46 protein-coding genes and 2 tRNA genes (2 of these 48 running past the window's edge) are annotated in these 57671 nt (G+C 65.9%); 24 read left to right on the forward strand and 24 right to left on the reverse strand.

The features are described 5' to 3' along the window. Together C996_RS0109205 and C996_RS0109210 are read left to right on the forward strand one after the other, a co-directional pair. Positions 1-244, forward strand: partial view of a S41 family peptidase gene (locus tag C996_RS0109205; RefSeq protein ID WP_018867159.1) — the final stretch only. The gene continues 1034 nt to the left of window position 1, outside the view; 244 of the gene's 1278 nt are visible here — the last part of the coding sequence; its start codon lies off the left edge, out of view; the stop codon is at positions 242-244. Positions 245-275: 31 nt separating this feature from the next. Then, positions 276-818, forward strand: a complete 543-nt coding sequence (locus C996_RS0109210) for a DJ-1 family glyoxalase III (protein ID WP_018867160.1) — start codon at positions 276-278, stop codon at positions 816-818. A gap of 189 nt (positions 819-1007) precedes the next feature. Here the strand turns inward: C996_RS0109210 and recG are convergent, their stop codons facing one another. Continuing rightward, positions 1008-3122, reverse strand: coding sequence for an ATP-dependent DNA helicase RecG (gene recG / locus C996_RS0109215; protein WP_255349360.1), 2115 nt, complete (start codon positions 3120-3122; stop codon positions 1008-1010). Beyond that, on the reverse strand, positions 3094-3483 hold the full coding sequence (locus C996_RS0109220; protein WP_018867162.1) for a RidA family protein: 390 nt from the start codon (positions 3481-3483) through the stop codon (positions 3094-3096). Before C996_RS0109220 ends, recG begins: the two co-directional genes overlap by 29 nt. A gap of 150 nt (positions 3484-3633) precedes the next feature. Between C996_RS0109220 and C996_RS0109225 the strand changes: the two genes are divergently transcribed. Beyond that, complete coding sequence (locus C996_RS0109225) at positions 3634-4101, forward strand: CopD family protein (protein ID WP_018867163.1); 468 nt, start codon at positions 3634-3636, stop codon at positions 4099-4101. Here C996_RS0109225 and C996_RS13810 read toward each other — a convergent pair. Beyond that, positions 4098-4625, reverse strand: coding sequence for a DUF3293 domain-containing protein (locus tag C996_RS13810; protein WP_038032887.1), 528 nt, complete (start codon positions 4623-4625; stop codon positions 4098-4100). The genes C996_RS0109225 and C996_RS13810 overlap by 4 nt on opposite strands. Before the next feature lie 158 nt (positions 4626-4783). On the opposite strand from C996_RS13810, the gene C996_RS0109235 reads away from it, so the two are divergent. After that, positions 4784-6514 carry a diguanylate cyclase domain-containing protein gene (locus C996_RS0109235; RefSeq protein WP_018867165.1) on the forward strand — a complete coding sequence of 577 codons (1731 nt, stop codon included), beginning with the start codon at positions 4784-4786 and terminating at the stop codon, positions 6512-6514. A gap of 7 nt (positions 6515-6521) precedes the next feature. On the opposite strand, the gene C996_RS0109240 is transcribed toward C996_RS0109235, so the two are convergent. Both C996_RS0109240 and C996_RS0109245 read right to left on the reverse strand, forming a co-directional pair. Beyond that, positions 6522-9398 carry an EAL domain-containing protein gene (locus C996_RS0109240; RefSeq protein WP_018867166.1) on the reverse strand — a complete coding sequence of 959 codons (2877 nt, stop codon included), beginning with the start codon at positions 9396-9398 and terminating at the stop codon, positions 6522-6524. A gap of 196 nt (positions 9399-9594) precedes the next feature. After that, positions 9595-11016 carry a phospholipase D-like domain-containing protein gene (locus C996_RS0109245; RefSeq protein WP_018867167.1) on the reverse strand — a complete coding sequence of 474 codons (1422 nt, stop codon included), beginning with the start codon at positions 11014-11016 and terminating at the stop codon, positions 9595-9597. 143 nt (positions 11017-11159) lie between these two features. Here C996_RS0109245 and parC point away from each other — a divergent pair, with 143 nt between their 5' ends. Continuing rightward, positions 11160-13421, forward strand: a complete 2262-nt coding sequence (parC, locus tag C996_RS0109250) for a DNA topoisomerase IV subunit A (RefSeq protein WP_018867168.1) — start codon at positions 11160-11162, stop codon at positions 13419-13421. A 111-nt stretch (positions 13422-13532) separates the two neighbouring features. Beyond that, positions 13533-14420 (forward strand): protease HtpX, encoded by an 888-nt coding sequence (gene htpX, locus C996_RS0109255; protein ID WP_018867169.1) that lies wholly within the window; start codon positions 13533-13535, stop codon positions 14418-14420. 79 nt (positions 14421-14499) lie between these two features. Here htpX and C996_RS0109260 read toward each other — a convergent pair whose 3' ends face one another. Continuing rightward, the gene (locus tag C996_RS0109260; protein WP_018867170.1) at positions 14500-15180 is read right to left on the reverse strand and encodes an MBL fold metallo-hydrolase; all 681 of its coding nucleotides are present in this window, start codon (positions 15178-15180) and stop codon (positions 14500-14502) included. A 382-nt stretch (positions 15181-15562) separates the two neighbouring features. Between C996_RS0109260 and C996_RS0109265 the strand changes: the two genes are divergently transcribed. The 7 genes from C996_RS0109265 to C996_RS14800 all read left to right on the forward strand — a co-directional run bounded on the left by C996_RS0109265 (position 15563) and on the right by C996_RS14800 (position 21654). Next, positions 15563-17038, forward strand: a complete 1476-nt coding sequence (locus C996_RS0109265) for an ATP-binding protein (protein ID WP_018867171.1) — start codon at positions 15563-15565, stop codon at positions 17036-17038. After that, on the forward strand, positions 17035-18462 hold the full coding sequence (locus C996_RS0109270; RefSeq protein WP_026279272.1) for a sigma-54 dependent transcriptional regulator: 1428 nt from the start codon (positions 17035-17037) through the stop codon (positions 18460-18462). Before C996_RS0109265 ends, C996_RS0109270 begins: the two co-directional genes overlap by 4 nt. A 297-nt stretch (positions 18463-18759) precedes the next feature. After that, positions 18760-19281 carry a DUF4168 domain-containing protein gene (locus C996_RS0109275; RefSeq protein ID WP_018867173.1) on the forward strand — a complete coding sequence of 174 codons (522 nt, stop codon included), beginning with the start codon at positions 18760-18762 and terminating at the stop codon, positions 19279-19281. A gap of 238 nt (positions 19282-19519) precedes the next feature. Beyond that, positions 19520-19948: a 50S ribosomal protein L13 gene (rplM, locus tag C996_RS0109280; RefSeq protein ID WP_017940583.1), complete on the forward strand. Its 429-nt coding sequence runs from the start codon at positions 19520-19522 to the stop codon at positions 19946-19948. Between the two features lie 31 nt (positions 19949-19979). Beyond that, positions 19980-20372 (forward strand): 30S ribosomal protein S9, encoded by a 393-nt coding sequence (gene rpsI, locus C996_RS0109285; protein ID WP_018867174.1) that lies wholly within the window; start codon positions 19980-19982, stop codon positions 20370-20372. Positions 20373-20415: 43 nt separating this feature from the next. Further along, positions 20416-20489 (forward strand) — tRNA-Gln (locus C996_RS0109290). Between the two features lie 286 nt (positions 20490-20775). After that, entirely contained in the window at positions 20776-21654 is an 879-nt protein-coding gene (locus C996_RS14800) for a hypothetical protein (protein WP_231367145.1), read from the forward strand. Positions 21655-21879: 225 nt separating this feature from the next. Here the strand turns inward: C996_RS14800 and C996_RS0109300 are convergent, their stop codons facing one another. The 8 genes from C996_RS0109300 to C996_RS0109335 all read right to left on the reverse strand — a co-directional run bounded on the left by C996_RS0109300 (position 21880) and on the right by C996_RS0109335 (position 33214). Beyond that, entirely contained in the window at positions 21880-22281 is a 402-nt protein-coding gene (locus tag C996_RS0109300; protein WP_018867176.1) for a hypothetical protein, read from the reverse strand. A 413-nt stretch (positions 22282-22694) separates the two neighbouring features. Continuing rightward, positions 22695-25898 carry a type I restriction endonuclease subunit R gene (locus C996_RS0109305; protein WP_026279273.1) on the reverse strand — a complete coding sequence of 1068 codons (3204 nt, stop codon included), beginning with the start codon at positions 25896-25898 and terminating at the stop codon, positions 22695-22697. A gap of 174 nt (positions 25899-26072) precedes the next feature. Beyond that, positions 26073-26813, reverse strand: coding sequence for a DUF3800 domain-containing protein (locus tag C996_RS0109310; protein WP_018867178.1), 741 nt, complete (start codon positions 26811-26813; stop codon positions 26073-26075). 27 nt (positions 26814-26840) lie between these two features. Next, entirely contained in the window at positions 26841-28154 is a 1314-nt protein-coding gene (locus tag C996_RS0109315; RefSeq protein ID WP_081623694.1) for a restriction endonuclease subunit S, read from the reverse strand. A 104-nt stretch (positions 28155-28258) separates the two neighbouring features. Then, positions 28259-29257, reverse strand: coding sequence for an Abi family protein (locus C996_RS0109320; protein ID WP_018867180.1), 999 nt, complete (start codon positions 29255-29257; stop codon positions 28259-28261). Positions 29258-29487: 230 nt separating this feature from the next. Further along, positions 29488-31473: a class I SAM-dependent DNA methyltransferase gene (locus C996_RS0109325; RefSeq protein WP_026279274.1), complete on the reverse strand. Its 1986-nt coding sequence runs from the start codon at positions 31471-31473 to the stop codon at positions 29488-29490. 279 nt (positions 31474-31752) lie between these two features. Continuing rightward, entirely contained in the window at positions 31753-32028 is a 276-nt protein-coding gene (locus C996_RS0109330) for an AlpA family transcriptional regulator (RefSeq protein ID WP_018867182.1), read from the reverse strand. Then, positions 32015-33214, reverse strand: coding sequence for a tyrosine-type recombinase/integrase (locus C996_RS0109335; RefSeq protein WP_369772455.1), 1200 nt, complete (start codon positions 33212-33214; stop codon positions 32015-32017). Before C996_RS0109335 ends, C996_RS0109330 begins: the two co-directional genes overlap by 14 nt. Positions 33215-33284: 70 nt before the next feature. Between C996_RS0109335 and C996_RS14600 the strand changes: the two genes are divergently transcribed. The 5 genes from C996_RS14600 to C996_RS0109355 all read left to right on the forward strand — a co-directional run bounded on the left by C996_RS14600 (position 33285) and on the right by C996_RS0109355 (position 40442). Further along, positions 33285-33378, forward strand: a tRNA-Gln gene (locus C996_RS14600). Positions 33379-34345: 967 nt separating this feature from the next. Next, on the forward strand, positions 34346-35263 hold the full coding sequence (locus C996_RS0109340; RefSeq protein WP_018867184.1) for an MBL fold metallo-hydrolase: 918 nt from the start codon (positions 34346-34348) through the stop codon (positions 35261-35263). A 31-nt stretch (positions 35264-35294) separates the two neighbouring features. Continuing rightward, a complete protein-coding gene (locus C996_RS14320; RefSeq protein WP_018867185.1) occupies positions 35295-35444 on the forward strand; it encodes a DUF3096 domain-containing protein in 150 nt (49 codons plus the stop codon). Positions 35445-35596: 152 nt separating this feature from the next. Beyond that, positions 35597-39439 carry a DUF3683 domain-containing protein gene (locus C996_RS0109350; protein WP_018867186.1) on the forward strand — a complete coding sequence of 1281 codons (3843 nt, stop codon included), beginning with the start codon at positions 35597-35599 and terminating at the stop codon, positions 39437-39439. A gap of 169 nt (positions 39440-39608) precedes the next feature. Then, positions 39609-40442, forward strand: coding sequence for a rhodanese-like domain-containing protein (locus C996_RS0109355; protein ID WP_026279275.1), 834 nt, complete (start codon positions 39609-39611; stop codon positions 40440-40442). A 105-nt stretch (positions 40443-40547) separates the two neighbouring features. Here C996_RS0109355 and C996_RS0109360 read toward each other — a convergent pair whose 3' ends face one another. After that, entirely contained in the window at positions 40548-40757 is a 210-nt protein-coding gene (locus C996_RS0109360; protein WP_018867188.1) for a DUF2905 domain-containing protein, read from the reverse strand. Positions 40758-40775: 18 nt separating this feature from the next. After that, the gene (rpiA, locus tag C996_RS0109365; RefSeq protein WP_026279276.1) at positions 40776-41438 is read right to left on the reverse strand and encodes a ribose-5-phosphate isomerase RpiA; all 663 of its coding nucleotides are present in this window, start codon (positions 41436-41438) and stop codon (positions 40776-40778) included. A gap of 102 nt (positions 41439-41540) precedes the next feature. Here rpiA and ilvA point away from each other — a divergent pair, with 102 nt between their 5' ends. After that, positions 41541-43055, forward strand: a complete 1515-nt coding sequence (gene ilvA / locus C996_RS0109370) for a threonine ammonia-lyase, biosynthetic (RefSeq protein WP_018867190.1) — start codon at positions 41541-41543, stop codon at positions 43053-43055. Between the two features lie 917 nt (positions 43056-43972). Here ilvA and C996_RS0109375 read toward each other — a convergent pair. From C996_RS0109375 to C996_RS0109410, 8 genes are read right to left on the reverse strand one after another with little or no spacing between them, the layout of a single operon-like run. Beyond that, positions 43973-44806 (reverse strand): symmetrical bis(5'-nucleosyl)-tetraphosphatase, encoded by an 834-nt coding sequence (locus C996_RS0109375; RefSeq protein ID WP_018867191.1) that lies wholly within the window; start codon positions 44804-44806, stop codon positions 43973-43975. Between the two features lie 13 nt (positions 44807-44819). Further along, positions 44820-45218, reverse strand: a complete 399-nt coding sequence (gene apaG, locus C996_RS0109380; protein WP_018867192.1) for a Co2+/Mg2+ efflux protein ApaG — start codon at positions 45216-45218, stop codon at positions 44820-44822. Between the two features lie 37 nt (positions 45219-45255). Next, the gene (locus C996_RS0109385; RefSeq protein ID WP_018867193.1) at positions 45256-46233 is read right to left on the reverse strand and encodes an ROK family protein; all 978 of its coding nucleotides are present in this window, start codon (positions 46231-46233) and stop codon (positions 45256-45258) included. A gap of 34 nt (positions 46234-46267) precedes the next feature. Further along, entirely contained in the window at positions 46268-47071 is an 804-nt protein-coding gene (gene rsmA, locus C996_RS0109390; protein ID WP_018867194.1) for a 16S rRNA (adenine(1518)-N(6)/adenine(1519)-N(6))-dimethyltransferase RsmA, read from the reverse strand. After that, positions 47068-48138 carry a 4-hydroxythreonine-4-phosphate dehydrogenase PdxA gene (gene pdxA / locus C996_RS0109395; protein ID WP_018867195.1) on the reverse strand — a complete coding sequence of 357 codons (1071 nt, stop codon included), beginning with the start codon at positions 48136-48138 and terminating at the stop codon, positions 47068-47070. Before pdxA ends, rsmA begins: the two co-directional genes overlap by 4 nt. Then, positions 48104-49543 (reverse strand): peptidylprolyl isomerase, encoded by a 1440-nt coding sequence (locus tag C996_RS0109400; protein WP_018867196.1) that lies wholly within the window; start codon positions 49541-49543, stop codon positions 48104-48106. The genes pdxA and C996_RS0109400 overlap by 35 nt, the downstream gene beginning before the upstream one ends. Next, positions 49527-51782 carry an LPS-assembly protein LptD gene (locus tag C996_RS0109405; RefSeq protein ID WP_018867197.1) on the reverse strand — a complete coding sequence of 752 codons (2256 nt, stop codon included), beginning with the start codon at positions 51780-51782 and terminating at the stop codon, positions 49527-49529. The genes C996_RS0109400 and C996_RS0109405 overlap by 17 nt, the downstream gene beginning before the upstream one ends. A gap of 7 nt (positions 51783-51789) precedes the next feature. After that, positions 51790-52431, reverse strand: coding sequence for an adenylate kinase (locus C996_RS0109410; RefSeq protein ID WP_018867198.1), 642 nt, complete (start codon positions 52429-52431; stop codon positions 51790-51792). A gap of 271 nt (positions 52432-52702) precedes the next feature. Between C996_RS0109410 and ppa the strand changes: the two genes are divergently transcribed. The 5 genes from ppa to C996_RS0109435 form a co-directional block, all read left to right on the forward strand. Beyond that, positions 52703-53239: an inorganic diphosphatase gene (ppa, locus tag C996_RS0109415; RefSeq protein WP_018867199.1), complete on the forward strand. Its 537-nt coding sequence runs from the start codon at positions 52703-52705 to the stop codon at positions 53237-53239. Positions 53240-53352: 113 nt separating this feature from the next. Further along, complete coding sequence (mrdA, locus tag C996_RS0109420; protein WP_018867200.1) at positions 53353-55224, forward strand: penicillin-binding protein 2; 1872 nt, start codon at positions 53353-53355, stop codon at positions 55222-55224. Then, positions 55221-56339: a rod shape-determining protein RodA gene (gene rodA / locus C996_RS0109425; protein ID WP_018867201.1), complete on the forward strand. Its 1119-nt coding sequence runs from the start codon at positions 55221-55223 to the stop codon at positions 56337-56339. The genes mrdA and rodA overlap by 4 nt, the downstream gene beginning before the upstream one ends. Further along, a complete protein-coding gene (mltB, locus tag C996_RS0109430; RefSeq protein ID WP_018867202.1) occupies positions 56336-57367 on the forward strand; it encodes a lytic murein transglycosylase B in 1032 nt (343 codons plus the stop codon). The genes rodA and mltB overlap by 4 nt, the downstream gene beginning before the upstream one ends. After that, positions 57324-57671, forward strand: the start of a protein-coding gene (locus C996_RS0109435) for a septal ring lytic transglycosylase RlpA family protein (RefSeq protein WP_018867203.1). The gene runs 645 nt beyond the window's last position; 348 of the gene's 993 nt are visible here — the first part of the coding sequence; the start codon lies at positions 57324-57326; its stop codon lies off the right edge, out of view. Before mltB ends, C996_RS0109435 begins: the two co-directional genes overlap by 44 nt.

A 57671-nucleotide genomic window follows, 5' to 3' on the forward strand; every position in this document is an offset into this window, starting at 1 on the left:
CTACTTCACGCCCGAGGGTCGCGCGATCAACGAGGACGGGATCGAGCCGGACATCCGCCTGCAGCAACTGGTGGTGCAGCGTAGCGACAGCGAGAACGGCGGCGCCCGCATGGGCCGGGATGGTCTGCCGGAGTCGGTGGATGCGGATGACGAGGACAATGGCGAGGCCCTGGCCGAGCGCGACTACGGCCTGAGCGAGGCGCTGAACCTGCTGAAGGGCCTGAACTTCTACAACCGCCGCTGAACGCGGCGGGGTCGCGATCGACGGAGAACCGATGCCGAACGTACTGGTGCCCCTGGCTGCCGGGGCCGAGGAACTGGAGGCAGTCACTATCATCGACCTGCTGCGCCGCGCGCAATTCGAGGTCATCGTGGCCGGGCTGGAGCCCGGGCCGGTGACCTGCTCGCGCGGAACGGTCATCCAGCCGGATACCACCCTGGACCAGGTGCTGGATGCGGCCTTTGACCTGATCGTCCTGCCGGGTGGTCTGCCGGGGGCCAATCACCTTCGCGACGATGCCCGGGTGCAGGGACTCCTGCGGGCGCAGGCCGAGCGCGACGGCTACCTGGCGGCGGTTTGCGCCGGACCCAAGGCGCTGGCCGAGGCCGGCCTGCTGGAAGGCCGGCGCGTGACGGCCTTCACCGGCGCGCTGGACGACGTCGGAATCCCGTCCACCGGCGCCCCGGTGGAGGTGGACGGCCGCCTGATCACGGGCCGCGGCCCGGGCGCCGCGATGGACTTCGCCCTGACCCTGATCGAACAGCTCGCCGGCCGCGACGCCCGCGACGCCGTCGAAGGCCCGTTGCTGCGCCCCTGAATCCTCTACCCCGAAGCGCGCCAAGGCACAAGAAAGGTCAAGAGCAATTTACAGGAAGGTGGGAAGACAGGAAGAAATTCTTGTTGAATGATGCGGTGGTAATCGCAATGCCCTGAACCCCTTCAAACCTTCCCGTCTTCCTGTTGACGCTTTTTCCCTTGGTGCCTGCGTAGTGCGATCGCCTTTCGGTTACCCCACGGTGGCGTAGCGGGTGGCGCTGCCCAGCCAGCGTTCGATCAGGGCGCCGGCGCGGGCTGGGTCGTTCTCGATTCGTGCGGCCAGTGTGGTGGCCTCGTCCAGCAGGTCCTGGTCGCGACCCCAGTCGGCGACGCGGAAGCTGCGATCGCCGGTCTGGCGCGTGCCCAGCAGTTCTCCCGGCCCCCGCAGTTTCAGGTCCACCTCGGCGATCTCGAAGCCGTCGTCGGTGCGGCGCATCGCCTCCAGGCGCTCGCGCGCGGTCTCGCCCAGTGGCGGGCGGTAGAGCAGTACGCAGGCGGAGGCGGTATTGCCGCGCCCGACCCGGCCGCGCAGCTGGTGCAGCTGCGAGAGTCCCATGCGCTCGGCGTTCTCGATGATCATCAGGCTCGCGTTGGGTACGTCCACGCCGACCTCGATGACCGTGGTGGCGACCAGCAGGTCGATTGCCCCCGCGCGAAAGCGCTCCATCACCGCGTCGCGCTCGGGGCCCTTCATGCGTCCGTGGGCCAGGCCGATGGTCAGTTCCGGCAGCGCTTCGCGCAGGCGTTCGGCGGTGGCCTCCGCGGATTCCGCCTCCAGTTGTTCCGACTCCTCCACCAGCGGGCAGACCCAGTAGGCCTGGGTGCCGGAGCCGCAGGCGGCGCGGATGCGCTCGATGACCTCGTCGCGGCGCTCGTGGCTGATCAGCGCGGTGCGTACCGGCGTGCGCCCGGGCGGGCGCTCGTCGATCACCGAACTGGCGAGTTCCGCATACAGGGCCATGGCCAGGGTGCGCGGGATGGGCGTGGCGGTCATGATCAGCTGGTGCGGCATGTACCCGTTGCCCTTGTCGCGCAGGGCCATGCGCTGGTGCACGCCGAAGCGGTGCTGCTCGTCGATGATCGCAAGCCCCAAGTGGTGAAAGCGGACCTCCTCCTGGAACAGGGCGTGGGTCCCGATGGCGACCTGCCGCTGGCCCGCGGCCAGCTCGGCGAGCAGCTGGCCGCGTTCGCTCGCGGTCTGGCGTCCGCCCAGCCAGGCGATCGCAATCCCCAGCGGTTCCAGCCACTGGGCGAGGTTGCGCCCGTGCTGGCGCGCCAGCAGCTCCGTGGGGGCCATGAAGGCGACCTGGAAGCCGGCCTCCACCGCGGCCAGTGCGGCCGCGACTGCCACCAGGGTCTTGCCCGAGCCCACATCTCCCTGCACCAGCCGGTTCATCGGTTGCGGTCGCGCCAGGTCGGCGAAGATCTCGGCGGTCACGCGTTCCTGCGCGCCGGTCGGCGCGAACGGAAGCTGTTCGCGAAGTTGCTGCCACAGCGCCCCGGGCGGCTGGATGACCGGGGCGCCGCGCGCGTCCTGTGGTGTCCGGCTTTGCTGCATGCGTGCGAGCTGGTGGGCGCACAGCTCCTCCAGCGCCAGGCGGGTGCGCGCCGGGCTGCGGTTCTCCGCGGTATCCAGTTCGCCCAGGGCATCGGCCCGCGCCGGGGGATGGTGCAGCTGTTCCAGCGCGGCGTGCAGCCCGGGCAGGCCCTGGCGGGACAGCTCCGGCAGCAGATCGGGCAGGGCCTGCATGCCCGGCAGGGCGTGCGTCACCAGCTGGCGCAGCAGCTTCTGCGAGATGCCCTCGGTGGTCGGGTAGATCGGGGTCAGGTGCGATTCCAGCGCGGGCGGGGTATCCCCCACGGTCTGGAGCTCCGGGTGCACGCATTCCAGCGCCCCGGGCAGGCCGCGCGGCTCGCCGAAGGCGCGGATGCGCGTGCCGGGTCCCAGGCGCCGTTGCTGGTTGGCGCCGAAGTGGAAGAAGCGCAGCAGGATCTGTGCCTGGTCGTCGGCCAGGGTGACCACCAGCATGCGCCGGCGGCGGTGCACCACCTCGGCATGGGTGACGCGGCCCTCGAACAGCGCGGCCAGGCCCGGGCGCAGCGCGGCAATCGGGGTCAGCCGGGTGCGGTCCTCGAAGCGCAGGGGCAGGTGGAACAGCAGGTCCCCGGCCTGTGTCAGGCCCAGGCGTTCCAGGCGCTCGGCCACCGCCGGGCCGACACCCTTCAGGGTGGTCAGCGGGGCCTGCAGGTCCACCGCAGGGGCTCGCGTCGGGTGCTCAGCCGCGCGGGCACCAGGCGATGGCATCCATCTCCACCTGGGCGCCCTTGGGCAGGGCGGCCACGCCGATCGCGGCGCGTGCCGGGTAGGGCTCGCCGAAGACCTCGCCCATGATTTCGTTGACTAGCGGGAAGTGGGTCAGGTCGGTCAGGAAGATGTTCAGCTTGGCGATGTCCGCGGTGCTCGCGCCCGCGGCCTCCAGGACAGCCTGGAGATTGGCGAATACCTGGCGGATCTGGTCCTCGATGCCGCCGCCCACCAGTTCCATGGTGGCCGGATCCAGCGGGATCTGGCCCGACAGGTACAGGGTGTCGCCGGCGCGCACGGCCTGGGAATAGGGGCCAATGGCGGCCGGGGCGTTATCGGTCTGGATGATCTCGCGGGACATGCGGGCTCCTTGTTCGGCCGGATAGATTGTCGCGGATGGCGCCATTCTACTGATCCGGACGCCCGTGTGGGGTGTCCGCGGACTCGGCAGACCGGGGCGCGGACGGATACACTGCGCGGCACACGGACAACGACACAGAGGAAGCAGGCAATGACGGGATACGCACTGGCGAATGTGCTGCATGTACTGGCGGTGGTGATCTGGGTGGGCGGCATGTTCTTCGCCTACATGTTCCTGCGCCCGGTGGCGGGGCAGCAGCTCGAGGGCATGCCCCGGCTGAAGCTCTGGGAGGGCGTGTTCGCCCGTTTCTTCCCGTGGGTCTGGGCCTCGGTGCTGGTGATCCTGGCGACCGGCTTCTACATGATCTTCGGCGTGTTCGGCGGCATGGGCGACGTCCACCCCAGCGTGCATACCATGCTGCTGCTGGGTCTGATCATGATGGCGATCTTCGCCCATGTGTTCTTCGCGCCGTTTCGCCGCATGCGCCTGGCCATTGCCGCGGATGACGCCCAGGAAGGCCTGCGCCGGCTGGGGCAGATCCGCATCCTGGTCGGGATCAATACCCTGATCGGCCTGGCGACGATCGTGGTCGCCTCCGGCGGGCGCCTGCCGCTCTAATCTGCATCCCCTGGCGGGGGCACAGGACGGCCGGTCCGTCCGGCCCTCCAGACCAGTCGTGGCGGTTCGGGCGGCTCCAGCAGCACGGCGGCGTTCTGGCCGAATGTCTCCAGCCAGCGCGCGAGCAGGTGTTCGGGCAGGTCCGCGATCGCCAGGCCCGGCTCGTCCGGCCAGTGGCCCAGGGGATCGCGGTTGCAGGCCGGCCAGGCGCGCAGGCCCTGTTCCGTCACGGCTCGCTCCAACCGCTGCTGGCGTTGCTGGTTTTCTTCCTCGGTGAGCGGCTGGCTGCCCGGGTTGCAGGCGGTCAGCACGACGAGGCGGTGGGTGCCATGCCCCGCCATCCAGGCCGCCACCTCATCGGCCGCCCGGTCGATGCGCAGCACCCATGAACCGTCCGCGGTCTCCACGCAGTACCGCGCCTTGCGGTAGGCCTGTTCCAGTTCAGCCCGTCGCGATCTGGTTGGGGCGCATTCCGCGCGCCCCGGGGCGGGGTCGGCAGCGTCAGCGCTTGTATTGGTGGACATCTCGCGGCACCCTCGCGGCTGGATCGTGCAGATGCGATCGATCAAACAGGGGGAACGGGATGCGCGTCAAGGATGCGACAGCGGTTTGCGGGGTTTCGCCGGCAACCGGCCTGTGTGCGTATGGGGCGTGGCCCGTATCCTTGGTGGCTTGAGCAGCCATGCCCTCGCGTCCTGTCGTCCCCGGTCTGACCAGTGCCTTTGTCGTGGTGCTGTTGCTGGTCGCGGTAGTCGCCATGGCCAGCTGGCTGCGCGTGCAGCAACTGCAGTACGACGTCCAGGCCCTGACCGAGGAATACGTGCAGAAGGTGGATCGCGTGCACCGCATGCGCAGCCTGGTACGCGAGCGCATGCTGCGCGCCTCGCTGGTCATCAGCGCCGAGGATCCGGCCCTGCAGGACCGCTACCAGCGGGAGTTTCGCGAACTGGCCGAACGTTTTCTGGAGGCCCGAGCGGGCGCCGAGCTGCTGGCCCGGACCCCGCGCGATGCCGCGTTGCTGGCGGAGCTGCGCGAGCTGACCGCGACCGGGGCTCCGATCCTGTCCGAACTCGTGGACATCGCCCTCGCCGGTGGGCGCAACGAGGCGCTGGCCATCCTCTACGCGGATGCGATGCCGGTCCAGGAGGAAGTCCTGGAGCAGATGGAAGCCATCCTGCAGGCCTTCGAGCATGACAACGAGGAGGCGGTGGCCGCCATGGCCCGGCGTCACGAGCAGGCGCAGCAGATCACGCTGATCGCCACCGGCATCACGGTCCTGATCATGCTGCTGATGTGGGTGCGCGTGCGCCGGCGGATCTGGCGCGATCATGCCGCGTTGCGCCAGGAGCTGGAGAGCCGCCAGCAGGTCGAGGCCCGTCTGCGCGAGACGCAGGCCGGGCTGGAGGCCGCCGTGGCCCGGCGCACCGCGGCGTTGCAGGAGACCACCGAGCGCCTGGAAGAGGCGCAGCGGATCGCCGGGGCCGGCTACTGGGACTGGGATATCCGGGGTCAGCGCATGAACTGGTCGTCGCATGTCTTCGAACTGTTCGGTCTCGATCCGCGCACCGAGAGTGCGGGTTTCGAGGCGTACATGCGCGCCATCCACCCGGATGATCGCACCCGCGTGCGGCGCGCGACCAACGAGGCCCTGGACCGCGAGAATTTCTACCGGGTGGATCACCGGGTCGTGCGCCGGGACGGCGGGGTCCGCCATGTCCGGGTGGAGGGCGAGATCGACCGTGATGCCGAGGGGCGGGCCGTGCAGGTGCTGGGCATGGTGCGCGACATCACCCGCGACAAGGCCTCGGAGGAGCGCCTGTGGCATCAGGCCCACCACGACTCTCTGACCGGCCTGCCCAACCGCAGCCTGTTGCAGGAGCATCTGCAGCAGGCCCTGCGCCGGGCCCAGCGGACGGGCACCGGGCTGGCCCTGGTGGTCTGCGATCTCGACGGCTTCAAGCCGATCAATGACCGCCTGGGGCATGATGCCGGGGACGTGATGCTGGTGACCGTGGCGCGGCGCCTGCGCGAGGGGGTGCGGGAGAGCGATGTGGTCGCCCGCGTGGGTGGCGACGAGTTCGTGCTGCTGCTGGAGAATGTCCGTGATCCCGATGCCGTCACCGGTGTCGGCCTCAAGCTGATCGAGCGCTTCGAGGAACCGGTGGAGGTGAACCGCGAAGCGGTGTACGTGGGCCTCAGCATGGGGGCGGCGCTCTATCCCGGGGACGGCGACGACGCGGAGACCCTGCTGCAGCGTGCCGACCGCGCCATGTATCTGGCCAAGGAAGAGGGTGGCAGCCGTATCGTGCTGTACCACGAGTGTCCCGAGGCGGCGGTGCGCGCAACCGATCTGGCGCTGCGCCGGCGGGGCGCCCTGGGGTGCGGGCTGGAGGACCCGTCCGCTCGCGACTGAACCGGTGCTATTGCCGCAGCCGGGCGGCGAAGGCCTCCTCGGCGAGGGGCTCGCTGAACAGGAACCCCTGAAAGCGCGTGCAGCCCAGCGCCAGTAGCTGGTCCCGCTGCTCGGCGTGTTCCACGCCCTCGGCGATCACGTCCAGCTCCATGTTGCGGGCGATGTCCACGATGTTCTCGATCAGGGTCCGGTCGCCACCGGCCAGCAGCCCCTGCACGAAGGACTTGTCGATCTTCAGTTCGTCCACCGGCAGGTCGCGCAGATAGGCCAGCGACGAGTACCCGGTGCCGAAATCGTCCAGCGCGATGCGCACGCCGAGGGTCTGCAGCGCGCCCAGCTTGGCGATCGCATCCGGCAGGTCGCGCAGCAGTCCGGATTCCGTGACCTCCAGGGTCACGGCGCTGGCGTCGACCCCGTGGTGGCGCAGGCGGGCCTGGAACTGGTCGACGAAATCGGGGCGCGAGAGTTGCCAGGGCGACAGGTTCAGGGCCAGGCGCGGCGGGCGCAGCCCCGCCTGCTGCCACTGCGACAGGCGTTCCAGGGCATGGTCCAGGACCCAGTTGCCGATGCCATGGATCAGGCCGGTCTCCTCCGCAACCGGGATGAACAGGTCCGGCGCAACCGCGCCCAGCTCCGGGTGCCGCCAGCGCAGCAGGGCCTCGGCGCCGATCAGGCGTTCGGCGGCATCGAGCTGGGGCTGGTAGTGCAGGTCCAGCTGGCCGCGCGCCACTGCCTGGCGCAGGCCGTCCTCGACCTGCAGGCGGGTATGGGCCTCGTCCTGCAGGGCGTGGCGGTAGAACTGTACGCCGCCGCGTCCGGCGCGCTTGGCCTGGTACAGGGCGATATCGGCGTGGCGCAGGGCATCGGCCGAGCTCTCGCCGGCATCCGGGTAGCACACGCAGCCGAGGCTGGCCCCGACCCCGAAGGTGCGCTCGCCGATCACGATGGGTCGCTGCAGGGCCTCGAGGATGCGCTCGGCGATGGCGTGCAGGTCGGACTCGAGCGCCTCGCGGGCCCCTTCGCGGGGGGGCAGCACCACGGCGAACTCGTCGCCCCCCAGGCGGACGATCAGCGCATCCTCCGGGGCATGGCTGCGCAGTCGGTCGGCAACCGCCCCCAGTACGGTGTCGCCCACCGCGTGACCGAGGGCATCGTTGATGGTCTTGAAGTGATCCAGGTCGATCAGGATCAGCCCGCCGTGCAGGTCGCCGGCGACGGCCTCCTCGATATGCCGGGTCAGGTCGTCATGCAGGCGGGTCCGGTTGGCCAGCCCGGTCAGGGCGTCGTGGTAGGCCAGCGCGTGGATGTGCTCCTCGGTATGCAGGCGTTCCAGCTCGGCGCCCGCGCGGTCGGCCATGATCCCGAGGATCTCCATCGCCTTGTCGACATCCTCGACCGGATGGCGGTTAACCATCGCGATGTGCCCGAGCAGCGTCCCCTGGCTGTCCAGCAGCGGGGCGCCGAGGTAGCTCTCGGCATCCATCTCCACCAGCATCTCGTCGCGCGGGAAGCGTTGTTGAACATCGCAGGGATAGATACAGGTGCCGATCTCCAGCACGCGTTCGCAGGGGGTCTCGGCCAGGTCATAGCGAAAGTTCTCGACGATACGCCCGTGGGCGCACAGGGCGACGGTCTCGACCACACCGGACTGGTCCGGGGCTTCCGTGCCAATCAGGGCATAGTCGGCATCGAACAGGTTGCTCAGCTTGAGCACCAGCTGCTGGAAGAACTCCTCGCGCGAGCGTGCCTGCAGGCCCTCGGCGATCAGGCGCAGGGCATCCTCGCTGCGGTGCGCGGCGGTCACGTCCTCCTGCATCACGATGACGTCCTGTACCTCGCCCTGCGCATCCTGCAACGGGTAGATACAGCCCCGGAGCCAGCGTTCCCCGGGCGGGCCGGAAGGGCCTGCCTCGCTCCCGGTGTTGGCAGGCGTCGGCGGGGTGTAGGCCAGCGGGCCGATCTCGCGGTAGTGCCCGCGCACGGCATCCGCGAGCGGCTCCAGGAGCTTCTGGTCGATCGCATCCGGGCGCTCGAGGACGTTCCCGCCCGGGCGGGAGGCGTCACTGCCATGCATGCGTTCCCAGGCGGCATTGGTCTGGCGGATCTCGCCTTCCGGCGTGAGCACCTGGATGCCGATGGGGGACTGCTCGACCAGCGCGCGGAAGCGACTCTCGGAGTCGCGCAGGCGTTCGCCGGTCTCGCGGTTCAGTACCAGACTCATCATCACCACCATCACCACGTAGCCGAACGGTGCGAGCTGCGGCATCTCCAGCGCGCCGGCACGGGCGAGCACGCCCTGGATGGTGAACAGCACGAAGACCCCGATCCCGCCCAGCAGGAGCAGGGTGGTGGCCTGACGGTGGCGGCGGTAATGCCGGATCAACGTGACCAGCGCGAAGCCGAACACCAGAAAGACCGCGAGGACGCCGAAGCCGAACCAGGGACTGATCGTGCCCACGGCCAGGGCCACGTTCTCGCCCCAGGGCAGCTCGAGGATGCGCAGCTCCTCGATGTGGCGGTACTGCATGCTGTAGGGCTGCAGCGTGTTGACCACCCAGGTGATGCCCAGCAGTACCAGCAGTCCGGTCATCAGGCCGCGTGCGGGCGTCCGCGTATGGGCCGCGACGAAGGCGGCGAACAGGACGTAGAACGGGGCAAGCAGGTAGATGTTGAGGGTAAGGGCGCGGGTGTAGGCCGCGATGCTGTCGGCCTGGTAGGTCTGGGCCGAGCCGATGGCGACCACCACCATCAGGGCGCACATCGTGGCGAACAGGCGGTGCTCGGTGCGCCGCGCGCTCTGGCGGCTGTGCAGCAGGTGGCTCAGGCTGGCGTAGGCGGCCAGGCCGGCGGCAAGATAGAGCGACGGCACCAGGACCCCGTTCATCGATGTCCCTTTGCGGTTTCCGCGCGTCGTAACATCCCTTTACTCCCCTGCGGCGAAGCGAATCGGGCCCCGTCGGGTATTCGCGTGACATCGCCTACAGTACAAAAGACCGCAGGCCGCCGCCCCGGTTCGGGGGGGCGGCGCATGGGGGCCGGCTAACGCTGTCTGCACGCCGGCCGGGGAGTGTCGCCCCGCGTTACAGGTAGGGAGTGAGCAGGCGGGCGGCCCCGTCGCGAAGCTGCGAGGGGAGTCCTCGGGCACGGACCTCGTCGAGGGTCAGAGGATGCGACTGCGCGCGCAGGGCGTCGGCCCAGGTGGCCAGTTCGCCGCCCAGGCCGGCATCCAGGCATTCCAGGTTGAACTCGAAGTTCAGGCGCAGGCTGCGGGGGTCCCAGTTGGCGGACCCGACCAGCGCCCATTCGCGATCCACCAGCATCAGCTTGGCGTGGTTGAAGGGGGGCGGGGTGAGCCACAGGCGGCAGCCGCGTTCCAGCAGCTCGCCCTGTTGGGGGCGGCTGGCCCATTCCACCAGCCGCAGGTTGCTGCTGGCCGGGATCAGGATGTCGACTCGCACGCCACGCAGGGCGGCGGCCTTGAGCGCGCCGGTCAGCGCCACGTCCGGAAGGAAGTACGGGGTGATGATGGTGACCTGCTCGCGGGCCTCGGCCAGGGCCGACTGCAGCGTGAAGTTCAGGACCTCGAAGTCCTCGTCCGGGCCGTCCGGCAGGCCGCGACAGGCACGGGCCCCGGCCGGGTCGATGGTATCCGGGAACCAGCGCGGGCCGTCCAGACGTTCCCCGGTGGCGAATTGCCAGTCCTCCGTGAACACCCGCTGTAGTTGCGTGCAGGCGGGGCCGCGCAACTCGAAGTGGAGGTCGTGTATCGGGTGGGGGCCCGGATCGGCGTGGCTGTGGCCGCGGCGGATGTTCATGCCCCCGGTGAAGGCCCGGCGGCCGTCGATCACCAGCATCTTGCGGTGGTTGCGCAGGTTGAAGGCGGCCAGACTGCGTGGCAGGTGCACCGGCATGAAGGTGGTGGCCGGGATCCCCGCTCGGCGCAGCCGGCGCAGGGTGTTGCGGCGGCTGTAGCGGGCGCCGATGGCGTCGATCAGCACGCGCACCTGCACGCCCCGGTCCTGGGCCTGCTGCAGGCGGTCCACGAAGCGTTCCCCGACCCGGTCGTAGTCGAAGATGTAGGTGGCCAGGGTGATGCTGTGACGGGCGCTGTCGATGGCGTCCAGCATGCGGGCATAGGTGCGGTCGCCGTCGAACAGCGGTTCGATCGCGTTGCCGCCGACCAGGCGGAAAGGGCTCAGTCGGTCGCCGGAGTGCAGCAGGCGTTGCCAGCGTTCCGGCGGCTCGCTCAGGGTGGCGCCCCCGGCGCTGGGGTCGGCGATCAGATAGCCCTCGCGCAGGGCGTGGGCGCGCCGGCGGATGCGGTTGACCCCGAACAGCCAGTACAGGACCGAGCCGCCCAGCGGCAGCAGCACGATCAGCCCGACCCAGGCGATGATGGTCCCGGTGTCGCGGCGCTGCAGCAGGGCGTGCACCACGCTGATCGCCGCGAGGGCAAACACGGCGACGGCAGCGATACTGGCGATCCAGCCTGTATCCAGCACGAATGGACTCCTCCGGGGCTTCTCCGCTCCCCGGTTCGGCGGTTTTCCCGTGACCCCGTGGAATGGCGGGCGCGTGCCCGCTACAGTACGCGGGCCCGGTCCGGGGTAAAAGCCCGCGCCACCCATCATTCGCGAGAGCGCCGATGAGCGATATCGAGACCCCCAGCCTGTTCGCCAACAGCGGCGAGCAGCTGCCGCTGAAGGACTTCACCGAGAAGGCGTACCTGGACTACTCCATGTACGTGATCCTGGACCGTGCGCTGCCGCACATCGGCGACGGGCTCAAGCCCGTGCAGCGCCGCATCATCTACGCGATGAGCGAGCTGGGGCTCTCGGCCACGGCCAAGTACAAGAAGTCCGCGCGCACGGTCGGTGACGTGCTCGGCAAGTTCCATCCGCATGGCGACTCGGCGTGCTACGAGGCGATGGTGCTGATGGCGCAGCCCTTCTCCTACCGCTACCCGTTCGTCGACGGCCAGGGCAACTGGGGCTCGCCGGACGATCCCAAGTCCTTCGCCGCGATGCGCTATACCGAGTCACGGCTGTCGCGCTACGCGCAGCTGCTGCTCTCGGAGCTGGGACAGGGCACGGTGGACTGGGTGCCGAACTTCGACGGCGCGCTGGACGAGCCGAAGGTGCTACCGGCCCGGCTTCCGAACGTGCTGCTGAACGGCGGCTCCGGGATCGCCGTGGGCATGGCCACCGACATCCCGCCGCACAACCTGCGCGAGGTGGCCGCCGCCTGCGTGCACCTGCTGGAGCACCCGAAGGCGACCGTCGCGGAGCTGTGCGAGCACCTGCCGGCGCCGGACTTTCCCACCGAGGCCGAGATCATTTCCCCGCCTGCGGAGCTGCGAAAGGTCTACGAGACCGGGCAGGGTTCGATCCGCGCGCGGGCACGCTATGAACGCGAAGGTGACGACATCGTGGTCACCGCGCTGCCGCACCAGGTCTCCGGGGCCAAGCTGCTGGAACAGATCGCCAGCCAGATCCGCGCGAAGAAGCTGCCAATGGTCGAGGACCTGCGCGACGAGTCCGACCACGAACACCCGACCCGTCTGGTGATCACCCCGCGCTCGAACCGCGTGGATGTCGAGGCGCTGATGGCCCACCTGTTCGCGACCACGGATCTGGAAAAGACCTACCGCGTGAACATGAACGTGATCGGCCTGGACGGCCGACCGCAGGTACGCGACCTGGCCGGGCTGCTGAGTGAATGGCTGAGCTTCCGCATCGAGACCGTGCGCCGGCGTCTGCAGTGGCGCCTGGAGAAGGTGCAGGCGCGGCTGCATGTGCTGGAAGGCCTGCTGATCGCCTATCTCAATATCGACGAGGTGATCGCGATCATCCGCGAGTACGACCAGCCCAAGCCGGAACTGATGAGCCGCTTTGGCCTGTCCGATATCCAGGCCGAGGCGATCCTGGAGCTGAAGCTGCGCCACCTGGCCAAGCTCGAGGAGATGAAAATCCGCGGCGAGCAGGACGAACTGGCCAAGGAGCGCGATCAGCTGGAGAAGACCCTGGGGTCCGAGCGCCGCCTGCGCACCCAGGTCCGCCGCGAGATCGAGAAGGACGCCGCGGACTACGGTGACGAGCGCCGCTCGCCGCTGGTCCAGCGCGCCGCCGCGCAGGCACTGGACGAGTCCGCGCTGGTGCCCACCGAGCCGCTGACCATTGTGTTGTCGGAAAAGGGCTGGGCACGCGCGGCCAAGGGCCACGACGTGGATGCCCAGGGGCTCAGCTACAAGGCCGGGGATGCCTTTCAGGCCGCGGTCACTGGGCGCAGCAACCAGCCGGTCGCATTCATCGACTCCACCGGCCGGACCTATACCATCCCCGCGCATACCCTGCCGTCTGCGCGCGGGCAGGGCGAGCCGCTGTCCGGCCGGGTGAACCCGCCGGAGGGCGCGCGCTTTGTCGGCATGGCCACCGGGGCGGACGAAGACCGCTGGCTGCTGGGCTCGGATCACGGCTACGGCTTCGTCGCCAAACTGGGCGATTTGCTGGGCCGGCAGAAGGCGGGCAAGAATGTGCTCACCGTGCCCGCTGGGGCGGCTGTGCTGCAGCCGGCCCCGGTGCGCAACCCGCACGAGGATCACATCGCGGTCGTCACCACCCGCGGCTACCTGCTGCTGTTCCCGGCCACCGAGCTGCCGGAGCTGGCGCGTGGCAAGGGCAACAAGCTGATCGGTATCCCGTCCGCGGCCCTCAAGGACGGTTCCGAGCGGGTGCTCGACGTGGCCGTGCTGGGGCCGCAGGACACCCTGGTCGTGCACGCCGGCAAGCGCTTCAAGGCGCTGGCCCCGGCCGAGTGGGCGGAGTACGTGGGCGAGCGCGCCCGGCGCGGGCGCCAGCTGCCACGCGGCTACCAGAACGCGGACCGCCTGGAAGTGCGCCCGGCCTGAACCCCGGCGCGCTCCGGTGGTCATTGATCGGGGTGGCGCTTGAATTCGCGCGGCGCGCCCCGATGATTGCGACATCCCCGTAAATGGATTGATGGAGTACAGGAAAACTTCATGAAACGTGTTCTGCTGTTTCTGGCGACCAACTTCGCCATCCTGATCGTGCTCAGCATCACCCTGCGTATCCTGGGTGTGGAGAGCATCCTCGATGAACAGGGGGTCGATCTCGACCTGACCGCTTTGCTGATCTTCGCCGCCGTGTTCGGGTTCGGCGGGTCCTTCATCTCGCTGGCCATCTCCAAGTGGATGGCGAAGAAGACGATGAAGGTCCACGTGATCGACAAGCCGCGCAACGCCACCGAGCAGTGGTTGCTGGAGACGGTGCAGCGCCAGGCCAAGCAGGCCGGTATCGGCATGCCCGAGGTGGGAATCTACGATTCGCCCGACCCGAACGCCTTTGCCACCGGGATGAGCAAGAACAACGCCCTGGTGGCCGTAAGCACCGGACTGATGCAGAACATGGGGCAGGGTGAGGTCGAGGCCGTGCTGGGGCACGAGGTCGGCCACGTGGCGAACGGCGACATGGTGACCCTGGCACTGATCCAGGGCGTGGTGAACACCTTTGTGATCTTCCTGTCGCGCGTGATCGGCCACTTCGTCGATCGGGTGATCTTCAAGAACGAGTCGGGTCACGGACCGGCCTTCTGGATTACCGCCATCGTGACCGAGATCATCCTCGCGATCCTGGCCTCCATCATCGTGTTCTGGTTCTCGCGTCAGCGCGAGTTCCGCGCCGACGAGGCGGGGGCCCGCTTTGCCGGGCGCGAGAAGATGATCGGCGCGCTGGAGTCGCTGGCCCGGGCCTCCGGGCGGCCGGTGGACATGCCGGACCAGATGGCGGCCTTCGGGATCCGTGGCGGCATGGCCCAGGGCCTGAAGAAGCTGTTCATGAGCCACCCGCCGATCGAACAGCGCATCGCCGCGCTGCGCGCCAACGGCTGAGAAGACGCCTGGCGCCGTGCGTACACGGGCCGCCCCTCGGGGCGGCCCGTTTCATTTGAGAGATGCTGCTTCGCGGGGCTCAGTAGCAGCGGCCGCGGCCGGGCTGTCCGCCGGCGGCAAGGGCCGCGTCGCCGACGAAGGGGTTGCTGCGGCGTTCCTCGCCAAAGGTGGACTCGGGGCCGTGGCCGGGCACGAACCGGGTCTCGTCGCCCAGCGGCCAGAGCTTGTCGGTGATCGAGGCGATCAGCTCGCGCCCGTTGCCGCGCGGGAAGTCGCTGCGGCCGATTGCCCCGTGGAACAGCACGTCGCCGACCAGGGCCAGGCCGCTCTCGGAGTCGTGGAAGACCACGTGCCCCGGGGTATGGCCGGGGCAGTGGAGCACCCGGAGTGTGGTCTGGCCCAGCGCGATGGTGTCGCCATCCTCCAGCCACTGGTCGGGCACCAGGGGCGCGGTCTCGGGGAAGCCGAAGATCTGCGCCTGCGCCGGGAGCTGGTCCAGCCAGAAGGCGTCGTCGCGATGCGGCCCGATCACCGGCACATTGGCACGGGCGGCCAGTTCGGCGGTGGCCCCGACATGGTCCAGGTGGCCGTGGGTCAGGAGGATCTTCTCCAGGTGCACGCCGTGCTCGCGGGCGATCTGTTCGAGGGGCGCGGCATCCGCGCCGGGGTCGACCCAGGCCGCGGCCCCGGTGGCATCGCACCAGATCAGCGTGGCGTTCTGGGCAAGCGAGGTGACGGGGTGGCTCAGGTGACGAAGCATGATGCGGGATCCGTGAACGAAGTCGATTTTTGGTGCATCCCCGGCGGGTGGTTTTCATGCCCGGGAATAGATCGGGCGGACGTGCGTCTTACGGGGTATGCAGGTCTTCAAGGGTACGTGATATGACGAAACGGTGAAGGACGACCCCCTGCGGATTTCACCGGTTGACAAGAACATCGCCATATTAGAAGATTTGCATACGCTAATCGCTGTCCCCCCTGTCAGTGGTTAGTGGACTCCTCCATCCTCCTTTGGTGGTTTTCTTGGCGCGGGCTTCGACCCGCGCTTTTTTTTGCCTGTGATTCGCCTCCTGTTGCTGGGCGTGTCTACCATTGAGTCCGGCCCGTGCCGCGGATGGCCCGTCGATGATGACCCAACGCCCATGATCCGAAGCCTGAACAGCCTGCGCACCGCGGTGTTGTCCTTCGTGCTGCTGCCGCTGCTGCTGCTGATGGCCGCGGTGGTGGCGCTCGGCCTGCGCGAATTCCAGGTCCAGATGGAAAACCGCATGCAGGAGGATATCGAACTGGTAGCGCGTTCGATCCGGCTCCCGGTGTCGAGCGCTATGCTGCAGGACGACGTGTCCGGGGTGCAGCAGTCGCTGGATTCGCTGTTCCAGATCGAGGAGGTGTTCGGGGTCTACGTCTACGACGCCGAGGGCCGCATGGTCGCGGCCAGTGGGCCGCCCAGCCCGACCCTGCAACGCCGCGGCGAGGCCCGGGTCATCAGCGAGACCGGCAGTCTCGGGGCCTTCGGCGAGCACCAGGGGCGCGAGACCTTCTCCTTCTTCCTGCCGTTGTCGGATCCGGCCGGGCGGATCGTGGGCCTGCTGCAGGTGACCCGCGATGTGACCCCGTTCCGGGCCTTCGTCACGCAGCTGCAGTGGCAGGGCGGGTTGCTGATGCTGGCGGTCAGTGCGCTGTTCCTGCTGGTCGTACTGTTCGGCTACCACCGGGCCGTCGGCCGGCATGTGTCGCGCCTGATGGCCGCGATGCGCGCGATCGGCGATGGCCAGCGCGGCCTGCGGGCGCCGGAGGACGGGCCGGCCGAACTGCGCGGGCTGGCGGTCTCGATGAACCGCATGATGGAGCGCCGCGAGGCCTCGGAGGCGGAACTGGAGGCGCAGCGCCACGAGCAGGTGCGGCTCGAGGAAAAGCTGCGGCACTCGGAGAAGCTGGCGGCGATCGGCCAGCTCGCGGCCGGTGTGGCGCATGAGCTGGGGACACCGCTCGGGATTATCGCCGGGCGGGTGCAGCGGGCCATTCGCCGCCTGCCGGAGGCGGATCCTGCGCGCAAGGAGATGGAGGCGTTGCAGGCCGAACTCGAGCGGGTGGAGACCATCGTGCGGCAGTTGCTGGACTTCGCTCGTCGCAACCCCCTGCAGGAACGCCCCCTGGACCTCGCGCAACTGGTCGGCGACCTGGTCGAGCGGGTGCGCGCGCGGCACGCGCCCGACGCGATCCGGTTCCAGGTGGACGGGGAGGCGCTGGTCGTCGCGGCCGATCGTCTGCGCCTCGGACAGGCGCTGGAGAACCTGCTGGAGAACGCGGCCCAGGCGGCCGCCGGTGAGGTGCGCGTCCACTGGCGGGCGGAGGCCGACCGGGTAACCCTGGTGGTGGCCGATGACGGTCCGACCGCCGGGCGCGGGATCGACGACGAACAGGCGGCGCGCCTGTTCGAGCCCTTCTTCACCACCAAACCCACGGGCGAGGGAACCGGACTGGGGCTGGCTGTTGTCCAGGTGGCACTGGAAGATCATCGCGGCACGGTCGCGCTGGATCGCAGCGTGCCCGGGGAGACCCGCTTTGTCGTGCATCTGCCGCTGGCCACTGACGAACCGCAGGAGACGCGCCTATGAGCGCCGCGCCACAAACACCCGCCGCGCCCCCGGAATCGGTCCTTGTGGTGGAGGACGACCGCGGACATCGCGAATTGCTGCACGAGGAGCTGGCCGAGGCCGGCTACGCGGTCACCGCGGTAGGCAGCGCCGAGGACGCCGCGCGGGCACTGGCACAGCAGGCCTTCAGTCTGGTGGTCAGTGACCTGCGTCTGCCGGGCGCCGACGGGTTTCAGGTGCTCGAGGACGCGCGCGCCCGGGTGCCGGCGCCGGGCTTCATCATGCTGACGGGCTTCGGGACCATCGATCAGGCCGTGGCCGCGCTGAAGGCGGGGGCGGACGACTTTCTGACCAAGCCGGTGGACCTCGATCATCTGCGCCTGGCTGCTGACCGGGTAACCGAGGCGCGTCGCCTGAAGGACGAGGTGCGGCGCTATCGCGAGGTGCTCGCCCAGTCCGACGGGTTTCATGGCATGCAGGGACACAGTCCGGCCATGCTGCAGACGTTCGACCTGATCCGGCGGATCGCGGCCGCCGACGGCAGCGTCCTGATTACCGGCGAGTCCGGGACCGGCAAGGAACTCGTGGCGCGGGCGCTGCACGCGGAAAGTGACCGGGCGCACGGGCCGTTCGTCGCGCTCAACTGCGCCGGCATCCCCGAGGCCCTGCTGGAGTCGGAGCTGCTGGGGCATGTAGCGGGTGCCTTCAGTGGGGCCAAGGGTGCCCGTCGAGGACTGTTCACCGAGGCACATGGGGGAACCCTGTTCCTGGACGAGATCGCCGAGATGCCGGTGGCGATGCAAAGCAAGCTGCTGCGCCTGCTGCAGGACGGACGGGTGCGCCCGGTGGGCGCCAACGAGGAGATCGAGACGGATGTGCGTATCGTCGCGGCCACCCACCAGGACCTGCAGGCGCACATGGCCGACGGCCGTTTCCGCGAGGATCTCTACTATCGTCTGGAGACCTTCCGGATCGAGATCCCGCCGCTGCGAGAACGCGGTGACGATATCGAGTACCTGGCCCTGCAGTTCCTGCGCCAGCAGGCCCTGGCCCGAGGCCTGCCCGAGCGGCGTCTGAGCCCGGAGGCCTTGCGCGCGCTGGTGCGCTACCCCTTCCCCGGGAACGTACGCGAACTGGCCAGCCTCATCGAGCGCGCCGCCACCCTGGCCACGGGCGAGGTGATCGAGACCCGGGACCTGCCGGAACGCGTGTTCGCGATCGGCGGCGAAGATGCGGGTGTGGCCACCGGTCATGCCGGCGCAGAAGTGTTACCCGTAGCGGGAGTCGGCGACGACACCCAATGGCCGACGCTGGAAGAGCGCGAGCGCGACTACATTCAACGGGTCCTGGAGCACGTGGACGGCAACAAGCAGCGGGCCGCGCGCATCCTCGGCATCGGACGCAAGACGCTCTACCGCAAGCTCGGCGAATCCGACCCGTCGTGACATCCTGACCCGGGTCGAGCTGACCCATGTGTCATTATGACTCGGCCGCAAACCCGCAGCCGGCGGCCGCTCCGCCGGCTGATCTATCGCTAAGCATCTGATTATTAATCAATATCGTCCCGGTTCCCATTGTTGGCACGATGCCTGCTTCTCCTCAGGCAGCAATCGGGGAAGCGCAGCCCGCACGGGCTCATTCCTCCTCACACGGTTGCGGTGCGGCTGGACGGGGGTTCCGCTTTAGGCGGGTCCCGGTCGGCCGCAAGATCCGATCGAACCAAAGGAATAAGGAGCAACATGATGAATATGCGCAAGACGATCCTTGCAATGGCCCTGACCTCCCTGTTTGCCGTGGGTGGCGCGGCCTCCGCGCAGTATGGTGGTGCCGAAGGCGGCGCCGGCGGTGGCGACATGGGCGGCGCCCAGGGTGGCCAGCCCCCGGCCCAGGAAGGCGGTGCCGGCGCCGGTGGCGGTGCCCAGGGCGGCCAGCCGCCGCAGGGTGGCGCCCAGGGTGGCGCGGCCCAGGGCGGTGCCCCGATGCAGGAAGCCCCCGAGGTGGACCTGAGCGAAGGGGACATCGACACCTTCGTGACCGCCTTTGTCGCGGTGCAGGAAGTGCGCGAGGACTTCGCCGACCGCCTGCAGAACGCCGAGGACGAGACCGAGGCGCAGTCCATGCAGCAGGAAGCGCAGGACGAAATGGTCAGCGCCGTGGAAGATGCGGGCATGAGCGTCGAGGAATACAACGAAGTCGCCATGGCCCTGCAGAACGACCCCGAGCTGATGCAGGAAGTGCAGGAGCGCGCCGAAGCCCAGCTGTAAACGGGTTGCGTGCCGCCCCGGGCCTTGCGCCCGGGGCCTGAAAGGGGGGCCGCCCTTCGGGGCGGCCCCTTTATTATGTGCGGAGGGCGCTCGCGCAGGCCCCGGCCCGCCACCTCGCCTCCGGTGGACGTCGAGCGTGGCCCGTCTCGCGAATTGTCCCTTTTGCTTGAATCGGGTGAAGGGAAGCGTTATTCTTGCGCGCTTTCTGAATCGCCCCGACCTCGGAGCATCGAACATCATGAGTACCATCAGCGCCAAGCCGGCCGAAGTCGAACGCGACTGGTTTCTCGTCGACGCCGACGGCAAGACCCTCGGCCGACTCGCCACGGAGATCGCACGCCGTCTGCGCGGGAAGCACAAGCCCGTGTACACGCCGCATGTCGATACCGGCGACTACATCGTCGTGATCAACGCGGAGAAGATTCGCGTCTCCGGCAACAAGGCCATGGACAAGAAGTACTTCCACCACACCGGTTATCCGGGTGGCATCAAGGAAGCCAACTTCACCCAGATGATCGAGCGTCATCCGGAGAAGGTGCTGGAGCTTGCCGTGAAGGGCATGCTGCCGCGCAACCCGCTTGGCCGGGCCATGTTCAAGAAGCTCAAGGTCTACGCCGGCACCGAACACCGGCATACGGCCCAGCAGCCGCAGCCGCTCGAAGTCTGAGCCGCCAGAATCAGCAAGGGAATCGATCCGAATGGCTACCAATCAGTATTACGGCACCGGCCGCCGCAAGACCGCCGCTGCGCGCGTCTTCCTGCGCCCGGGTACGGGCAACATCACGGTTAACCAGAAGCCGCTGGACGAGTTCTTCGGCCGCCAGACCTCGCGCATGGTCGTGCGCCAGCCGCTGGAGGCGACCGAGTCCACCGAAAACTTCGACGTGATCGCAACCGTCGAGGGCGGTGGTGGTAACGGCCAGGCCGGTGCGATCCGCCTGGGCATTGCCCGCGCCCTGGTGCAGTACAACGAAGAGCTGCGCTCGCCGCTGCGTCGTGGTGGTCATCTGACCCGCGATGCCCGCGAGGTGGAGCGGAAGAAGATCGGCCTGCGCAAGGCCCGTCGTGCAACCCAGTACTCGAAGCGTTAAAATTCGCCTCGAGTTTCTGCGGGACGCACGCGATCCGGTTTACTGGGGGATCGTCTAGCGGTAGGACTACGGACTCTGACTCCGTCAACCCAGGTTCGAATCCTGGTCCCCCAGCCATATAAAGACAAGGGGTTACATCAGTGATGGTGTAACCCCTTTGTTTTTGGATCACACAGGGATCACTCGCACCCTTCTCTCGCCAGACATGCCGATTCTGTTCCCGCAATGTTTGCGCGAGGTTCGTCTAACTCCATGGGGCGAATTGCTGCCATGCCGGCGGCGTAGTTCTAAGTCAGCGCTGACTATACTGGTGTAGGCGCTTCGCCTACCGCTCTGGGTCTCTATCGAGCCAGTTGGGAGATGAACGCACGTTTATCCACCCAACCCAGAGGAGTGAGCGCCAATGCTCGTAGGCGAAGAAACACCGGTCGGTCTGGTCATTCAGCCGGACATGGACCGATGTCTACACGGTCTCAACGCGAGAGTTCTGCAGAAAAAAGGAAAAAACTCTGGGCGAAAACGGGCCTTTCGAAACGGGGTAATGCTATGTCTCTCAAGGATTTTCCGGAACAGTTCGGCATCCGAAACTGAGCGCCCACTAGTAATATATAAGGGGGTAGAAGAGGGGGTTACCGTAGACCAAGCGCTTGATGAAGAGCTGGTCTCAACGCTGGAGGAATATCCGAAGTTCCGGCCGCCCCTATGGCACGAAACATCGCAGCGGCTTCGGGCGGTGTATCACCAGAGAGCCATCGAAGGCCTCGGCAGCTGTTACGCGCTGACCTTGAACATCTCCCCACACACGTTGAGGAAGGCCGCAGAGAATGGGGGCCTTGATCACCTCTACCGGAGCTTGCGGCGCCACCTGAACGCTGCTCTAGGGCGTGTGGTCGAGTTCTATGTGGTCTTGGAAAGTGCCTGTTCGAAGACCCAGAACTATCGTGTAGCCCGTCCTCATCTCCATGGAGCCATTGGCTGTGAGCCCAGTGAGCGGGAGCGGGTGCATAAAGCGTTGAGCGCCTTTAACCGAGGGGCCTCGCCAGAGTTCTTCAAGGCGCGCCCGGCGATGTTGAAGTCCATCACGGACGGCTTTAACTGGAGCCAGTATTGCCTCAAGTCACACGCGTTCCGGGGCTTCGCCCTGGCGGATTTCCCCGGGCCGGCCATGTGTCGTTCGCGGGGGGTAGGTCGCGAGGCACGACGTCTCTACGAAATCGACCGCGAGACATTGTTGGAGCGTATCGGCCACATCAAGGGCCGACTGGCTTCGAAGGCTCGCTGAGCTCGGGGTGTGTGGGCTGGGGCGCAATGGTGGACAGGCGTTACGTCCCGGCTCCTCCCGGCCCAACGCACATTATCTCAGTGGTGCCCACTACCGCCCGGTAGTGGGTTTCCAGCGGGCTTGCGGAGAGCCGTTTTAAGCGCACATATTTCGGTCGGAATGCTCTCGGGTCGGACGTTTCGTTGAGTGTCGCTACGGGGCTCTCCCGGCACTTTGATCGCGTGTTCATGACGAAGAGCGCCCGGGATCAGACGGCGGTATGTCAGCGTCTGTCGATTCCTGCTTAGGAGTCCTCGCCAGGGAGGCCAGTTGGAGTGTGCTGATGCTGATGCCCATCTGATCCTGGAGTAGCCTCAGCAGTGCCGGGTGCTCGTCATTCATCGCTAGGACCAGGAGCACGAAGGGATCGGCCCGAAGTGCCCATGCAAGGTCCGGAATGCGGTCGAGAGGGACCTTCATGCGCCCGAGCTTGATCATGCTGAGCACGTTGTGCTTCAACCCCGCCATGCTGGCGATTTCCCTCTGATTGAACTCGGATTGATACAGCAGCGTCTTCAGATGATCCTGAAATCGGGGAAGGTCCCGGATCGGACGATCTGTTTTCGAAACCCTTTCGTATTCGGCCATAACGACATCCCCTCTGCACGTTGAAGTAATTGCTGACGGGAATGTTTATAGCGCTCCATATGCGCCGCTCTGCAGGTCATCAGAGCCCAGATAAGCAGGCAAGAACGTCAACGTAACGTCAACGGATTTCCCGATTTTGCGGCTGAAATGCTCGGAAGGAGGCGGGTCGTTATCCACCGGTGATCCGGGGCGAGGGGCGTGGAATGGGCCGGGCGCCTAAGGAACTGGCGAGTGCGCAGAGAAGGTGCGCCAGACAAAGTCCTAGATAATTGGGTGCTAGCACAAGGGGGTGCAGCCAATATAACGGCGCTCGAAAATGTCCCCCTTATACGTAGCGCTGGAAGGGGTCTTTGGGGGCAGCAGGCCGGCCGATGCCGGATGGGATGAAGGGAGCCGGTCCGTCGCCCATGTGACTACCGGGGGCTCGCCTCGCTTTTGTCAGCCCTGCGACTTTCTCGTGCGGCCATGAGCTTGAGGATCATCAGTGCCACCTCCTGGAATTTATCCTCATCCTCCAGCGCCTGCGTCGTGAGCTGGCTCTGGTCGTCCATGGATTCCAGCAGGATGTCGGTGAGGTGCTTGGGGAAGCGACCGTGCATCACCTGCTCCGGGGTGTGCGTGCGGACTTGGGCGACTACCTCTTCATCGCGTTCGACCCGGTCGGTCAGCCCATTGATCCAGTGCAGCTTGTCCTGCGACTGGACCTCGGCGCCGAAAAGGTCGTTCAGGCGTTCGATGATCTCGGAGAGTCGCTTCATCTCTGGATCAAGTGGCTGGCCCGAACCTGTTTCAGTCATGGGCTTCAGGGCGGCGCCGTCAGACACCCCAAGTTTCAGTTCCTGCTCGGTTCGTTTCGTCAGGCGGTAATGGGTCAGATCCAGCTCGGAAACGTCGATGTCTTCCTCTTCCAGTCGATCCACTCTGAGCAGCGGATAAAGGTGTCGGGCAAAGACGCATAGCTGTTCAAGCTCCGGGTCGTCATAGACCACGATCTGGGAAAGGAACTCGTAGGCCCGAACGAAGCTTTGAAGATTCTTGCGGAAGAGGTCGAGGCTATCGCGGATGACGCCGGCATCTTTCAGCTCTTGTTCCGCTCGTGTGAGCATGGTTCGGTCGCCGCTTTTCTCGGCCTGACGCTTGGCCTCGGCCCACGTGCGTTGCTGTTCCTGCGCGGCCGCATAGCGGGTCTTGAATCGTTCGCGTGCGAACTGGGTGTAGTAGCTCAGTCGGCTCGCCGGCGCCTTGGGGTCGAAGAAGGCTTTGGCGAACGCTTCCACCTCCTTCCAATCGTAGATCTGCGCATCGTCCAGAGTGCGTTGCAGATCAAAGACCACGTTGACGTCCGAGACGTCCTCCAGCACGGCCTGGTTGTAGTAGGGCTCGAAGGCTTCGAGGATTTCCTCTGGGTCATTGAAGAAATCCAGGACAAATGTCTCCTTGCCCGGGAAGGTGCGATTCAGGCGGGACAGGGTCTGCACGCAATCGACGCCTTGAAGCTTCTTGTCCACATACATGGCGCAGAGCTTGGGCTGATCGAACCCCGTCTGGAACTTGTTGGCGGCGATCATGATGTTGAAATCATCGGTGTCGAAGGCCTCGGCCAAGTCCCGATTCTTGAGCCCGGGGTTGAGGAGTGTGCTGGTCTCGGAGACCTCTTCGGGGATGACTTCGTCGGCCACTACGGTCCCTGAGAACGCCACCAAGGGGTGCACATCGCCGTAGTTCTTCTGCTTCACATACTCACGCATGGCCAGCACGTAGCGAACCGCCTCCTGACGACTGCCGGTGACCACCATGGCTTTGGCCTGGCCGTCCAGAAGGTGGCGCACGTGTCCCCGGAAGTGCTCGACGATCACCTCCACCTTTTGATTGATGTTGTAGGGGTGCAGGCGCACCCAGCGGGCAATCTTGGTGGAAGCCTTGCGGGACTCGACTTCCTGGTCGTCCGCGTGCGGATGGGCCAGTTTCCACGCCGTGCCGTAAGTCAGGTAACGCTTCAGGACATCCAGGATGAAGCCTTCCTCGATGGCCTGGCGCATGGAGTAGACATGGAACGGCTGGGGCAGGTTATCCGGCCCCCTTGGCTGGCTCGGGTCGGGCTCGCGGCCGAACAGCTCGAGGGTCTTGGCCTTGGGGGTCGCGGTGAACGCGTAGTAGCTGATCTGCTTGCCAGGCTTACGGGCGCTTACGGCTGCGTCTAAGAGGTCTTCGGCGCTGATCTCGTCACTTCCATCTTCGGGCGCAGTGGTGGCCTCAGGCGCCCCCAGGATGGCTTTGAGCTTGTGGGCCGAGGAGCCCGTCTGCGAGGAGTGCGCCTCGTCGGCGATCACGGCGTAGCGTCCCTCGGCAAGTTGGGGATGGCGATCCAGTGCCTCAAAGAGAGCAGGGAAGGTTTGAATGGTGACGATGATGATGCGGGTGCGCTCCAGAAGGGCCTCGGCTAGTTGCTCGGACTTGCTATGGCTGCCGATGTCTCGGGAGATGGGGCGCACCACCCCGACCGTGCGCTCGAATTGGCCGATGGTTTCTTGAAGCTGGCTATCCAGCACGGTCCGATCAGTCACCACGATGACGGAGCTGAAGAGCCGCTCACCTTCCGTGTCGTAGAGCGCGGCAAGTTGGTGAGCCGTCCAGGCGATGGAGTTCGATTTCCCGGACCCGGCACTGTGCTGAATCAGGTAGCGATGGCCCGGTCCTTCCGTCTTCGTTGCATCCAGGAGGCGGTTCACCACGTCCCACTGGTGGTAGCGGGGGAAGATGAGCTTCTCCACGGTTTTCAGTCGACCATGGAAGTCTTCCTTTTCGTCCTGTTGCAGGTGCAGAAAGCGGCCCAGGACTCTGAGCCAGGCATCAGGTGCGAATACCTGCTCCCAGAGATAGGCAGTGGCGTATTCGTCCTCGGAGGCCGGCAGCGGGTTACCCGCACCGCCATCCGCCGTGCCTTGGTCGAAGGGAAGGAAGAACGTGTCCTTTCCTGCGAGCCGGGTGGTCATGGCCACCTGGAACTGACTTACGGCGAAATGCACCAGCGCGCCACGCTTGAAGGTCAGTAGTGGCTCGGGCTTGCGGGTGGTGGGGTCCTTGGGCGGCCGGTCGCGGCAATACTGGCGCTTGGCGTTGTCTACCGACTGCTTGAACTCGCTTTTGAGCTCCAGGGTCGCTGTGGGGATGCCGTTGACGAACAGCACCAGGTCCAGACGGGGGTTGTATTCACCCTCTCGGGCGTGGGGCGAGTAGGAGACCTCCGGCACCACCCGCAGGCGGTTCGCCTGATAGCGGGCTTGCGCCTCTGGATTCATGCCGTGGTCGGGACGGAAGCTGCATGTCTCGATCCGCCCGCCCTGCACCTTGGTCCCCCGGCGCAACACGTCCAGGGTGCCTTGCTTGTCCAGGCCTCGGGCGACGGCCTTGATCAGGCTTTGCTCCGGGTCATGGGAGTGGAATTCGCGGAATTTCTCCCACCGGTCTGGAAACGCCTCCTGGAAGTATCCAATCAGATCCTCGGGATAGAGCGCATGATCGCGGTCGTATGCACCCGGTTCCCCAACTCGCCACCCCTGGTTCTCCATGGCTGCAACGATGTCTCGCTGGAATCGCGTTTCCCTGCTATCCGCCATGTAAGCCTCTTATTCTGGTAGAATCAACGGGTTGAATCCGAATGCGTTCATGCCAACCCGGACCCATGGTAAGCCAGCTTGAAAAGGCCCGACCATAGGACTATGTTGTTGACCATTGGATTGGGAATGCCCGATCGGCAAGGGGCCTCGGCGAATGCGTCGGGGCCTTTTGCTTTATGGGTATACCTTCAAGCCCCAGCCTCTGAGTTTTCCGTCCTTGCTGCGCCGAAACTTCCCTTCCAGCAGTTCGTAGGCGCGATTGGGTTGGTCGGGCTTGAGCAGGTGCCGACCAATAGGGCGCGCCACCATGTCGGCCAGTTGGAGCCCTGCTGAATTCGCCTGTTTGTGGGCCAGGACGATGTCCAGCGTGTCGCCAAGCCCCTTCACCCGGGACTGATCCATGATGCGCCGGAATTCCAGCTCCAGCGCCTGATCCTCTTGCTCCCCGCGTTGCTCGAAGACAACGTGGGTGTGCTTGCCGCGCTGCCCCAGCGCCTGAAGCTCCATGTAGACCCGTTCCAGGCCAAACTCCATGGCTACATGGTAAGGGTTTCCATCCACGCCACGCCGCTCGACGAAGGGTGTCTTCAGAATGCAGCTGGCCACAAGCGTGAACGGAGCACTCCGGATGATCTCGGACAGATCCTCCAGGAAGGCTTTGCGCGTGTGTTCGTTCAGCAAGATGTTGAACGGGCCGCGTGACTTCCGGATATCCGCCTCGTGCAGCACGACCATGTCGTGGCCGAAGTAACGGAACTTCAGGGCCTGGATCTGCGGCACGACCTCGTTGAGATACGCCTCTTTGCGCAGGATGCAGAAGGCCAGCACGAACACGGGATATTCCGGGTTCACGCGGGAGAGGCTGTGGTCCCCGCTCTCGTCCACGTAGACGATGTAGTCACCAAACTCGTTCATAACAGCCCATGAAGGGGAGTGCGCAGACTAGCCATAGCGAGCGGCATCTTCCGCGGCCTTGGGGTAGTCCGTTTCGGCCGGCGTGGAGGCACTCCGCCATCCGCGAACGTCGATCTTGCCGGTCACGGCGGCAGAGATCAGGGCCGAGCGGTGCTCATGCAAGAGCTGAATACCGTTCTCCGCTTGTTCGATCATCTCGGATAACTTCTCCCTCCTTTGGAACACTGAGTCTACGATGCGGCGCTGCTCGGAGAGGGGCGGAAGTGGCATCCACAGCCGCCTGATATCGGGCATTCCGATGGTTTTTAATGTTGCACCGAAAGTGTTCCGTTCAAGCTCGCCCTGCATGCTGTAAAAGACCAACAAGAGGTATTCAGGAAGCACGCGATCCGCGTGACATAGCCACGCAATTAAGTGCTGGGAAACGCTCATTTCCTTGGTCGTTATCGCCGCAAGACCAATTGTCGCATCTCGAGTGAATACGACCGCGCCGGGAGGTAGCATCCGGGCCGACGAATTTTCGATCCCTGCGCTGCTGATAGAAAACCGCGTGTTGGCGATGTAGTCGTGTTGTGCTAGAGCCTTGCTGTCATTCAGGGAGACCCATGGGATACCTCCATCCCAATATTCCGGGTTGGCCTTGCTCGGAGTGTGGCCGCTTTCGAGCTTCGCGGCATGCTTTACCTTCACAACCCTCCAATGCGCCGGCACCTCGCCCAGCCACTCGACTCCGGAGTCCTTCATGGGCGCGTTGGGGTCAAGGCCTTTGGTGACGGCATGGGAGATCACCGCCTGCCGCTTTTCTTTGAGTAGGTCGATCAGGCGTCGTTGCTCCTCGATCAGCGCGTCGATCTTCGCGGTTTCATGGTCGAGGAAGGAGGCGATGGTGGCTTGCTCAACCAGCGGAGGAATTGCCATCAAATGCCCGGAAAGTGACTCCTGAGTCATGCTGGGCAAGGCAGTGTTCGTTGAATACATAGAGAACGGTATCTTTAGAGCCGAATAATAAAGAAACCTCCCATTCGATTGAGGACTTGCGATGGAATAGAACATCGTGTCGACAGTCCAAAACTTTCCATTTACATAGAGTGGTTTGTCTATGGTGCCTTTTCGGCCTAAGAGGATCGATTCGCCGTCGTATAGGTAGTTGCAGGCGCGAGAGAATTCGCCGCCAGAGCCAATTACAGGGAAGTCACCATCTTCGGTTTCTACGTCCTTATGGTCTTTTCCGTTGTAGATGGTCGCGCATCGCTTGAGAGGAGCGACAGTCCAGTGCGCCGGCACCTCTCCGAGCCACTCAACACCGGAATTCTTGTATTCGGGATACGTCGGGAAGCTCATATTTATAACTCGCGAGGGCAGGATGTCCCGCAGCGCCGTTTCCGTGAGTTAGAAAGGCCTATGAGGCAGCAAGTAGAGCGTTGAGTGCGCATGCGCGGAGTGTCCTATTGTGCCGCCCAGACGGGATGGCTTCTCCAGTCTTCTGGCATCCCCATAGCCGGTAACGGAATTCCCGGATAGTCGCTGATCAGGGATTCGAAACGTTGGCGCCACTGACTGTCTGGGCTGATGCGGGTCATGAGGTGGGCGAGCATCAGGAGCACTGTGAAGAGTCGTCTGTCAGTCCTCGGCTTGTTGGAGGGATGGCTCTGTGCCCAGGCGCCCGATTTGGGCAGCCGTGGTGGAATGCTCAGCTCGCGGTTCCACAGCCTGGAATGATGGGCACAGCAATTACGCACAAAGGTAAACGTGTGCAGCCAGGAGCCGAGCACCTCTTGAGGTAGGTCGAAGCGTTTGGCGATCCTCTTGCGGTCGTTGTCGCGTGCGATTCCCTTATATAGGTGCGAAAGCTGCCCGAGGCTCAACTCCTCGAGCATGGCCCAGGAGGGCGGTAGCTCAGGGCTGCCATAGGTCTCACCGTAGTAGCGAAAGTAGTTATCGCGTTTCCGGTGCTCGATGCGATGTTGTTTGATCGATGGTTCTACTTGGCTGCTATTGATCTTCTGCACTTCTCGATCAAAACGCTCGCTTTCATTGGTCATGATCTGGGTGAGTTCCCGGATCAAGCGGTCATGAGAGTAGCCGTCTTTGAAGTGAGATCGATCAAGATACCAGTGTGGCCCAAAAAGTGGGGCCATGCGGTTGGAGATGGTCGCGCGGACAGCAACCTCTACCCGCTCCAGAGCGTCCATCACCAAGTTTCGGAGTTCACGATCAAAGCGATAGACGGTGACCACCTGACGGAGCGAGGTGCCATCGTGGAATTGATGATCAGGATTGCCCTCATGCTGGAAGGGGCGCATGTAGGGGCTGAGCCGGAAAAGGCTCACGACCTCGAGGAGCAACTGCGCGCGCCCATCGTCGAGGATGGTGAGACCTCGGTCTTTGAGCAACTGCAACTGCTCTTCGACCGTGAGCGATGGCTTGCTAAAGGCTTTCTTCATGCCCAATTCCAGGCAATAAAAAACCCGCACGATTTGAGCTTACCTTCCGCAGGGGTTGGCATAGGCTTGGCGGGTCTGTTGGCGCAGACAATAGGACACATACCCTGACGAAGCCAATAGATATGGATTATGAATGGATAACGGAGAGTTATTCGCCGAAGGTGTTTCAGCGAGAAAGGCAGGCCAATCATGGGCCTAGGGTAATCCGTTAGCCGAAGTGGGTCGCACTCTCACGCCGACAGCTCGTCGATCATCTTCTTGATGCGGTCAGTGCAGGCCTTCAGGTCTGCGTCGATCTCTTCGAGAGGCCGCGGCGGCTTGAAGACGTAGAAATGCCGGTTGAAGGGGATTTCGTAGCCCACGATGCCGATCTCGCCGTCTTTTTCGTCCCGTTTGGTTTCGTCGATCCAGGCGTCGGGCACGTGGGGTTTCACTTCCCGCTCGAAGTAGTCGAAGACGTCCTCGCTTAGCGGGACGTTCTCGGTGTCGCGTAAGTCACTGTCCGGTTCCGGCGCACCCTTCTTGTCTGTGCAAATCTCCGCCTTGGGGTCGCGTTCGGCCAGTCCGTTCCAGATGGCTTTGATCGCCGGGGCGCCGAGCTTGATACCGAGATCCTTGAGCTCGGCATTCAGGTCTTTCAGGAAGGTCTCCCGGCTGGCGTAGACGCGGTTGGCATCCAGCCGTTCGCAGGCGGCCTGCACGCCGAGGCGGGTCGTCTCGTCGAGTTTCTGGATGGGTTTCTCGAGCAGCATGCGCTGGACGCGTTCGGGGCTGGCCTGGAAGTTCAGGCGCAGCGGGCGTTCGACCGTGATTCGGCGATATCCGAAGGCCTCATTAGGAAAGGTTTTGCTTTCGGGTGTGTCCTCGGAAGCACCGTAGCCATAGGTCCGGACAATCTCGTTGATCTGGTTGTCATCGAGATAATTGCGCTTGCTGCCCAGGGATTTGCGCATCTTGGTAAAGCGCTGGTTGGCGTTGATGAGCTGCACCTTGCCCCTGCGCGCTTTTGGCTTGTTGTTCGAGAGCAGCCAGACGTAGGTCGCAATGCCGGTGTTGTAGAACATGTCGGTGGGTAGGGCGACGATGGCTTCCACCAGGTCACGCTCCAGCAGAAAGCGACGAATCTCGGACTCCCCGCTGCCAGCCCCGCCTGTGAACAGGGGCGAGCCGTTTAGGATGATCCCGATCCGGGAGCCGCCATCCTTGGGGTCGCGCATCTTGCTGACCAGGTGCATCAGGAACAGCAGCGAACCATCCGACACCCGGGGCAGACCCGGGCCGAAGCGACCATCGAAGCCCTTGAGCTGGTGTTCTTTTCGGATCTGTTTCTCGGCCTTCTTCCACTCCACGCCGAAAGGAGGATTGGAGAGCATGAAGTCGAAACGCTCATCCGGGTGCTGGTCATCCGAGAGGGTGTTGCCCCACTTGATGTTGCGGATGTCCTTGCCCTTGATGAGCATGTCTGCCTTGCAGATCGCGTAGGACTCTGGGTTTAACTCCTGCCCCAGCAGGGACGTGTCGACCTGGTTGCTTACCTGCTGGATGTATTCGTCGCCTTCGGAGAGGAATCCTCCCGTGCCCGCCGTGGGGTCGTAGATGGTGACGATGCCATGGGGCTTCAGCTTGTGTTCCTGACCAGTGAGGACTAGGGATGTGGTCAGGTGAACGATGTCCCGGGGCGTGAAGTGTTCACCTGCCGTCTCGTTGGAGGACTCCGCAAAGCGCCGGATCAGCTCCTCGAAGATCAGCCCCATGCCGAAATTGCTGATGCGCTGGGGACTGAGGTCCATGCTGGCGAAGCGCTGCACCACCTGATAGAGCAGATTGTTCGTATTGAGCTGATCGAGGAAACCCTCGAAATGGAAGTGCTCGAAGATCTCTCCAGCATCGGTGCTGAATGAGCCCAGCAGGGTGCTCAGATCCGCGAGAGTCTGGGTGCTCGAAAGACGGGCGAGGGTCAGATGCGAGGTGTTGTAGAACTGCTGACCTGCGGCCTTGAGGAGAACCTTCTCGCGCACGGCAGCGGGTTTTTTCGTGTGCTCTTTCGCTGCCGATAAAACGCGCTCTCGGGTGGGTTCTAGGACGCACTCCATACGCCGGAGTAGAGTGAAGGGCAGGATGATCCGTCCGTATTGGGACTGCCTGAAATCACCACGCAGGAGATCGGCTACCGACCAGATGAAGGCGGCGGTTTCGCTGTGGTTCTCGTCGTTCACTGGGGCTCCCTGGCCACGTTGCGTTACCGCGTGATCATACCGATCGGCCATGTGCCTGTAAGGACGCCGCGGGCTTCGACCGACGCCTGGACTGACTATCAATCGCTAGATGGAGCCTTCCGAAGCTCGGGGGCGGGCTGGAGTCGGCCGGCGCGAGTGCGGTCTGAAGGAGGCCTGTGAGTCTCCAGCTCCGAGCGTATCCCTATGCCCCTTTTTGCCTCCAGCCTCCTGAGGCTGCTTGATGAGCGGAGGCTGGTGGGCGGGCTTCTCGACTTACAATCAAGACAGCCATTCGTCGACCACTTCCGGCGGAGGTAGCTCGCTATCGTCCATGTCCAACATGAAGTGTGACCGAATGCTGTGCTGTTCTTTTTCTTGAAGCCAGGTCCGAACAGTGCCAACTCTGTAGCGAACAGCGGTGCCAATGCGGACGAACTCCGGACCTTTGCCCGGTGCCATCCGTGCTTTGTTGAGCTGCGACTTGGAAACGTTCAACCAACTCGCCAGCTGGTCAGTGGTTAGGTGTTGATCGTCGTCAAGTTCAGTCCACTTCATGTGGTTCCTCGGGGGGCTTCACTTCTTGGGATATGGAGCTGGCAACGCCCTGAGCGGCGGTTGCCAGTGTGTTGTCAGTCAGGTGCGCATACCGGCGTGTGGTCCTGAGGTCGCTATGTCCCAAGAGCTGGGCCGCAACGTAGAGGCTGCCAAGATCCTGCACTACTCGGCTGGCGTAGTTGTGCCGTAGATCATGTAGTCGGAAATCCCTGAGCCCTGCTTTCGATGCCGCACTCTTCCAGCTTTTTTGGACCGTCGCCAAGCGGTCGCGGCCATGGCGTCCAGGAAAGACGTAGTTTGAGCCTGCAATCCGGTTGGATCTCTGGGACAGAAGAACGGCCACAGCCTCCTTGGGAAGGGGGACCCAGTGTGCCCGCTGGTCTTTGCCGCGCGGAATGTGCCACGAGGCCCTTTCGAAGTCTATATGGTCCCATGTCATCGACAGGACATCACCGCGTCTGCGGCCCGTAAACAAGCACATGAGGATGGCGTTTCGAGAGTTCAGGGGTTCTGCTTCGAGCGCTCTGAGGAGATTGGCTGCGTCTTCATCCGAGAGCATTCGGACCCGCTCGTTGTTCTCAGCTAGTTTTGGAACCTTTGCCGCCGGGTTCTGAGTGATGTGGCCCGCGTCGACGGCGCGCGACATCAGAGCCGAGATCAGCGACCTGTATCGGTTGACGGTCCCGGGTTTGAGCCCCTTGTTCTGGATTTTGGACAACAATCGCCTGATGTCATCGGGGCGAATCGAGTCGATGGGCCTTGATCCCCACTCCGGTAGTAGGACATTCCTAAGTTTGCCCTCGTCGTCGCTGATGCTGCGCTTGTGAGTGGTTTCGAGGTAAGTGGTTGCCCACTCGCGGAAAAGAGGCATTCCGCGCCTGGCGTCTCTTTCGGTGGCCGGGTCAGTTCCTTGGGCTACCATTGTGGAGAGTTCTCTTGCGCGCTCACGAGCTCGACTGGACTGAATCTTCTCGACGGCCGCGATCGTGTAGGTCCGTTGCTGGGCTCCAATGCGGTAGCGGTAGACGAAGACCTTCTTTCCGTTCGGGCTCATCCTGAGGCCGAACCCGGGGAGCTTCGTATCCATCACCCAGCATCGTTTGGTGGGGGTTGCAAGGTCTTTGATCAATCGGTCGGTGATCTGGGCTTTCACTGTGCCTCTCTGGTGAATGGCCGCGTGGATCACGCCTGGACCACGCGCAGCAGGAAACTCGGGGAATCCGTGGGAAACGCAGTATAGTCGAACTTCCTGTTTTTAGGGGGTATGTGGTAGCGGAGGAATCGCTAGGAAACGCGAGCTCACGGACTCTGACTCCGTCAACCCAGGTTCGAATCCTGGTCCCCCAGCCATCCATAGAAAAGGGCCCCCTCGTGGGGCCTTTTTCTATGGATATATGAGCGAGCCCAGGGTTCGAACCTGGAAGGTTCGGCGAAGCGCAGCGGAGCACTGCACGCGCGCCGCGCGTGCAGCCCCGAAGGGGTGAGGCGGCGTAGCCGCCGAATCATCCTGGTCCCCCAGCCATGGCGGTGTGCCCCTCGATGGGGCTCACCGTCATTTGCTTCAGAATGGTCACTCCTTCAGGTGAAGCCCCTTCGCGGGGCCCTTTTCTATGGATATTTGAGCGAGTCCAGGGTTCGAACCTGGAAGGTTCGGCGAAGCGTAGCGAAGCACTGCGCGCGCGCCGCGCGTGCAGCCCCGAAGGGGTGAGGCGGCGCAGCCGCCGAATCATCCTGGTCCCCCAGCCATGGCGGTGTGCCCCTCAATGGGGCTCCCCGCCATTTGCCTCAAACTGGTCGCTACCTTCGGAAAAGGCCCCCTCGTGGGGCCCTTTTCTATGGATATTTGAGCGAGTCCAGGGTTCGAACCTGGAAGGTTCGGCGAAGCGCAGCGAAGCACTGCGCGCGCGCCGCGCGTGCAGCCCCGAAGGGGTGAGGCGGCGCAGCCGTCGAATCATCCTGGTCCCTCAGCCATGGCGGTGTGCCCCTCGGTTTGGCATGTCCGCATTTCAGCATTGACGGGCAACCAACCATGCGGTGCTTCTGGCACGGGTCAGGCACGATCGCGCCCGTGAGTGGCAATGACTCCCTCAGGCCCTGCGGCGTCAATCTGCGTCCTGCCGGAGGTGGAGGGCTGTTGGCTCGTCCTCCTCTGGATTGTGCTCCTCGAGTGGCTTCTCATCGTTGTCCCCGGCTCCGCTACAATCCCCGGGCGGGGATCGGGAATTGCAGGGAATTCTCCGGTCTTTTCTCCGTCCAATAACCCAGAGCCCGTCCACGGGCCGAATGGATACGCATCAAGAAGAGGAGTGGAGCAAAGATGTCGGTACCCGATAACCCCTACGAGCCCGTGACCGTCGATACCACCGCCCACGAAGTGGAGGGCGCGGACACCTGGTACATGATCGGGATCTCCGGCATCCCGGACCCCGACAACCAGGGGCACACATCGAACGCCGGATTCGTTGTGACCGACGAAGGGGTGGTGGTCTACGACGCCCTGGGGACCCCGCCGCTGGGCTTCGAGATGATCCGCCGGATCCGTGAGGTGACCGACCAGCCGATCAAGTACGTGATCGCCGGGCATTACCATGCGGACCACATCTACGGCCTGCAGGCGTTCGCCGACCATACCGACGCGAAGATCATCGGCCAGGCACGGGCACGCGACTACCTCGGCGGGCCGGGCGCGGTAGCGCGGCTGGAACAGCGTCGCGGAGTGCTGAGCCCATGGGTGGACGAGGACACGCAGATCATCCCGCCGGACGAGTTCTTCGATGACGAGTACACCATCCGTCTTGGCGGCAAGACCTTTCGCTGCGTGCACGCCGGCCCGGCCCATTCACCCGACGACATCATCATGGTGGTGGAGGAGACGGGCGTGGTGTTTGCCGGCGACATCGTCTTTGACGGCCGTATCCCGTTTCTGGGGGACGACGCGCTGGATTCGGAGAACTGGGTCAATCGTCTGGAAGAACTGATGGAGATGGACCTGAAATTCCTGGTCCCGGGGCATGGCGAGGCCACCGATCAGGCAAGCCGCGCGGTGAAGTTTACGCGTGACTACCTGGTGAAGCTGCGTGAGCACATGGGCGCGGCCGTGGAGAACATGGAGACCTTCGACGAGGCCTACGCGGCCATGGACTGGAGCGACTACGAGGATCTCCCGGCCTTCGAGCAGACCAACCGCAGCAATGCCAACGCGGTCTATCTCGAGATGGAAGAAAAACTGTTCTGAACGCGCCGGCGTTCGGCAAGGGAGTCGCTGCATGACGCTGCATATTGACCCGAGCCTGCTGATGGCCATCCTGTCGCTGGTGGCGGGGATTCTGATCCTGATCCGCCCCCGACTTCTCAATTACATCGTCGCGATCTACCTGATCGTGATCGGGGTGCTGGGGCTCCTGGCCCACTGGTAGGGCACACAGCGGGACCGCCCGGGCCGCGAGCCCGGGTGGTTCCCGGGGGATAGTTTGGTGCCCAAAAGCATGGACCAACAGTGCGACTTCATGCGCAGGGCGCGCGGACCCGTTACTCTTTGGCCTCACTTTGATCGGGGGGCCACGCCTCAATGACCGCCGAACGCGTTCGAGAAATACCCTACAACTACACCTCCTTCTCTGACCGCGAAATCGTTATCCGTTTCCTGGGATCCGATACCTGGGATCTCCTCAACGAGCTGCGTGGAGAGCGGCGGACGGGCGTGTCCGCGCGCATGCTGTTCGAGGTCCTGGGGGACATGTGGGTGGTCACCCGCAACCCGTATATCCAGGACGACCTGTTGGAGGACAAGAAGCGCCGCAAGGCGCTGATCGACGCCATGCAGCATCGCCTGGACCAGATCACGGCCCGGGCCGACGGCAACGAAAAGGCATTGAAGCTCGCCCAGCGTGCACAGGCGGCGGTGTCCGCCTTTGCCAAGGAATTCACCGACACCGCGGCGCTGCGCGATCAGGTGCGCAAGCGCATGAAGGGCCTCACGCACAAGGACAATATCCAGTTCGGCGGGCTGGCGCGGGTGTCCCACGTGACCGACGCGACCGACTGGCGCGTGGAACTGCCGTTCGTGGTACTGACCCCCGATTCCGAGGAAGAGATGGGGCCGCTGGTCGCGGCCTGCATCGAACTGGGCCTGACGGTGATTCCGCGCGGTGGCGGCACCGGCTACACCGGCAGCGCGGTCCCGCTGTCCAAGCGTTCCGCGGTGATCAATACGGAGAAGCTGGAGGGCCTCGGCGAGGTCAAGCGGCGACCGTTGCCGGGCGTGGAGCACGACGTGCCGGTGGTGCGCGTGGAGGCCGGCGTGGTCACCAAGCGCGTCTCCGAACTGGCCGATCGCAATGGCCTGGTGTTCGCGGTCGATCCGACCTCGCAGGATGCCTCGACCATCGGTGGCAACGTGGCGATGAACGCCGGTGGCAAGAAGGCCGTGCTGTGGGGTACCGCGCTGGACAACCTGGCGGCCTGGACGATGGTCACGCCCGAGGCGGAGTGGATGTACATCGAGCGCCTCGATCACAACCTGGGCAAGATCCACGACGCCGAGACGGTGCGCTTCCGCGTGACGCGCTATCAGCCGGATGGCAAGACCCCGAAGGGCGAGCCCGAGATCCTCGAGATGCCGGGGCAGCGCTTCCGCAAGCTGGGCCTGGGCAAGGACGTGACCGACAAGGCCCTGATGGGCGTGCCGGGCATCCAGAAGGAAGGCTGTGACGGCCTGATCACCTCGGCCGAGTTCATCCTGCACCGCATGCCCGACAACATCCGCACCGTGTGTCTCGAGTTCTACGGGACCGACCTGCACCAGGCCGTCCCGGCGATTGTCGAGATCAAGGACGCGGTGGATGCCGAGGACGACGTCCTGCTGGCCGGCCTCGAGCACCTGGACGAGCGCTATGTACGCGCGGTCAAGTACACGCCGAAAGGCGCGCGCGGCGACCTGCCGAAGATGGTGCTGGTCGCCGATATCGTCTCCGACGACGAGGATGCGCTGGGTCGGCTGGCCGCCAGCATGGTGCGCGCGGCCAATGCCCGAAACGGCGAGGGCTTCATTGCGGTCAGCCCCGAGGCGCGCAAGCGCTTCTGGGCGGATCGCGCCCGCACCGCGGCGATCGCCCACCACACCAACGCCTTCAAGATCAACGAGGATGTGGTGATCCCGCTGGAGCGTCTGGCGGAGTACACCGAGGGGATCGAATCCCTGAACGTGCGCGAGTCGCTGAAGAACAAGCTGACCATGGTCGACGAGGTGCTGGAGTGCATGCGCGGCGACCATCCCGAACTGCGCGAGCTGCTGGAGGACACCGGCGGCGAGGGTCAGCAGTGGTTCGAGTCCAAGCGCGAGCGCGCCGTGGAGGTCCTGGAGGCGGTGAAGAAGCGCTGGGAGGCGATCTCGGAGAACTTCTTCACGCTCGCGTCGGAGTGCGACGAGCTGCTCGACGAGTCGGCCCGCGCTGACCGTCGCGACCACGACAAGCTGATGAACCTGCTGCTGCGGCGCAGCCTGCGGATCTCCTACCGCGCCGAGGTCGAGCGCCCGCTGTTCGAGATCTTCGGTGGCCACCAGCTGGAGCCGGTGCGCAAGCGCCTGGCCGGGATCCACGACCGCGTGCTGACCAGCCGGCTGTTCATCGCCCTGCACATGCATGCGGGCGACGGCAACGTGCACACCAACATCCCGGTCAACTCCAACGACTACCAGATGATGCACCAGGCCGAGCGTCTGGTGGACGACGTGATGCGCCTGGCGCGCGAGCTGAACGGGGTGATCTCCGGCGAGCACGGGATCGGCCTGACCAAGATGCAGTACCTGGAACCCGAGCGCATCGAGTCGTTCGCGAAGTACAAGAAGCAGGTCGACCCGAACGGCGTGTTCAACGCCGGCAAGCTGCTCGAGGGCTCCGGGCTGTCCAATGCCTACACCCCTTCGCTGCGTCTGGTGAAGCAGGAGGCGCTGATCCTGGAGCAGAGCGAACTGGGCGATCTCAACGACGAGATCAAGGACTGCCTGCGTTGCGGCAAGTGCAAGCCGGAGTGCAATACGCATGTCCCGCGCGCCAATCTGCTCTACTCGCCGCGCAACAAGATCCTGGCCACCGGACTGATCGTCGAGGCCTTCCTCTACGAGGAGCAGACCCGCCGCGGGCTGTCGCTCAATCACTTCGAGGAGATGAACGACGTCGCGGATCACTGCACGATCTGCCACAAGTGCCTGAATCCGTGCCCGGTCGACATCGACTTTGGCGACGTGACCATGCACATGCGTTCGATCCTCAACAAGAAGGGCAAGCGCAAGGCGACGCCGGCCACGATGATGTCCATGGCCTTCCTCAACGCGAAGGATCCGGCCACCATCAAGGGCATCCGCAAGGGCGCGATCCAGATGGGCTATGCCGCCCAGCGTCTGGGGCACTTCGCGTTCAAGAAGCTGAACCTGACCGGCGAGGGCAAGACCCCGCGCTCGACCACCGGCAAGGCGCCGGTGCACGAGCAGGTCGTGCACTTCGTGAAGAAGCCGATGCCCGCCGGCCTGCCGAGCCAGACCACGCGGCAGATGCTGGGGCTGGAGGATTCGCGCTACGTGCCAATCCTGCGCGACCCGGTGAAGACCGATCTGGATTCGGATGCGGTGTTCTACTTCCCCGGCTGCGGCTCCGAGCGCCTGTTCAGCCAGGTGGGGCTGGCGACGCTGGCCATGCTCTACGACGTCGGCGCGCAGACCGTGCTGCCCCCGGGCTACCTGTGCTGCGGGTATCCGCAGAACGCCGGCGGCGACTTCGAGAAGGGCCAGCAGATCAGTACCGAGAATCGCGTGCTGTTCCACCGGCTGGCGACCACGCTCAACTACCTCGACATCAAGACCGTCGTGGTGTCCTGCGGGACCTGCATGGATCAGCTGCTGAAGTACGAGTTCGAGCGGATCTTCCCAGGCTGCCGCCTGCTCGACATCCACGAATACCTGATGGAGAAGGGCGTGAAGCTCGAGGGGCTCAAGGGCGTGCAGTACATGTACCACGACCCCTGCCACTCGCCGATGAAGTCGCACAAGCCGACCGACGTCGCCTCCAAACTGATGGGACAGGACGTCCTGAAGTCGGATCGTTGCTGCGGCGAGGCCGGCACGTTCGCGGTGAGTCGCCCGGATATTGCCACCCAGGTGCGCTTCCGCAAGCAGGAAGAGCTGCACAAGGGCATCAAGGAGCTGACCGGCGAGGAGAAGGCAGAGAACGGCAACGTGAAGATGCTGACCTCCTGCCCGGCCTGCCAGCAGGGGCTGTCGCGCTATCGCGAGGACACCGGGCTGGATACCGACTACATCGTGGTCGAGATGGCCAACCGCCTGATGGGCGACGGCTGGCAGAAGAACTTCATCGACCGCGCGCGAGAGGGCGGGATTGAGAAGGTGCTGCTGTAGTTTCCGTTGCACACAAAGGGTGCGGGTTGGCTACAATCGGGCGAGGCGAGCGGCCGGGCCGGGGAATAAAGCCCCGTCTCGCCGCGTCGCCCAACGGGCGTCGAATACGCCCCAACAGGGCCGCGGCAGTGCGTGCGGCATGTTCACCCGTCCATGCAAGGGAGTTCGCATGACCTTTCGCTCTTTGAGTCCCCGCCTTGCCGTCATGGCCCTCTGTGTCGGGCTGGCCGGTGCCCCTGTCGTGGCCAGTGCCCAGGCCTTTGTCGAGTTCCCCGGACGCAGCCTGTACGAGCGCTTTGGTGTGGATGCCGTGGACCTGTTCGATCTGCGCGGTCAGCTGTCGCGTTCCACGGTGATCGACGTCCGCCCGCGCCTGGAATACGACATCCTGCACATCGAGGGGGCGCATCACGTCCCGCTCGGGGCCCCGGATTTCGAGGACCAGGTCCGTGCACTGGAGGAGCAGCACGGTGGCCCGCTGGTGTTCTACTGCAACGGTCGTGAGAGCTATCTGTCGTATCGCGCCGCGGCGCGTGCCAACTCCGCGGGGCTGGGCCCGACCCAGGCGTATGATGCCGGCGTCAAGGACTGGGCGGAACGCTATCCCGGACTGGCACTCCTGCGCGGTGAGCCCATCGAGGACCCCGAGACGCAGTTGATTGCCGACGACGCCTTCGAGGCGCGTCTGCTGGAGGCCGACACCTTTGCCCGTCGCGTCCGCGAGAACGACGATGCCGTGGTGGTGGATGTGCGTGGCAACGAGGAACGCGACGAGATTTCGCTGTTCGCCGGGCGCGAGATCTCCGCGCCGCTGGAGAATATCGACACGCTCAATCGGATCGTCGACCAGGCCCGCCGGGACGGTGCCCCGCTGCTGATCTTCGACCAGAACGGGCAGCAGGTGCGCTGGCTGCAGTATCACCTGGAGGAGCGGGGGGTCGAGGACTACCGCTTCCTCGAGGGCGGCCTGCAGCGCTTCTACGACGAGGTGATGGCGCGCTAGGCGAGGCCCGGAGCGTTTCCTGCATCCGCGTTTTTCGCACTGAAAAAGGGCCGGGATCATGCGATCCCGGCCCTTTTGTTTGACAGCGCGTGCGCTGGCGGCGGGTCAGCGCCGGAAAAGCGCCAGCAGGATCGAGATCACCACGCTGACGATGATCATGGTGGTGATCGGGAAATAGAACCGGCTGTTTTCCCCCTCGATCACGATATCCCCGGGCAAGCGGCCCCAGGGGATTTTGCCCAGCCAGGGCCAGAGCAGGCCGATCACCACGATCAGCCCGCCGATGACGATCAGCCACTTGCCCGTGTCGGTCATGGCGGTCGCCCCGACCGATTACTTGGCGGTCATCTCCTCGACGCCCGTGGACGAACCCACCAGCATCACGTCCGCCGGCCGCCGAGCGAACAGGCCGTTGGTCACGACACCGGCGATGTGGTCCAGCTCGGACTCCAGCTCCACCGGGTTCATGATGCGCAGGTTGTGCACGTCGAGGATCACGTTGCCGTTGTCGGTCTTGAAGCCCTCGCGCAGCTCCGGGTTGCCGCCCAGCTTCGACAGGGCGCGGGCGACATGGCTGCGGGCCATCGGGATCACCTCGACCGGCAGCGGGTAGGCGCCCAGGTAGTCCACGACCTTGGTCTCGTCGACCACGCAGACGAAGGTCTTCGATGCGGCCGCGACGATCTTCTCGCGGGTCAGGGCCCCGCCCCCGCCCTTGGTCAGGTGCAGGTGCCGGGTGGCCTCGTCGGCGCCGTCCACGTAGATCGGCAGCGGGCCGGCGGAGTTCAGGTCCAGCACCTCGATGCCATGTCCGCGCAGGCGCTCGGCGCTGGCCTCGCTGGAGGCGACGGCCCCGTCGATCTTGCCCTTGATGCCCGCCAGGGCGTCGATGAAGTAGTTCGCGGTAGACCCGGTACCCACACCCACGATCCAGCCGCTCTCGATCCGTTCCAGCGCCGCCTCGGCCACGGCCTTCTTCATTTCGTCCTGATTCATCAACATCTCTCGCATGTACGATCCATAACCCATTGAGGATACCGACTGCTCCGGCCCCGGGACAAGCGGAACCGTGAACCGCTCGCATGCTATGGTTTCGCCATGCAAATCCCCTATCTCGAGAAGATCCTGACGGCGCGCGTCTACGACGTGGCCCGAGAGACACCCCTGGACTCGATGCCGACCCTGTCGCAGCGCCTGGGCTCGACGCTCTGGCTCAAGCGCGAGGACCTGCAGCCGGTGTTCTCGTTCAAGCTGCGCGGCGCCTACAACAAGATCGCCCAGTTGACCCCGGAACAGCGCGCCAAGGGCGTGGTGGCGGCCTCCGCGGGCAATCATGCCCAGGGGGTCGCGCTGGGGGCGAACCACCTCGGCATCAAGGCCGTGATCGTGATGCCGGTGACCACGCCCTCGATCAAGATCGCCGCGGTGCGTCGTTTCGGCGGCAAGGCCGTACTCCACGGGGATTCCTTCGACGAGGCCGCCGCCCACGCCCGCGAGCTGGAAGCCAAGCACGGCTACACTTTCATCCATCCGTTCGACGACCCCGACGTGATTGCCGGGCAGGGCACGGTGGCCATGGAGCTGCTGCGTCAGCATCCGGGCGAACTCGATGCTGTGTTCGTCTGTATCGGAGGCGGTGGGCTCGCCGCTGGCATGGCGGCCTATATCAAGCGCCTGCGCCCGGAGATCAAGGTCATTGGCGTGGAGCCGGACGACGCGCCCTCGATGTACAAGGCGCTGCAGCAGAACCGCCGGGTCAACCTCAAGCAGGTCGGTATCTTTGCCGACGGCGCGGCGGTGCGCCAGGTCGGCAAGGAGACCTTCCGCCTGTGCCGCGATCTGGTCGACGAGGTCCTGCTGGTGGATACCGACTCCATCTGTGCGGCGATCAAGGATGTCTTCGACGATACCCGCGTGGTCGCCGAGCCGGCCGGTGCCCTGGCGGTGGCCGGTATGAAACAGTACCTCCAGCGCGAGGGCGTGCAGGGCGGAAACTTCGCCGCGGTCTTAAGCGGCGCCAACATCAATTTCGACCGGCTGCGCCATGTGGCCGAACGCGCCGAGATCGGCGAGCATCGCGAGGCCCTGTTCGCGGTCACCATCCCGGAGCGCCCGGGGAGTTTCCGCCAGTTTTGCCAGGCTATCGGCAAGCGCGGGATCACCGAGTTCAACTACCGCTATGCTGACGACGAGCACGCGCAGGTGTTCGCCGGGATCAAGCTGGAGGGCGGTGATCGCGAGCGCCGGGAGATCCTGGAGGCCCTGGAGGGGGCGGAGTACGAGGTGCTCGATATGACCGAGAACGAGGTCGCCAAGCTGCACCTGCGGCATATGGTCGGCGGCCATGGGGGCGAGGTCCGCAACGAGCGGATCTATCGCTTCGAGTTTCCGGAGCGTCCCGGGGCGCTGCTGAATTTCCTGACCCATATGGGGCAGACCTGGAATATCAGTCTGTTCCATTACCGCAATCATGGGGCGGCCTACGGGCGTGTGCTGGTCGGTATGCAGATCCCGTCCGAGGATCGGGCCCGGTTCCGCGAGTTCCTGAAGGAGGTCGGGTATCCGTGGCACGAGGAGACCGGCAACCCGGCCTACTCCCTCTTCCTCCGCTGACCGCATCTCACCAGGCGCTTGTTCGTCAGCGCAGGCAGCTTCGTCGTCTGGCCGCCTGCCTTGCTGTGGCTGGTCCTGGTTCGTCCTCCGGTGTTTACGGTGCCGTCGGTCCGCAACCTGCCGATTTTTGGCTAGGCCTGGTTCGTCCTCTGGTGTTTACGGTGCCTTCGGTCCACGTACTGCCGAGCGCTGACTCGCCAGCGCGCCCCGAGGTCCTTCTTTGCTCGTGCAAAGAAGTACCCAAGAAACACGCCCGACTGCCGCGACCCCGGCCCGCTGCGCGGGCCGGGGTTTCCCTCGCTCCGAGGCTTTTCGCGGGCGGCGCTGAACTCGCTGCGCTCAGACATCCAGCGCCTTTTCCCCGCGAAAATCCTCTCCACTCGGCGCGACGACAACGGGGGGCTCAAGGTCAAGACAACGGCCGTCCCGATGGTATTGCCAGTGGATGAAGGCTGGGTCTTCCGACATCCTGGGCACGCTCGGCCTTTGGCCGTTGCGTGCCGCGCCCGCAAGCGGGCGCCGGGGGGCTGTCGGACGGCAAGGCCGTTGTTGTGTCGTGGGGCTGGAATACCTTCTGTCTTGACCTTCCTCTCCCGTATGGAGCCCCTTGCGGAAGGGCTCTCGGGCCGGGAGAAGGCGCTGGATGTCTGAGCGAAGCGCAGCGCAGCGAGTTCAGCGCCGCCGGCCCGAGAGCCCTGGAGCAAGGTCCCCGGGCGAAATCCGGGTGCCCTTCTTTGGGTCCTTTCTTGGGCAAGCAAGAAAGGACCTCGCGGCGCGCTGGCGAGTCAGCGCCGGGCAGTACGTGGACCGAAGCCACCGTAAACACCGAAGGATGAACCAGGACCAGCCACCACGAGGCAAGCGGTCAGGCTGAAGGGCGTGTCCCCAGAGGGTGGTGACGCGCGGCCGCGCGCCGCTCAGGCGGGGCAGGGCGTCTGCCAGGTGGTGACGCGGGCCGGGTCGCCGTCGGTGTGATCGAGGCGGGCAAGCGTCATGCAGTTGCCCCAGACGCAGCCACTGTCCAGCGCCAGCCAGTCCGCCCCCACCCGGTGGCCCAGCGCGGCCCAGTGTCCGAACACGATCGGGTGCCCGGCGGCGGCTCGTTCCGGCATCCGGAACCAGGGCCGGAGATCAGAGGGCGCTTCCTCGGGCGGGCCATTGCCGGCGAACTCCAGGCCGCCGTCCGCGGTGAGATAGCGCATGCGGGTACAGGCATTGATGGTGTAGCGCAGGCGCTCGTATCCGTCGAGATCGGGGCTCCAGTGGCTGGGTTCGTCGCCGTACATGACCTCGAACAGCGCGTGGCGTCGTGCCGGGTCGCGCAGCTCGGCCTCCACGCGCCGGGTCTCGCGCGCGGCCGTGTCCGGGTCCCAGGCGGGCGGGAGTCCGGCATGCACCAGGGTCCAGCCGCTGGCGGTGTCGCGGTGCAGCAACGGGCGCTGGGCCAGCCAGTCGAGCAGGTCCGCGGCATCCGGGGCATCCAGCACCGGGCGCAGGGTGTCCTTGCCACCGGGCGTGCGGACGCCCTGTGCGGTGGCGAGCAGGTGGAGGTCGTGGTTGCCGAGGACCGTCGTGGCAGCATCGCCCAGGTCCATGACCCGGCGCAGGCAGCCCAGCGAGTCCGGGCCGCGGTTGACCAGGTCGCCGACCAGCCACAGGTGGTCCTCCGCCGGATCGAACCGCACCTGTTCCAGGAGTCGATCCAGCGGGTCCAGACAGCCTTGGAGATCCCCAACGGCGTACAGCGCCATCGTTCCGCCCGGCCTAGTGCAGGGTGCGCGGGACGGAGAGGGTGAACGGCGGGATCGGCGCGTCGAAGGTGTTGCCGCGTTCGTCGCGCATGCCGTAGGAGCCCTCCATGGTGCCGACCGGGGTCTCGATGACCGTGCCGCTGGTGTATTCGAAGCTGTCGCCGGGCGCGATGCTCGGCTGTTCGCCGACCACCCCCTCGCCACGGACCTCCTGCGTCTGGTCGCGGCCGTCGCGGATGATCCAGTGGCGGTTGAGCAGTTGCACGGTCAGCGCGCCGGCGTTGCGAATGACCACGTGATAGGCGAACACGTAGCGGTCGTCATCCGGCTCGGACTGGTCCTCCACGTAGGCGGTGGACACCTCGATCTCGATGGTATGGGCTTCGGCGTCGTGCTCTTGGGGCGGGTTCATGCGGTTATGGCTCCAGGTTTGAGCGGGAGACCCGGCATCAGGGGGTCGCGGACCGGCTGGCGCAGACGGCGGCGCCCAGCAGGCCCGGTTCGGGGTGCATGATAAGGGCCACGGGCAATTGCTCAAGCAAGTGGGTCATCGGTGGGCGATTCCGGAAGGCACAGCGAAAGCGCGGGCCACGGAAGGCGTCGACCCAGCGGGGCGCGATTCCGCCGGCCAGGTAAATGCCGCCGGTGGGGAGCGCGGTCAGGGCCATGTCGGCCAGCTGTCCGGCATACAGCCCGACGAAGCGGTCGATCACGTTCTCGGCGGCCGGGTGGCCCGCCCGGGCCAGTTCGCCGATAGCGGCTGCCGGGTCCCGCGCGGCAAGGGCCTCCGCCAGCTCGGGATCCGCTTGCCGGTCGAGCTCGAACTGGCCGATGCGGGCGATCCCGCGCCCGCTCAGCAGGTGTTCGCGCGTGCAGTAGCCCAGTTCGCGGCTTACGAAATCGCCCAGCGCGGCCTCTTCGGGCCCGGCGGGCGAGAAGCGCGCGTGTCCGCCCTCGCCGGGATAGATGGCGGGCCGGCCGGGCGGACCCACCAGACAGGTGCCCAGCCCGGTGCCGGCCCCCGCGACCAGGCGCAGGCCCGCCGGATCGGGTGTCGCGTGCTGGAGGGTCTCGCAGTCGCCGGGTTGCAGCGCGTCGAGGCTCGCGCCGATGGCGGCGAAGTCGTTGAGGAGCGTGACCGGCATACCCAGGCGTTCGCCGAGGCTGGCGGCCTCCAGGGCGGGCCAGTCCAGGTTGGTCACGCGTGCCCGGCCCTGATGGACCGGGCCGGCCACCGCGAGTCCGGCGGCGGCGAACGTATCCACTGTGGCGTATTCGTGGCGCCAGTGCTCAAGGATGCTGGCGAGGTCCGGATGCTCGCGGCTCGGGTAGCGTTGCGCCTCGTGCAGGGACCAGCCATCCGCCTCGCGGCGGGCGCGCGCGACACGGGTGTTGGTTCCGCCGACATCGGCAACGATCAGGTCCATGGGTTCATGGTAGCGGATCGTGGTGACCGGTGGCTCAGTGCGCGCCTGCGTGGATCTGCCGGGCCAGGGCCTCGAACCCGCTGATGTCGACGTTCTCCGGCCGTTCCCCGGGGTCCAGCCCGGCGGCCTCCAGGTCCGCGATCGTGGCCAGACCGGACAGCCCGCGGCGCAGCGTCTTGCGGCGGCTGGAAAAGGCCTGGTTCACCACCCGCGCGAAGGTCGGGTACAGCGCCGGTGCGACCCGCGGCTCGGCCAGGGGCGTGATGCGCACCACGCTGGAGTAGACCTTGGGCGGCGGGTGAAAGGCCCCGGGCGGCACCGTGAACAGGGCCGTGGCCGAGGCCCGGGCGGCCAGCATGACGGTCAGGCGGCCGTAGCGCTTGCTGCCGGGCGCGGCGGTCATGCGTTCCACCACCTCGCGCTGCAGCAGGAAGTGCATGTCGCGGATTGCGCCGACCTGTTCGAGGAGATGGAACATCAGCGGGGTGGAGATGTTGTAGGGCAGGTTGCCGACCACGCGCCAGCCGCGTTCGGGCAGGGGGCCGAGATCGGCCAGCCGCATGTCCAGGGCGTCGCCCACGTGCAGGTCCAGGCGCTCCGGAGGGAAACCGGCGCGCAGCCCGGCGGCCAGGTCGCGGTCGATCTCCACGGCGACCAGATGGTCCAGGCGCTCCAGCAGCGCCGCGGTCAAGGCGCCGCGGCCGGGCCCGATCTCGAGTACGGCGTCTCCCGGCTGCGGGTCGATCGCCGCGACAATGCGCGCGAGGATGCCGGCATCGTGCAGGAAGTTCTGGCCGAAGCGCTTGCGGATCGGCGACGAGGTCTTGAGGCGGGTCATGTCCCCGAGATGCTCCTGCTGGCGGCGGCACGGGCCGCGGCACGGGCCGCGAGGGTTTCCGCCAGACGTTCGGCGGCCTGGAAGCTGCCGACCTCCGCGCGCCCGGTGCCGGCCAGGTCCAGTGCGGTGCCGTGATCCACCGAGGTGCGGATGAAGGGCAGGCCCAGGGTCACGTTGATGGCCCCGCCAAAGCCGGCGTGCTTGAGGACCGGCAGGCCCTGATCGTGATACATGGCCAGCACCGCGTCGACGCCTTCGAGCGCGCGCGGGGTGAACGCGGTGTCGGCCGGGAGTGGGCCGCGCAGATGCATGCCGGCCTCTCGCAGGCGATCCAGGGTCGGGGTGATGATCTCGATCTCCTCGCGTCCGAGGACGCCGTCCTCGCCGGCGTGCGGGTTCAGGCCGCAGACCGCGATCACGGGTTCGTCGATGCCGAAGTCACGGCGCAGGTCGTGGTGCAGCACGCGGGTCACGGCCTCCAGGCGTTCGGCCGTGATGGCGTCGGGGACCGCGCGCAGGGGCAGATGGGTGGTCACCAGCGCGACTCGCAGCGTCTCGGTGGCCAGCATCATCACCGGCGTCGGTGCCCCGGCGCGTTCGGCCAGCCACTCGGTGTGACCACTGAAGGCGATACCGGCGCGGTTGATCACGCCCTTGTGGACCGGGCCGGTGACCATGGCCTCGAAGGTGCCGTCCAGGCAGCCGTCGGCGGCTCTGGCCAGCAGGGCCAGTACGTGTTCGGCGTTGGCGGGGTTCAGGGTGCCGGCGACCACCGGGGCGGCGACCGGTACCGGCAGGATCTCCAGGGTGTGGGCCGGGGTGGGCTCGCGCGGGCGTTGCGGGTCGAAGGGCACCAGGCGCAGGGACTCGCCCAGCTGGCGGGCGCGCGCCTCCAGCACGTCAGGATCAGCGATGGCGACGCGCTGCGCCTGGCCGCGCTGCCGCGCCATGGCGATCAGCAGATCGGGCCCGATCCCGGCGGGATCGCCGGCGGTCAGGGCCAGGCGCGGGACCGGGTGGGCCCCGCGCGGATCAGGAGCCGAAGCCGTCGACCCGGTATTCGACATAGGCCTCGTCCCGCAGGCGGCGCAGCCACAGCTCGAGCTCTTCGTCGCGCTTGCGGTTCTGCAGGATCTCGCGGGCGCGGGCCCGGATCTGTTCGCGCGAGGTGTCCACCTCGCGGCGCTCCAGGACCTCGATGATGTGCCAGCCGAACTGGCTCTCCACCGGCTCGCTGACCACGCCCGGTTCCAGCGCCTGCATGGCTTCCTCGAAGGCGGGAACCAGTTCGCCCGGGCTGACCCACCCGAGGGTGCCGCCCTGGGCGGCCGAGCCGGGGTCGTCGGAGTTGGCGCGGGCGAGGTCCTCGAAGCTGGCGCCCTCGCGGATGCGGTTATACAGGGACTGCGCCTGGCGGCGCGCGTCCTCGTCGCTGCGCACCTGGTCCGGGCTGATCAGGATGTGGCGTACCCGGGTCTGCTGCACGCGGGTCTGGTCACCGCCCTCGCGGTCCAGCAGCTTCATGATGTGGAAACCGCTGGGGGAGCGCAGGATATCGCTGACCTCGCCGGTGCGCATCAGCACGGCCTCGCGGGCGAACACGGTGGGGATCTCGCCGGCGGAACGCCAGCCCAGATCGCCGCCGTCCAGGGCCTGCGGCCCTTCGGATTCGCTGATGGCGACGGTGGCGAAGTCCTCGCCCTCGCGCACGCGGTCGCGCAGCGACTCGGCCTTTTGGCGCGCCTCGGCGATCTGCCGGGCGTCGGCGCCCTGGGGCAGGGCGACCATGATCTGGGCGATGCGATAGCGCACGCCGCGGTCAATGGCGCCACTCTCGGAGGCGATGAGGTCGGCGATCTCCTGGTCGGAGACGCGGACGCGCTGGTCGACCTGGCGGCGCTGCAGCTGGTTGACGGTCAGCTCGTGGCGGATCTGCTCGCGAAAGGCGTTGAAGTCCACGCCGTCCTGCATCAGAGCCTGGCGCAGCTGCGGCAGGGTCATGCGGTTCTCGCGGGCGATGTTCTCCATCGCGCGGTTCAGGGTCATCTCGTCGATGTTGATGCCGACGCGCTCGGCCTCCTGCAGCTGCACGCGCTCGACGATCAGGCGCTCCATGACCTGACGCGCCAGGGTGTCCTGGTCGGGCGGACGGTTGCCGCGCTCGATCATCTGCTGGGCGACCAGGTTCATGCGCTCCACCAGCTCGCGCTGGGTGATCACGTCGTCGCCCACCACCGCCAGGATGCGGTCGGTGAAGCGGTCGCCCTCGGGCGTGATGGGCGCCGCCGGGGTACCGCCGTCACGGGCGGCCCCGGGCGTGACCGGTGCCTCGACCGCGCCCTGCGAGAGCCCGCCGGGTGCCGACCCGGGCGTCTGGGCCATGGCCGGCAGGCCGAGGCCGTAGACCAGGACGGCCAGCAGGGGCAGCAGGGTGCGGACCCCGCCGCGGCGTTGTTCAGGGACGTGCGTCATATCCGGCAATACCCTCGCGCAATAGCGAATCCACGCCGGAATCGAACCTTGCCAGGCCGTCCAGCGTGAGTTGGAAGTAGATCGAGTTGTCGTAGGTCTCGTCGAAGCTGTACGCGCGGCGCGCCACCACGCGGATACCATAGCAGCAACTACGATACTGAAGCCCGGCCAGAAGTTCGAGGTCGCGTTCTTCCTGCAGGCTGTAGTTCCAGCGGCCGATCGCGTCGATGCGATCGGTGACCGGCCACATCACGGAGACGTCGGTCTGGTCGATGGAGCGGGCGCCGGCCTCGCGCTGGCGGTAGCCGACGTTGATCCGCGCGCGCTCGGAGGGGTGGTAGCCGACCGAGACCGCGGCCAGGGTGGTTTCGCGCGCGTCCTCGTTGTAGAGGATGGAGCCGCGGCCGCTCCAGGCATCGCCGATGCGCACGCGACCTTCCAGGGCCAGGTCCGAACGCGATTCTGTCAGCGGACCGTCCCGCTCCCGGTCGCGCCGAACCTCGCGGTCCTCGAGGTAGTGGATCTGACCGGCGGACAGGCTCAGGCGCTCGCGCCCGGTCTGCTGGTCGAGGATGCGGGTGGTCAGGGCGGTGGTCACCTGATGGGTATCGCCCACGCGGTCGGCGCCGATGAAACGGTCCAGGCTGAACAGGTTGTCGAAGCTGAAGTCGGCCTCGCCGGTGTCGAAGATCGGGATGTCGTCCTGGTCCCGGTAGGGCACGTAGCCGTAGAAGATGCGTGGCTCCAGGGTCTGCAGGCGGCGGCCGCTGGCGATGGAACGTTCGAAGATCAGCCCGGTGTCGATCGAGGCGCGCGGTACCGTCCGGCTGATCGATTCCGGACCGCTGGTCTGGTCGCGGCGATCCAGTTCGTAGCGGGTATGGCGGACACCGGCGGCGGGTTCGAAGAAGAAGCCGCCGGTGTCATGGCGCCAGCGCACCTCGGGATTCAGGTCGAGGCGGGTACCCACGGGGCGCCCGGACTGGTCCTCGCTGCGCTCGAAGCGCACCAGTTCGGTATCCAGACCCCAGGAGAGGCCGTGGCCCAGGTATTCCCCGGCCTCCAGCGTGATCTGCGGCAGCCGCTGGTAGGGCTCGCCGGCGGCGCTCAGCTCGGGGTCGACGATCTGGTAGTCCTCGATGCGGGTGCGCAGGCGATAGGCTGGCTGGTTCCAGGTCAGGTCGGCGGATCGGCGCAGATAGGGTGTGGCGCCCTCGTAGCGGTCCGAGTTGCCGAAGTCGAAGAAGTATTCCCGGTCGGAGACATCCGCGGCGTCGACGCGCAGGTTCAGATTGGAGGTGATGCGGGTCTGGTGGCGCCACTGGGCGAAGTGGCGGTCTTCGCCGGTCTCGCGGTCGTCCGGCAGGTAGCGCACGTCGAGTACGCCATTGTGCCGGGGCTGGAGGTAGCGGAACTCGGTGCCGAGCATGACGCCGCGATCGGCCATGATGCGGGGCGTGAAGGTCGCGTCGTAGTTGGGCGCGATGTTCCAGTACCAGGGCGTCGCGAGATCGAAGCCGGTGCGGCCGCCGGTGCCCGCGCTGGGCAGCAGGAAGCCGCTCTTGCGGCGGTCGTCCAGCGGGAAGTTGATATACGGGGTGTAGGCGATGGGTACACCCTTGAAGCGGATGGTCGCATTGCGGGCCACGCCCACGCCGGTCTCGCGATCGAGCTCCAGATCCCGGGTGCGCAGCCACCAGGAATCGTTGCCGACCGGGCAGGTGGTGTATTCGGCCTCCTCGAAGTCGTGACGGTGCGGGGCGTGATGGACGCCCAGGGCGGCACTGCCCCGGGCCGGGATGGACTGCACCAGGAAGTCGATCCTGCGGAACTCGCCGGTCTCCGCGTCCAGGCGGTATTCCCCGCCCTCGGTGTGCAGCAGCAGGTCGCCGTCGAACAGGCGGGTGTCACCTTCGGTTCGGGCGGTGCCGGTGGCGCGGTCGTATTCGAGGAATTCGGTGTCCAGGCGCTGTCCGCCTTCGAACAGCTGGACGTTGCCCGAGGCCGAGATGCGTTCGCCGTCCCGGCGCACCTGGTCGGCGTCGATCTCGGTGAGGCCGCCCTCGAGGGTGCGCAGCTCGGGCCACTCGACCCCCGGGGCGAACTCGCATCCCGGGGGGCGCTCCTCCGCGGGCAGCGCGAGCGGGAGCAGCGCCGCGGTCACCAGGCCGATCCCGCACGCGACCGGCCGCGCGATCGGGCGATGGCGCGGCGGGGGGTTGGCGGGCCGGCGGCTCATCCCGACGTCAGGACAGCAGCTGGCGGATCTCGTCGAAGATCAGCTCGATGTCGCGGGTGCCGTTGATGTGCTTGAGCAGACCGTGGCGATCGTAGTACTCGATCAGCGGCCGGGTCTGCTCCTCGTAGACCTTGAGGCGATTGACCACGGTTTCCTCGTTGTCGTCCGCGCGGTGGATCAGATCGCCGCCGCACAGGTCGCACACGCCTTCCTTCTGTGGCGGGAAGGTATGGGTATTGAAGACCGCGCCGCAGTCCCCGCAGGACACGCGGCCGGTCAGGCGCTGCTTGAGCTCCTCGAACGGGACGTCGATCTGGATCGCGCGATCCAGCGGCGACTCGATGTCGGCCAGCATGGCGTCCAGCGCCTCGGCCTGGGCGACATTGCGCGGGAAGCCGTCGAGGATGAAGCCCTTCTGCGCATCGGGTTCCTGCAGGCGATCGCGGATCAGGCCCAGGACCAGATCATCCGGGACCAGATTGCCGGATTCCATCGCGTTCTCGACCTGCTTGCCGAGTTCGGTCCGGGCCGCGACCGCGGCGCGCAGCAGGTCGCCGGTGGAGATCTGGGGGATGCCGAAGGTGGCGACCATCTTCTTGGCCTGGGTGCCCTTGCCGGACCCCGGTGCGCCCATCAGGACGATACGCATAGCTGACTCCTGCCGGGTGCCGTACCGGACCGCAGGACTAGCCGGGAACGGGACGGCACGGTGATTGCGGTGGTGAAACGGGCAGCCGGCCCGGGGCGAGGGCGGGCCGCAAACCGTTTCCCGAGCGCGGTCTTATACCGCCTGAGGCCGATGCGCCGCAACCGCGCGCGGCCGTTCGAGTCTCCCTGATGCGACTGTTGATGGGTGCCCTTGCGGGGTGTCTCCCCTGTATAATCCCCCGCTCTTCAAAGCAATCGGAAACTACTCAAGCATGGACCTCAACCAGATCGAAGCCGGCAAGGATCTCCCCAACGACATCAACGTGGTGATCGAGATCCCCACCCAGGGTCAGCCCGTGAAGTACGAGATGGACAAGGACAGCGGGGCTCTGGTGGTCGATCGCTTTATGGCGGTCGCGATGTTCTATCCGTGCAACTACGGATTCATCCCGAACACGGAGTCGGAAGACAACGACCCGGTGGACGTGCTGGTGATCACCCCGGTGCCGCTGCTGCCGGGCTCGGTTGTGCGCTCGCGCCCGATCGGCATGCTGAAGATGACCGACGAGGCCGGGGTAGACGCGAAGATCCTGGCAGTGCCGGTGGACAAGCTGTGCACGCAGTCCGCGCGGTTCCAGAGCCCGGACGACGTGCCGAAGGAGCTCCTGGACTCGATCAAGCACTTCTTCGAACGCTACAAGGAGCTGGAGAAGGGCAAGTGGGTCAAGGTGGAAGGCTGGGTTGGCGCCGACGAAGCCAAGGCGGAGATTGTTGCCAGCTACAAGCGTTACCAGAAGAGCAAGATCTGACGCCGCGCCCCGCTGCATGCAGCGGTCGGTCAGCGCCGCGCCGTCCCGCAGGGGCGGTGCGGCGTTTGCGTGCGCGGGCCACGGACCTGGTCGTGACGCCGTGACCCGCTGAGATGGCCGAGCGCGATGCCTACGGCGAGGAACAGCAGGACCGCGAGCGCTTTGTCGTGCGCATCCTGCTGGCACTGGTCATCCTGGCCGCCATCCTGCTGGCGCTGGGCTGGCGGCTCTCGGGGCTGCAAGTCGGCGCGCACTCGCATTTCACCACTCTCTCCGAGAACAACCGGTTACGGGTCGAGCCGATCGCCCCTACCCGGGGCGTGATTCGCGACCGCAATGGCATCCTGCTGGCGGGCAACCGGGCGTCCTACCAGTTGGAGATCACGGTCGAGCAGGCCGGTAATCTGGATTCCCTGCTGAGCCGCCTGCGCGGCTATCTGGAACTGAGCGAGGCCGATATCGAGCGCTTCCACCGCGGAGTTCGGCAGCGGCGCCCGTTCCAGCCGGTGCTGTTGAAGGCCGGGCTGGATGACGAGACTGTGGCCCGTATCGCGGTCTCGCGCCACGAGTTGCCGGGGGTCGAGATCGAGGCCCGTCCGCTGCGTTTCTATCCCCTGGGTTCCAAATTCTCGCACGCGGTCGGTTATGTCGGGCGCATCAACCAGCAGGATCTGCGCCGGGTGGACGGGCGGGCCTATGCCGGGACCTCGCATATCGGCAAGAGCGGGGTCGAACGCTACTACGAGGAGTTGCTGCACGGCCGGCCAGGCTATCGCCAGGTGGAGGTGAACGCCCAGGGGCGGGTGATCCGCGAGCTGTCGGTGACCCCGCCGCAGCCGGGCACGGACCTGACCCTGACCCTGGATGTGAACCTGCAGCAGGCGGCCTACCGGGCGCTGGCGGGGCGGGATGGCGCGATCGTGGCCATCGATCCGAATAACGGCGAGGTGCTGGCGCTGGTCAGCGCCCCCGGTTTTGATCCCGAGGCCTTTGTCCACGGAATCTCGCAGGCCGATTTCGCCGCGGTGCGCGATGACAAGCGCCGGCCGCTGTTCAATCGTGCCCTGAGCGGGCAGTACCCGCCGGGCTCGACGGTCAAGCCACTGGTCGCGCTGGCAGCCCTCGACGAAGATGTTACGACCGCCGAGCGCGAGATGTTCGCACGCGGGTACTACCAGCTCCCGGGGCATGAACGTCGCTATCGTGACTGGCGCCGCGAGGGCCATGGCCGGGTGGACATGTCGCGCGCGATCGCGGTGTCGTCGGATGTCTACTTCTACGATCTGGCCCACACCATGGGCATCGATCGCATGGTGCCCATTCTTGGCGCCTTCGGGGTCGGTCAGCGCACCGGGATCGATTCCACCGGCGAGCGAGCGGGGATCCTGCCCAGCCGCGACTGGAAGCGGGCCACCCACAACGAGGTATGGTTCCCGGGGGAGACCCTGATCACCGCGATCGGCCAGGGGTACATGCTGTCCACGCCTCTGCAGATGGCCGACTTTACGGCGGCGCTGGCCACGCGCGGTGTGCGCTATCAGCCGCACCTGCTGCGCGCCATGGACAACGGGACCGGGGAGCCGGAGTATCCGCTACCGGTGACGCGCGAGCCGGTGGTCGTGGACGACCAGCACTGGGATGCGATCCACGGCTCGCTGGTGGAGGCGGTGCATGCCCGCCACGGGACCGCCTGGGGCAGCGTGGGCAGTACCCGCCCGGCCTACACCATTGCCGGCAAGACCGGCACTTCGCAGGTGTTCAGCCTCGGCGAGGATGAAGAGTACGACGAAGAGGAGCTGGCCCGGCGTCTGTGGGACCACGCCCTGTTCGTGGGCTATGCCCCGGCAGAGGATCCGCAGATCGCGGTGGCGGTCCTGGTCGAGCACGGAGGATCCGGTGGCCGAGTGGCCGCACCGGTGGCGCGCGAAGTGATGGATGCCTATCTGCTGGAAGGGTCGGGCATGACTCTGCCGGAGGACGAATGATCAGCGTAACCGGCCGTGAGATGTCCGTCAGCCAGTGGGTGCTGCGCAGCCTGCGCCTGGACAGTGTGCTGCTGGTCCTGCTGTCGATCCTGCTGCTGCTCGGGCTCGCCGTTCTGTTCAGCGCCTCCGGGCAGAGCGTGGTGGCCGTGGAACGGCAACTGATGCGCATCGGCCTGGGCGTGGCCGCGATGCTGCTGGTCGCGCAGGTATCACTGCACGGTCTGCGCGCGATCTCTCCGTGGTTGTTCGCGGCGGGCATCCTGCTGTTGCTGGCGGTGATGTGGGTCGGGGATGTCGGCAAGGGGGCCCAGCGCTGGCTGGACCTCGGTTTCATGCGTTTCCAGCCTTCGGAGATCATGAAGCTTGCCGTGCCGATGATGGTGGCCTGGTATCTCTCGCTGCGCAGTGGGCGGCCGCGTTTTCGCGATCTCCTCGTGACCGGCGTGCTGATCCTGGTGCCGGTGTATCTGATCATGCAGCAGCCGGACCTGGGGACCTCGATGCTGGTGGCGGCCGCCGGCGCACTGGTGGTGTTTCTCGCGGGGCTGGGCTGGCGCTGGTTCGTCGGCCTGGGCGTCGTGGTGGCGGCCGCCGTGCCCATCCTGTGGTCGCAGATGCTGGATTACCAGCGCCAGCGGGTACTCACGCTGTTCAACCCGGAATCCGATCCGCTGGGGGCCGGCTATCACATCATCCAGTCGAAGATCGCGATCGGGTCCGGGGGGTTGTACGGCAAGGGCTGGCTCAACGGGACCCAGTCGCAGCTGGAGTTCCTTCCGGAGCGCTCCACCGACTTTATTTTTGCGGTCTACGCCGAGGAATTCGGCTTTATTGGTGTCGCGCTCTTGCTGCTGCTGTATTTTGCGATTGTCGCCCGCGGGCTGTGGATCGCCGCGCTGGCGCAGGACCGCTATGCCCGGCTGCTGGGCGGGAGTATCAGCCTGACCTTCGCGGTCTATATGGTGGTCAATATCGGCATGGTGACCGGCCTGTTGCCGGTGGTCGGTGTGCCGCTGCCCCTGGTCAGTTACGGGGGAACGTCGCTGGTGACCCTGATGGTCGCCTTCGGTATTCTCATGAGCATAGCCTCCCAGAAACGCCTGGTGAATCGATGACCCTGACCCTGCGCCCCGTGTGGGCCCGTCTTGCCCGCCCACTCCTGATGCCGGTCGGGCTGACCCTGATCCTGGCGTTTGCCTCCCTTCCGGCCGCAGCGGCGAGCGAATTCCGCGCCGGTGACCCGCCGTATCTCGAGCGCGACGAGGTCCAGGCCTTCATCGACGAGCAGGTGGAGGCTGGCCGTGACCGCGAGGCCCTGGAGGCGATGTTCGCGGCGGCCGATCCGCAACAGCGCATCCTTGATCTGATCTCCAGCCCCGCCGAGGCAAGGCCGTGGAAGGATTACCGCCCGATTTTCATCACCGATGAGCGCATCGAGCGTGGGCGCGAGTTCATGCAGGAGCATGAGCGCTGGCTCCAGCGCGCCGCGGACCGCTTTGACGTCGAACCGAAGATCATTGCCGCCATCATCGGGGTCGAGACCTACTACGGCCGCAACACCGGTGGTTTCCGCGTGTTCGATGCTCTGGTGACTCTGGGCTTCGACTATCCGCCCCGGTCCGACTTCTTCCGCCGCGAGCTGGGCGAGTTCCTGACGCTGGTGGATGAAGAGGGCCTCGACCCGCGCGAGACCCGCGGCTCCTACGCCGGGGCCATGGGGCGTGGCCAGTTCATCTCGTCCAGCTATCGCCACTACGCGGTGGATTTCGATGGCTCCGGCCAGCGTGACCTGCTGAACTCCTGGCCGGATGCGATCGGGTCGGTGGCCAACTATTTCCGCGCGCACCACTGGAACTACGGCGAGCCGGTGGTGGCCAGGGCCCGGGTCGAGGGCGATGCCCACGAGGCGCTGATCAGCCGCAACTATCAGGCGCGCTTTGACCTCGAAGAACTGGCCGCACACGGGATCTACCCCGACGAGGCCGTGGACGAGGACGGCCAGTACTCGTTCATCCGCTTCGAGGGCGAGGATGGCTACGAGTACTATCTCGGGTATCCGAACTTCTACGTGATTACCCGCTACAACCGGAGCCCGCTGTATGCGATGGCCGTCCACCAGCTGGCCGAGGCGCTGGCCGAGTAAACCGCGCCGCGCGGGCGTCGGCGGGGCCGCGCTGGCGGCCTTGCTGGCGCTGGTCCTGGCGGGCTGTTCGTCCACCCCCGACCGCAAGGCCGACCCGGACCGCCCGCTGGGCGATGCCGCGTATGACAGCTACCCCGATCCTGCGGATGTGCCGCAGGATCTGGCGCTGATTCCGGAACCGGAGCCGCGTGACGAGCCGCCCAGCCGCTATGGCAATCCGTCCGAGTACGAGGTGTTCGGTCAGCGCTATCGCACGCTCAAGACCAGTGACGGCTTCGAGGAAGAGGGGTACGCGTCCTGGTAT

It is taken from the genome of Thioalkalivibrio sp. ALE25 (assembly GCF_000377285.1).
Lineage (GTDB): Bacteria > Pseudomonadota > Gammaproteobacteria > Ectothiorhodospirales > Ectothiorhodospiraceae > Thioalkalivibrio.

What these genes read in the sequence shown, in the direction of transcription:
- C996_RS0109225 (WP_018867163.1), top strand. Translation starts at nt 3,634, where the DNA reads ATGACGGGATACGCACTGGCGAATGTGCTGCATGTACTGGCGGTGGTG.
- C996_RS0109240 (WP_018867166.1), bottom strand. Translation starts at nt 9,398, where the DNA reads ATGAACGGGGTCCTGGTGCCGTCGCTCTATCTTGCCGCCGGCCTGGCC.
- C996_RS0109265 (WP_018867171.1), top strand. Translation starts at nt 15,563, where the DNA reads ATGATCCGAAGCCTGAACAGCCTGCGCACCGCGGTGTTGTCCTTCGTG.
- C996_RS0109330 (WP_018867182.1), bottom strand. Translation starts at nt 32,028, where the DNA reads ATGAAGTGGACTGAACTTGACGACGATCAACACCTAACCACTGACCAG.
- rplM (WP_017940583.1), top strand. Translation starts at nt 19,520, where the DNA reads ATGAGTACCATCAGCGCCAAGCCGGCCGAAGTCGAACGCGACTGGTTT.
- apaG (WP_018867192.1), bottom strand. Translation starts at nt 45,218, where the DNA reads ATGAACCCGCCCCAAGAGCACGACGCCGAAGCCCATACCATCGAGATC.
- rodA (WP_018867201.1), top strand. Translation starts at nt 55,221, where the DNA reads ATGATCAGCGTAACCGGCCGTGAGATGTCCGTCAGCCAGTGGGTGCTG.
- C996_RS0109210 (WP_018867160.1), top strand. Translation starts at nt 276, where the DNA reads ATGCCGAACGTACTGGTGCCCCTGGCTGCCGGGGCCGAGGAACTGGAG.
- C996_RS0109260 (WP_018867170.1), bottom strand. Translation starts at nt 15,180, where the DNA reads ATGCTTCGTCACCTGAGCCACCCCGTCACCTCGCTTGCCCAGAACGCC.
- htpX (WP_018867169.1), top strand. Translation starts at nt 13,533, where the DNA reads ATGAAACGTGTTCTGCTGTTTCTGGCGACCAACTTCGCCATCCTGATC.
- C996_RS0109300 (WP_018867176.1), bottom strand. Translation starts at nt 22,281, where the DNA reads ATGGCCGAATACGAAAGGGTTTCGAAAACAGATCGTCCGATCCGGGAC.
- C996_RS0109310 (WP_018867178.1), bottom strand. Translation starts at nt 26,813, where the DNA reads ATGAACGAGTTTGGTGACTACATCGTCTACGTGGACGAGAGCGGGGAC.
- C996_RS14320 (WP_018867185.1), top strand. Translation starts at nt 35,295, where the DNA reads ATGACGCTGCATATTGACCCGAGCCTGCTGATGGCCATCCTGTCGCTG.
- C996_RS0109275 (WP_018867173.1), top strand. Translation starts at nt 18,760, where the DNA reads ATGAATATGCGCAAGACGATCCTTGCAATGGCCCTGACCTCCCTGTTT.
- C996_RS0109400 (WP_018867196.1), bottom strand. Translation starts at nt 49,543, where the DNA reads ATGACGCACGTCCCTGAACAACGCCGCGGCGGGGTCCGCACCCTGCTG.
- rsmA (WP_018867194.1), bottom strand. Translation starts at nt 47,071, where the DNA reads ATGACCCGCCTCAAGACCTCGTCGCCGATCCGCAAGCGCTTCGGCCAG.
- pdxA (WP_018867195.1), bottom strand. Translation starts at nt 48,138, where the DNA reads ATGTCGAATACCGGGTCGACGGCTTCGGCTCCTGATCCGCGCGGGGCC.
- ppa (WP_018867199.1), top strand. Translation starts at nt 52,703, where the DNA reads ATGGACCTCAACCAGATCGAAGCCGGCAAGGATCTCCCCAACGACATC.
- parC (WP_018867168.1), top strand. Translation starts at nt 11,160, where the DNA reads ATGAGCGATATCGAGACCCCCAGCCTGTTCGCCAACAGCGGCGAGCAG.
- mrdA (WP_018867200.1), top strand. Translation starts at nt 53,353, where the DNA reads ATGGCCGAGCGCGATGCCTACGGCGAGGAACAGCAGGACCGCGAGCGC.
- C996_RS0109320 (WP_018867180.1), bottom strand. Translation starts at nt 29,257, where the DNA reads ATGAAGAAAGCCTTTAGCAAGCCATCGCTCACGGTCGAAGAGCAGTTG.
- C996_RS0109405 (WP_018867197.1), bottom strand. Translation starts at nt 51,782, where the DNA reads ATGAGCCGCCGGCCCGCCAACCCCCCGCCGCGCCATCGCCCGATCGCG.
- C996_RS14800 (WP_231367145.1), top strand. Translation starts at nt 20,776, where the DNA reads ATGCTCGTAGGCGAAGAAACACCGGTCGGTCTGGTCATTCAGCCGGAC.
- recG (WP_255349360.1), bottom strand. Translation starts at nt 3,122, where the DNA reads ATGCCATCGCCTGGTGCCCGCGCGGCTGAGCACCCGACGCGAGCCCCT.
- C996_RS0109220 (WP_018867162.1), bottom strand. Translation starts at nt 3,483, where the DNA reads ATGTCCCGCGAGATCATCCAGACCGATAACGCCCCGGCCGCCATTGGC.
- C996_RS0109340 (WP_018867184.1), top strand. Translation starts at nt 34,346, where the DNA reads ATGTCGGTACCCGATAACCCCTACGAGCCCGTGACCGTCGATACCACC.
- C996_RS0109375 (WP_018867191.1), bottom strand. Translation starts at nt 44,806, where the DNA reads ATGGCGCTGTACGCCGTTGGGGATCTCCAAGGCTGTCTGGACCCGCTG.
- C996_RS13810 (WP_038032887.1), bottom strand. Translation starts at nt 4,625, where the DNA reads ATGTCCACCAATACAAGCGCTGACGCTGCCGACCCCGCCCCGGGGCGC.
- C996_RS0109410 (WP_018867198.1), bottom strand. Translation starts at nt 52,431, where the DNA reads ATGCGTATCGTCCTGATGGGCGCACCGGGGTCCGGCAAGGGCACCCAG.
- C996_RS0109270 (WP_026279272.1), top strand. Translation starts at nt 17,035, where the DNA reads ATGAGCGCCGCGCCACAAACACCCGCCGCGCCCCCGGAATCGGTCCTT.
- ilvA (WP_018867190.1), top strand. Translation starts at nt 41,541, where the DNA reads ATGCAAATCCCCTATCTCGAGAAGATCCTGACGGCGCGCGTCTACGAC.
- C996_RS0109350 (WP_018867186.1), top strand. Translation starts at nt 35,597, where the DNA reads ATGACCGCCGAACGCGTTCGAGAAATACCCTACAACTACACCTCCTTC.
- mltB (WP_018867202.1), top strand. Translation starts at nt 56,336, where the DNA reads ATGACCCTGACCCTGCGCCCCGTGTGGGCCCGTCTTGCCCGCCCACTC.
- C996_RS0109235 (WP_018867165.1), top strand. Translation starts at nt 4,784, where the DNA reads ATGCCCTCGCGTCCTGTCGTCCCCGGTCTGACCAGTGCCTTTGTCGTG.
- C996_RS0109360 (WP_018867188.1), bottom strand. Translation starts at nt 40,757, where the DNA reads ATGACCGACACGGGCAAGTGGCTGATCGTCATCGGCGGGCTGATCGTG.
- C996_RS0109305 (WP_026279273.1), bottom strand. Translation starts at nt 25,898, where the DNA reads ATGGCGGATAGCAGGGAAACGCGATTCCAGCGAGACATCGTTGCAGCC.
- C996_RS0109385 (WP_018867193.1), bottom strand. Translation starts at nt 46,233, where the DNA reads ATGGACCTGATCGTTGCCGATGTCGGCGGAACCAACACCCGTGTCGCG.
- C996_RS0109355 (WP_026279275.1), top strand. Translation starts at nt 39,609, where the DNA reads ATGACCTTTCGCTCTTTGAGTCCCCGCCTTGCCGTCATGGCCCTCTGT.
- rpiA (WP_026279276.1), bottom strand. Translation starts at nt 41,438, where the DNA reads ATGAATCAGGACGAAATGAAGAAGGCCGTGGCCGAGGCGGCGCTGGAA.
- C996_RS0109315 (WP_081623694.1), bottom strand. Translation starts at nt 28,154, where the DNA reads ATGAGCTTCCCGACGTATCCCGAATACAAGAATTCCGGTGTTGAGTGG.
- rpsI (WP_018867174.1), top strand. Translation starts at nt 19,980, where the DNA reads ATGGCTACCAATCAGTATTACGGCACCGGCCGCCGCAAGACCGCCGCT.